Origin of the sequence: Paracoccus marinaquae (genome assembly GCF_018860165.1) — a bacterium.
GTDB lineage: Bacteria > Pseudomonadota > Alphaproteobacteria > Rhodobacterales > Rhodobacteraceae > Paracoccus > Paracoccus marinaquae.
The window spans coordinates 1-57671 of sequence record NZ_JAHKNG010000010.1 but is presented as its reverse complement, the minus strand read 5'-3'; the positions used below and the strand labels follow the sequence as shown (position 1 = coordinate 57671).

General features: G+C 67.4%; 48 protein-coding genes, 1 tRNA gene and 1 pseudogene (1 of these 50 running past the window's edge). 27 read left to right on the top strand and 23 right to left on the bottom strand.

Features of this window, described 5'->3' with window-relative positions; translation table 11 throughout:
* The 5 genes in view from KNW02_RS07875 to lpdA are tightly spaced (at most 1 nt apart) and all read left to right on the top strand, a layout consistent with a single transcriptional unit that may run on beyond the window.
* Positions 1-114, top strand: partial view of a Leu/Phe/Val dehydrogenase gene (locus tag KNW02_RS07875; protein ID WP_216032716.1) — the 3' end only. The gene continues 945 nt to the left of window position 1, outside the view; the window shows 114 of its 1059 coding nt (coding positions 946-1059); its start codon lies off the left edge, out of view; its stop codon occupies positions 112-114.
* Positions 114-1346: a 3-methyl-2-oxobutanoate dehydrogenase (2-methylpropanoyl-transferring) subunit alpha gene (locus KNW02_RS07870; protein ID WP_216032715.1), complete on the top strand. Its 1233-nt coding sequence runs from the start codon at positions 114-116 to the stop codon at positions 1344-1346. The genes KNW02_RS07875 and KNW02_RS07870 overlap by 1 nt, the downstream gene beginning before the upstream one ends.
* 1 nt (position 1347) lies before the next feature.
* Positions 1348-2361 (top strand): alpha-ketoacid dehydrogenase subunit beta, encoded by a 1014-nt coding sequence (locus tag KNW02_RS07865; RefSeq protein WP_216032714.1) that lies wholly within the window; start codon positions 1348-1350, stop codon positions 2359-2361.
* 1 nt (position 2362) lies between these two features.
* Positions 2363-3631, top strand: coding sequence for a dihydrolipoamide acetyltransferase family protein (locus KNW02_RS07860; RefSeq protein WP_216032713.1), 1269 nt, complete (start codon positions 2363-2365; stop codon positions 3629-3631).
* A 1-nt stretch (position 3632) separates the two neighbouring features.
* Positions 3633-4988, top strand: coding sequence for a dihydrolipoyl dehydrogenase (gene lpdA / locus KNW02_RS07855; protein ID WP_216032712.1), 1356 nt, complete (start codon positions 3633-3635; stop codon positions 4986-4988).
* A gap of 142 nt (positions 4989-5130) precedes the next feature.
* Here the strand turns inward: lpdA and KNW02_RS07850 are convergent.
* Positions 5131-5215: transfer RNA gene (locus tag KNW02_RS07850), tRNA-Leu, on the bottom strand.
* A gap of 290 nt (positions 5216-5505) precedes the next feature.
* Here KNW02_RS07850 and KNW02_RS07845 point away from each other — a divergent pair.
* The 9 genes from KNW02_RS07845 (at position 5506) to queG (ending at position 17610) form a co-directional block, all read left to right on the top strand.
* Positions 5506-6492 (top strand): complex I NDUFA9 subunit family protein, encoded by a 987-nt coding sequence (locus tag KNW02_RS07845; RefSeq protein ID WP_216032711.1) that lies wholly within the window; start codon positions 5506-5508, stop codon positions 6490-6492.
* On the top strand, positions 6492-7289 hold the full coding sequence (locus tag KNW02_RS07840) for an undecaprenyl-diphosphate phosphatase (protein ID WP_431356748.1): 798 nt from the start codon (positions 6492-6494) through the stop codon (positions 7287-7289). Before KNW02_RS07845 ends, KNW02_RS07840 begins: the two co-directional genes overlap by 1 nt.
* Before the next feature lie 158 nt (positions 7290-7447).
* Positions 7448-8932: an NAD(P)-dependent oxidoreductase gene (locus KNW02_RS07835; RefSeq protein ID WP_216032710.1), complete on the top strand. Its 1485-nt coding sequence runs from the start codon at positions 7448-7450 to the stop codon at positions 8930-8932.
* Between the two features lie 10 nt (positions 8933-8942).
* Positions 8943-9746: a hypothetical protein gene (locus tag KNW02_RS07830; protein ID WP_216032709.1), complete on the top strand. Its 804-nt coding sequence runs from the start codon at positions 8943-8945 to the stop codon at positions 9744-9746.
* Positions 9743-14281 carry a glutamate synthase large subunit gene (gene gltB, locus KNW02_RS07825; RefSeq protein WP_216032708.1) on the top strand — a complete coding sequence of 1513 codons (4539 nt, stop codon included), beginning with the start codon at positions 9743-9745 and terminating at the stop codon, positions 14279-14281. The genes KNW02_RS07830 and gltB overlap by 4 nt, the downstream gene beginning before the upstream one ends.
* A 170-nt stretch (positions 14282-14451) precedes the next feature.
* On the top strand, positions 14452-14973 hold the full coding sequence (locus tag KNW02_RS07820) for a DUF1269 domain-containing protein (RefSeq protein WP_216032707.1): 522 nt from the start codon (positions 14452-14454) through the stop codon (positions 14971-14973).
* A gap of 49 nt (positions 14974-15022) precedes the next feature.
* Positions 15023-15757 (top strand): monofunctional biosynthetic peptidoglycan transglycosylase, encoded by a 735-nt coding sequence (gene mtgA / locus KNW02_RS07815; protein WP_431356747.1) that lies wholly within the window; start codon positions 15023-15025, stop codon positions 15755-15757.
* Between the two features lie 79 nt (positions 15758-15836).
* Positions 15837-16523, top strand: coding sequence for an FtsZ-binding protein FzlA (gene fzlA, locus KNW02_RS07810; protein ID WP_216032706.1), 687 nt, complete (start codon positions 15837-15839; stop codon positions 16521-16523).
* A complete protein-coding gene (gene queG, locus KNW02_RS07805; RefSeq protein WP_216032705.1) occupies positions 16501-17610 on the top strand; it encodes a tRNA epoxyqueuosine(34) reductase QueG in 1110 nt (369 codons plus the stop codon). The genes fzlA and queG overlap by 23 nt, the downstream gene beginning before the upstream one ends.
* Here the strand turns inward: queG and KNW02_RS07800 are convergent.
* The 4 genes from KNW02_RS07800 to KNW02_RS07785 all read right to left on the bottom strand — a co-directional run bounded on the left by KNW02_RS07800 (position 17607) and on the right by KNW02_RS07785 (position 24056).
* Positions 17607-21257, bottom strand: a complete 3651-nt coding sequence (locus KNW02_RS07800; protein ID WP_216032704.1) for a calcium-binding protein — start codon at positions 21255-21257, stop codon at positions 17607-17609. The genes queG and KNW02_RS07800 overlap by 4 nt on opposite strands.
* A gap of 120 nt (positions 21258-21377) precedes the next feature.
* Positions 21378-22136, bottom strand: coding sequence for a uroporphyrinogen-III C-methyltransferase (gene cobA, locus KNW02_RS07795; protein ID WP_216032703.1), 759 nt, complete (start codon positions 22134-22136; stop codon positions 21378-21380).
* 108 nt (positions 22137-22244) lie between these two features.
* Positions 22245-22796, bottom strand: coding sequence for a glutathione peroxidase (locus KNW02_RS07790; protein ID WP_216032702.1), 552 nt, complete (start codon positions 22794-22796; stop codon positions 22245-22247).
* A gap of 102 nt (positions 22797-22898) precedes the next feature.
* Positions 22899-24056: an SAM-dependent methyltransferase gene (locus KNW02_RS07785; protein ID WP_216032701.1), complete on the bottom strand. Its 1158-nt coding sequence runs from the start codon at positions 24054-24056 to the stop codon at positions 22899-22901.
* A gap of 251 nt (positions 24057-24307) precedes the next feature.
* On the opposite strand from KNW02_RS07785, the gene KNW02_RS07780 reads away from it, so the two are divergent.
* Entirely contained in the window at positions 24308-25342 is a 1035-nt protein-coding gene (locus KNW02_RS07780) for a LacI family DNA-binding transcriptional regulator (protein ID WP_216032700.1), read from the top strand.
* Here KNW02_RS07780 and KNW02_RS07775 read toward each other — a convergent pair.
* Positions 25336-26427 carry a transposase family protein gene (locus KNW02_RS07775; RefSeq protein ID WP_252733554.1) on the bottom strand — a complete coding sequence of 364 codons (1092 nt, stop codon included), beginning with the start codon at positions 26425-26427 and terminating at the stop codon, positions 25336-25338. The genes KNW02_RS07780 and KNW02_RS07775 overlap by 7 nt on opposite strands.
* Positions 26428-26503: 76 nt before the next feature.
* Positions 26504-27220 (bottom strand): molybdenum cofactor guanylyltransferase MobA, encoded by a 717-nt coding sequence (gene mobA / locus KNW02_RS07770; RefSeq protein ID WP_348524696.1) that lies wholly within the window; start codon positions 27218-27220, stop codon positions 26504-26506.
* A gap of 78 nt (positions 27221-27298) precedes the next feature.
* Here mobA and KNW02_RS07765 point away from each other — a divergent pair, with 78 nt between their 5' ends.
* From KNW02_RS07765 to KNW02_RS07750, 4 genes are read left to right on the top strand one after another with little or no spacing between them, the layout of a single operon-like run.
* Positions 27299-27997, top strand: a complete 699-nt coding sequence (locus KNW02_RS07765) for a MotA/TolQ/ExbB proton channel family protein (RefSeq protein ID WP_216032698.1) — start codon at positions 27299-27301, stop codon at positions 27995-27997.
* Positions 27994-28389, top strand: a complete 396-nt coding sequence (locus tag KNW02_RS07760) for an ExbD/TolR family protein (protein ID WP_216032697.1) — start codon at positions 27994-27996, stop codon at positions 28387-28389. The genes KNW02_RS07765 and KNW02_RS07760 overlap by 4 nt, the downstream gene beginning before the upstream one ends.
* 3 nt (positions 28390-28392) lie before the next feature.
* A complete protein-coding gene (locus KNW02_RS07755) occupies positions 28393-28773 on the top strand; it encodes a biopolymer transporter ExbD (protein WP_216032696.1) in 381 nt (126 codons plus the stop codon).
* A gap of 2 nt (positions 28774-28775) precedes the next feature.
* Positions 28776-29714: a TonB family protein gene (locus KNW02_RS07750; protein WP_216032695.1), complete on the top strand. Its 939-nt coding sequence runs from the start codon at positions 28776-28778 to the stop codon at positions 29712-29714.
* Between the two features lie 3 nt (positions 29715-29717).
* Here the strand turns inward: KNW02_RS07750 and KNW02_RS07745 are convergent, their stop codons facing one another.
* The 6 genes and pseudogenes from KNW02_RS07745 to KNW02_RS07720 form a co-directional block, all read right to left on the bottom strand.
* A complete protein-coding gene (locus KNW02_RS07745; RefSeq protein WP_216032694.1) occupies positions 29718-30719 on the bottom strand; it encodes an ABC transporter ATP-binding protein in 1002 nt (333 codons plus the stop codon).
* 10 nt (positions 30720-30729) lie between these two features.
* On the bottom strand, positions 30730-31752 hold the full coding sequence (locus KNW02_RS07740; RefSeq protein WP_216032693.1) for a Gfo/Idh/MocA family protein: 1023 nt from the start codon (positions 31750-31752) through the stop codon (positions 30730-30732).
* Positions 31749-32588, bottom strand: coding sequence for a carbohydrate ABC transporter permease (locus KNW02_RS07735; protein WP_216032692.1), 840 nt, complete (start codon positions 32586-32588; stop codon positions 31749-31751). Before KNW02_RS07735 ends, KNW02_RS07740 begins: the two co-directional genes overlap by 4 nt.
* Before the next feature lie 9 nt (positions 32589-32597).
* Positions 32598-33518: a carbohydrate ABC transporter permease gene (locus KNW02_RS07730; RefSeq protein ID WP_216032691.1), complete on the bottom strand. Its 921-nt coding sequence runs from the start codon at positions 33516-33518 to the stop codon at positions 32598-32600.
* 94 nt (positions 33519-33612) lie between these two features.
* Positions 33613-34872, bottom strand: a pseudogene (locus KNW02_RS07725) (ABC transporter substrate-binding protein).
* 58 nt (positions 34873-34930) lie between these two features.
* On the bottom strand, positions 34931-35812 hold the full coding sequence (locus tag KNW02_RS07720; RefSeq protein ID WP_216032690.1) for an N-acetylmuramic acid 6-phosphate etherase: 882 nt from the start codon (positions 35810-35812) through the stop codon (positions 34931-34933).
* A 152-nt stretch (positions 35813-35964) separates the two neighbouring features.
* Here KNW02_RS07720 and KNW02_RS07715 point away from each other — a divergent pair, with 152 nt between their 5' ends.
* The 7 genes from KNW02_RS07715 (at position 35965) to KNW02_RS07685 (ending at position 43133) form a co-directional block, all read left to right on the top strand.
* A complete protein-coding gene (locus KNW02_RS07715) occupies positions 35965-36804 on the top strand; it encodes a glucosamine kinase nucleotide-binding domain-containing protein (protein WP_216032689.1) in 840 nt (279 codons plus the stop codon).
* Positions 36801-37571: a GntR family transcriptional regulator gene (locus KNW02_RS07710; protein WP_216032688.1), complete on the top strand. Its 771-nt coding sequence runs from the start codon at positions 36801-36803 to the stop codon at positions 37569-37571. The genes KNW02_RS07715 and KNW02_RS07710 overlap by 4 nt, the downstream gene beginning before the upstream one ends.
* Entirely contained in the window at positions 37568-38593 is a 1026-nt protein-coding gene (locus KNW02_RS07705) for an SIS domain-containing protein (RefSeq protein ID WP_216032687.1), read from the top strand. The genes KNW02_RS07710 and KNW02_RS07705 overlap by 4 nt, the downstream gene beginning before the upstream one ends.
* A complete protein-coding gene (nagA, locus tag KNW02_RS07700; RefSeq protein WP_216032686.1) occupies positions 38593-39735 on the top strand; it encodes an N-acetylglucosamine-6-phosphate deacetylase in 1143 nt (380 codons plus the stop codon). The genes KNW02_RS07705 and nagA overlap by 1 nt, the downstream gene beginning before the upstream one ends.
* A gap of 94 nt (positions 39736-39829) precedes the next feature.
* The gene (locus tag KNW02_RS07695; protein WP_216032685.1) at positions 39830-40933 is read left to right on the top strand and encodes an SPFH domain-containing protein; all 1104 of its coding nucleotides are present in this window, start codon (positions 39830-39832) and stop codon (positions 40931-40933) included.
* Positions 40934-40935: 2 nt separating this feature from the next.
* Complete coding sequence (locus KNW02_RS07690) at positions 40936-42207, top strand: TFIIB-type zinc ribbon-containing protein (protein WP_216032684.1); 1272 nt, start codon at positions 40936-40938, stop codon at positions 42205-42207.
* Between the two features lie 11 nt (positions 42208-42218).
* Positions 42219-43133: a carbohydrate kinase family protein gene (locus tag KNW02_RS07685; RefSeq protein ID WP_216032683.1), complete on the top strand. Its 915-nt coding sequence runs from the start codon at positions 42219-42221 to the stop codon at positions 43131-43133.
* 6 nt (positions 43134-43139) lie between these two features.
* Here KNW02_RS07685 and KNW02_RS07680 read toward each other — a convergent pair whose 3' ends face one another.
* From KNW02_RS07680 to dusB, 10 genes are all read right to left on the bottom strand, one after another.
* Entirely contained in the window at positions 43140-43742 is a 603-nt protein-coding gene (locus KNW02_RS07680) for a class I SAM-dependent methyltransferase (RefSeq protein WP_348524695.1), read from the bottom strand.
* A 99-nt stretch (positions 43743-43841) separates the two neighbouring features.
* Complete coding sequence (hflX, locus tag KNW02_RS07675) at positions 43842-45173, bottom strand: GTPase HflX (protein ID WP_216032681.1); 1332 nt, start codon at positions 45171-45173, stop codon at positions 43842-43844.
* Complete coding sequence (hfq, locus tag KNW02_RS07670) at positions 45174-45407, bottom strand: RNA chaperone Hfq (protein ID WP_216032680.1); 234 nt, start codon at positions 45405-45407, stop codon at positions 45174-45176.
* Between the two features lie 96 nt (positions 45408-45503).
* Positions 45504-47132, bottom strand: a complete 1629-nt coding sequence (locus KNW02_RS07665) for a potassium transporter TrkG (protein WP_216032679.1) — start codon at positions 47130-47132, stop codon at positions 45504-45506.
* A 10-nt stretch (positions 47133-47142) separates the two neighbouring features.
* Positions 47143-48519: a Trk system potassium transporter TrkA gene (trkA, locus tag KNW02_RS07660; RefSeq protein ID WP_216032678.1), complete on the bottom strand. Its 1377-nt coding sequence runs from the start codon at positions 48517-48519 to the stop codon at positions 47143-47145.
* 576 nt (positions 48520-49095) lie between these two features.
* Complete coding sequence (gene ntrX, locus KNW02_RS07655) at positions 49096-50487, bottom strand: nitrogen assimilation response regulator NtrX (RefSeq protein WP_216032677.1); 1392 nt, start codon at positions 50485-50487, stop codon at positions 49096-49098.
* Positions 50484-52748, bottom strand: coding sequence for a sensor histidine kinase NtrY-like (locus KNW02_RS07650; protein ID WP_216032676.1), 2265 nt, complete (start codon positions 52746-52748; stop codon positions 50484-50486). Before KNW02_RS07650 ends, ntrX begins: the two co-directional genes overlap by 4 nt.
* 71 nt (positions 52749-52819) lie before the next feature.
* Positions 52820-54265 carry a response regulator gene (locus KNW02_RS07645; protein ID WP_216032675.1) on the bottom strand — a complete coding sequence of 482 codons (1446 nt, stop codon included), beginning with the start codon at positions 54263-54265 and terminating at the stop codon, positions 52820-52822.
* A gap of 10 nt (positions 54266-54275) precedes the next feature.
* Complete coding sequence (locus KNW02_RS07640) at positions 54276-55394, bottom strand: two-component system sensor histidine kinase NtrB (RefSeq protein ID WP_216032674.1); 1119 nt, start codon at positions 55392-55394, stop codon at positions 54276-54278.
* On the bottom strand, positions 55391-56392 hold the full coding sequence (gene dusB / locus KNW02_RS07635; RefSeq protein ID WP_216032673.1) for a tRNA dihydrouridine synthase DusB: 1002 nt from the start codon (positions 56390-56392) through the stop codon (positions 55391-55393). The genes KNW02_RS07640 and dusB overlap by 4 nt, the downstream gene beginning before the upstream one ends.
* A gap of 228 nt (positions 56393-56620) precedes the next feature.
* Here dusB and KNW02_RS07630 point away from each other — a divergent pair.
* On the top strand, positions 56621-57671 hold a 1051-nt coding region (locus KNW02_RS07630), incomplete at its 3' end, for an L-serine ammonia-lyase (RefSeq protein ID WP_216032672.1).

The window sequence follows — 57671 nt, the reverse complement described above, 5'->3', positions numbered from 1 at the left end:
GCCGCCCGGGTCGATTCGATGCTGGCCCGCGCCGACAAGGAAGGCCGGACCACGACCGCGATCGCCAGCGATATGGTAAAAGAGATTCTGGCTTCCGCCGAAAGGAGCGTCTGATGACCGACACCCCGCCGCTGTCGCTGAACGTGCCCGAGCCGGGATGCCGGCCCGGCGACACGCCCGATTTCTCGGATTTCGTGATCCCGCGCGCAGGTGCGGTGGATCGCCCGCCGGTCGATGTCGATCCCGACGACATCCGCGACATGGCCTTCTCGATCATCCGGGTGCTGAACAAGGAGGCCGAGGCGGTCGGGCCATGGGCCGAGGGTCTGTCGCAGGACGACCTGCTGCAGGGACTGCGGCACATGATGCTGCTGCGGGCCTTCGACGCGCGGATGCTGACCGCGCAGCGGCAGGGCAAGACCAGCTTCTACATGCAGCATCTGGGCGAGGAGGCGGTCAGCTGCGCCTTCGCCATGGCGCTGGAGGACGGGGACATGAACTTCCCCACCTATCGCCAAGCCGGGCTGCTGATCGCGCGCGACTATCCGATGCAGACGATGATGAACCAGATCTATTCCAACGCGAAGGATCCGCTGCATGGTCGGCAATTGCCGATCATGTATTCCTCGAAGGAACACGGCTTCTTCAGCATCTCGGGCAATCTGGGCACGCAATTCGTCCAGGCGGTGGGCTGGGCGATGGCCTCGGCCATCTCGGGCGATACGCGCATCGCGACGGGCTGGATCGGCGACGGCTCGACCGCCGAGTCGGATTTCCACAGCGCCATGGTCTTTGCCTCGACCTATAATGCGCCGGTGATCCTGAACATCGTCAACAACCAGTGGGCGATCTCGACCTTCCAGGGGATCGCGCGCGGCGGTGTCGGCACCTTCGCGGCCCGCGGGCACGGCTTCGGCATCGCCTCGGTCCGGGTCGATGGCAATGATTATCTGGCGGTCCACGCCGTCGCCAAATGGGCGGCCGAGCGGGCGCGGCTGGGCCATGGCCCGACGCTGATCGAGCATGTGACCTATCGCGCCGGCGGCCATTCGACCAGCGACGACCCCTCGGCCTATCGTGCGGCTGACGAGGTCGCGGCTTGGCCGCTGGGCGATCCGATCGACCGGCTCAAGCGGCACCTGATCCGCATCGGCGCCTGGTCCGAGGATCGCCATGTGCAGGCCGAGGCCCAGATCCGGGACGAGGTGGTGGCCGCGCAGAAGGCGGCCGAGGCGCATGGCACGCTGGGCCAGGGCACCGCGCCCTCGGCCCGCGACATGTTCGAGGGTGTGTTCGAAACCATGCCGCCGCATCTGGTGCGGCAGCGTCAGGAAGCGGGGTTCTGAGATGGCGCAGATGACCATGATCGAGGCCCTGCGCGACGCCCATGAGGTCGCCATGGCCGCCGACGACCGCGTTGTCGTCTATGGCGAGGATGTCGGCTATTTCGGCGGCGTCTTCCGCGTCACCGCCGGGCTGCAGAAGAAATACGGCAAGTCGCGCTGCTTCGATGCGCCGATCAACGAGGCCGGCATTGTCGGCACCGCCATCGGCATGGCCGCCTATGGGCTGCGTCCGGTGATCGAGATCCAGTTCGCCGACTACGTCTATCCCGGCATGGACCAGATCGTGTCCGAGGCGGCACGGCTGCGCCACCGCTCGGCCGGGGATTTCACCTGCCCGATCGTGATCCGCATGCCGACCGGCGGCGGCATCTTCGGCGGCCAGACCCACAGCCAGTCGCCCGAGGCGTTCTTTACCCATTCCTCGGGGCTGAAGACCGTGGTGCCGTCCAATCCGCGCGATGCCAAGGGCCTGTTGCTGGCCGCCATCGCCGATCCCGACCCGGTGATCTTTCTGGAACCCAAGCGCCTGTATAATGGCCCCTTCGACGGCCATCACGACCGGCCCGTGACAAGCTGGAAGAAGCACCCTCTGGGCGAGGTGCCCGAGGGTAACGAGATCGTGCCGCTGGGCAAGGCCGCGATCCGGCGCGAGGGCAAGGACGTGACCGTTCTGGCCTATGGCACCATGGTCTATGTGGCCGAGGCCGCCGCCGCCGAGACCGGCATCGATGCCGAGGTGATCGACCTGCGCACCCTGCTGCCCATCGACCTCGACACGATCACCGCCTCGGTGCAGAAGACCGGCCGCTGCGTGATCGTGCATGAGGCGACGAAGACCTCGGGCTTCGGGGCGGAACTGTCGGCGCTGGTGCAGGAGAACTGCTTCTATCACCTCGAAGCCCCGATCATCCGCGTCACCGGCTGGGACACGCCCTATCCGCATGCGCAGGAATGGGACTATTTCCCCGGTCCGGTCCGGGTCGGCGCCGCGCTGAAAACCGTGATGGAGAGCTGAGATGGGCATCTATGCAATCCGCCTGCCGGATATCGGCGAGGGCGTGGCCGAGGCCGAACTGACCGAATGGCATGTGAAACCCGGCGACGTGGTGCGCGAGGACGACGTTCTGGCCGCCGTCATGACCGACAAGGCCGCCATCGAGGTCCCGAGTTCGGTTTCGGGCACGGTGGTCGATCTGGGCGGCGAGATCGGCGACATGATCGCGGTCGGCGCGGTGCTGATCCGGCTGGAGGTCGAGGGCGAGGGCAACGAAACCGCAGCAGCCACGGCATCGAAGCCGGCCGAGGCCCCGAAGGTCGAGGAGGCCGCGGCAGCCCCTCAGAAGCCCGAACCCAAACCTGCGGCCAGGCCGGCCGCGAAGCCGGCCCCTGCCCCGTCGGTCGCCCGGGCCAAGGGCACCCGGCCTCTGGCCTCGCCCTCGGTCCGGGCGCGGGCGCGCGAGGAAGGCATCGACCTGCGCCATGTGCCGGGCAGCGGCCCCGCCGGACGGATCAGCCACGCCGATCTGGACGGGTTCATCGCCTCGGGCGGGATCCAGCAGGGCGGCGTCACGCGCGGCAGGAATACCGGCATCGAGGAGATCCGCGTCGTCGGCATGCGCCGCCGGATCGCCGAAAAGATGGCGCTGTCGAAATCGCATATCCCGCATATCACCATCATCGAAGAGGTCGATGTCACCTCGCTGGAGGAATTGCGCGGCGCGCTGAACAAGAAATACAAGGACAGCCGGCCCAAGCTGACCGTCCTGCCCTTCCTGATGCGCGCCATCGTCGAGGCGGTGCGCGAGCAGCCGGACCTGAACGCCCGCTATGATGACGAGGCCGGCGTGATCCAGCGCTATGGCGGCGTCCATATCGGCATCGCCACGCAGACGCCCGCCGGGCTGAACGTGCCGGTGATCCATCACGCCGAGGCCGGCAGCCTGTGGGACAACGCCGCCGAGGTCTCGGCGCTGGCCGAGGCTGCGCGCGACGGCTCGATCTCGCGCGAGGCACTGGCCGGCGGGACGATCACCATCACCTCGCTGGGGCCGCTGGGCGCGATCGCGACGACGCCGATCATCAACTATCCCGAAGTGGCCATCGTCGGCGTGAACAAGATGGCGGTGCGCCCGGTCTGGGACGGCCAGCAGTTCCAGCCGCGCAAGATGATGAACCTGTCCTGTTCCTTCGATCACCGGGTGATCGACGGCTGGGACGCGGCGGTGTTCGTGCAGAAACTGAAAACCCTGCTGGAAACTCCGGCCATGCTGTTTGTCGAGGGCTGAAATGACTGATCTGACCTGCAAGCTTCTGGTGATAGGCGCCGGGCCGGGCGGCTATATCTGCGGCATTCGGGCCGGGCAGTTGGGCATCGACACCATCGTCGTCGACCCGCAGGCGCCGGGCGGCACCTGCCTGAACGTGGGCTGCATCCCCTCGAAGGCGCTGATCCATGCCGCCGACGAGTTCCACAAGATCGCCCATGCGCCCGCCGGCCCCTTGGGGATCTCGGTCACCGCCCCCGCCATCGATCTGGCCAGAACCGTCGCCTGGAAGGACGGTATTGTCGGGCGCCTGAACAGCGGCGTCACGGGCCTGCTGAAGAAGGCCGGTACCCGGCTGGTCCGGGGGCAGGCCGAATTCGTCGACGGCAAGACGGTGAAGGTCACCGATGGCGATGAGACGCGGCGGATCCGCGCCGAATATGTCGTCATCGCCACCGGCTCGGCCTCGGTCGAGTTGCCCTTCATGCCCTTCGGCGGGCCGATCCTGTCCTCGACCGATGCGCTGGCGCTGACGCAGGTGCCGGCGCGGCTGGCCGTGGTCGGCGGCGGCTATATCGGGCTGGAGATCGGCACCGCCTTCGCCAAGCTGGGCGCGGAGGTCACGGTGATCGAGGCCGAGGACCGGATCCTGCCGCAATATGACGCGGCGCTGACCCGCCCGGTTCTGGCGCGGCTGAAGGCCCTGGGCGTCGAGGTCAGGACCGGCGTGAAGGCGCAGGGCTATGAGGGCGGCGCGCTGCAGACCGATGTCGGCGCCATCCCCGCCGACAAGGTGCTGGTCACGGTCGGCCGCCGCCCGCGCACCGGCGGCATCCGCATCGAAGAGTTGTCGCTGACCATGAACGGCCCGTTCATCAGGATCAACGGCACCTGCCAGACCTCGATGCGCGGCGTCTATGCCATCGGCGATGTCACCGGCGAGCCGATGCTGGCCCACCGCGCCATGGCGCAGGGCGAGATGGTCGCCGAGCATGTCGCAGGCCACAATGTCGCCTGGGACCGGCTGGCCATGCCGGCGGTCTGCTTCACCGATCCCGAGATCGTCACCTGCGGCGCCCTGCCCGGTGTCGAGGGCAGCAAATCCGCCGAATTCCCCTTCCAGGCCAATGGCCGCGCCATGACGACCGAACGCGAGGACGGCTTTGTCCGCGTGGTCTGGCGCGAGGCGGACAAGGCGGTGCTGGGCATCCAGGCCGTCGGCGCCGGCATCTCGGAATTGTCGGCGGCTTTCTCGATGGCCATCGAGATGGGCGCGACGCTGGACGATATCGCGTCGACGATCCACGCCCATCCGACGCAATCCGAAGGGTTGCAGGAGGCGGCGCTGCGCGGGCTGGGCCACGCCCTGCATATCTAGCGACCGTGGCCGTGCAGCAGGCGCGGGGCGGTTTCGGGCCGCGCGCCCTGCCGGACACGGCCCCGTTGCCCGAGCGTTCCGGAACCGGTTCAGAAGCGAAAAAGCAAAAACCCCGCAGCTTCGGAAAGCTGCGGGGTTTTTATGGTGCCCAGGAGAGGACTCGAACCTCCACGCCTTGCGGCACACGGACCTGAACCGTGCGCGTCTACCAATTCCGCCACCTGGGCAGGTGGTGTGAGCGGGGTCTCTAAAGCCAGTCGTCAGGGGCGTCAATGGGGGGCCGGGAAAATTCTTGACCTTCCGCTTGTTTTTCGCGCGGCCCGCGGTTCGGGCTGCCCGGAAGGGGTTTCGAAGCCCGGCCAGCACCGCCGCCGCCCCCGGAATCCGCGGCCAGTCTGTGCCCGCGCGGGACGGTTTTACCGGAATGCGGCAATCGGCGCCGGTCGCGCGACTTGTCGCGCCGTCCGGGCTTGGGTATTGGATTCTTCAGACGCGGCACAATGGAGGCGAGGAGCCCATGGCGAAACTGGTCACGATCTTTGGCGGGTCCGGTCTTGTCGGCCGGCAGGTGGCCCGGCTGATGGCGAAACGGGGCTGGCGGGTGCGCATCGCCGTCCGGCGGCCGGACGAGGCATTGTTCACCCGAACCTATGGCGCCGTCGGCCAGGTCGTGCCGGTGCTGTGCAATATCCGCGACGAGGCCTCGGTCCGCCGCGCGATGTCGGATGCCGATGCCGTCGTCAACTGCGTCAATATCGAACGGACCGAGGGCAAGAGCACCTTCCAGACGGTGTTCGAGGATGGTGCCGGGAACATCGCCCGCCTTTCGAAGGAAATGGGCGTGGCGCGGGTCGTGCATATTTCCGGGCTGGGCGTCGATCCCGACTCGGCCAGCCGTTATGTCGCCGCCAAGGCGCGGGGCGAGGCCGCGATGCTGGCGCATCGCCCCGATGCGGTGGTGCTGCGCCCCTCGGTGATCTTCGGGCCCGACGATCATTTCTACAACCGCTTTGCCAGTTTCGCTCGGCTTGGCCCGGTGATGGCGATCGCGGGCGGCAACACCCGGATGCAGCCGGTCTTTGTCGATGATGTCGCCCAGGCCGCCGTTCTGGGCGCCACCGGCGAGGCCGAATCCGGCATCTACGAGCTTGGCGGCCCCGACATCCTGACGCTGCGCGAGATCGTCGGCCAGGTCCTCGAGGTCACGCATCGCCGCCGGCTAGTGCTGAACATGCCCTTCTGGCTTGCCCGGATCGGCGCCACCCTGCTGGACGGCCTGCAGTTCATGACCGGCAGACTGTTCGCCAACAAGATACTCGGCCGGGATCAACTGGTCCTGCTGCAAAGCGACAACGTGGTCAGCGAGGGCGCCCGCGGCTTTGCCGACCTGGGCATCCAACCGACCGCCGCCGAGGCGGTTCTGGAGGACTATCTGTGGCGCTTCCGGCCCTCGGGCCAGTATGACGCCATCAAGGATTCGGCGAAGAACCTGCGCAGCCTCTGATGGAAGCCAATACGCTGGTTGCTGCCGCGCTCGGGCTGCTCGAGGGCCTGACCGAGTTCATTCCCGTCTCGTCCACCGGCCACGTTCTGCTGGCCGGGCATTTTCTGGGCTTCCAGTCGCCGGGGCGCGCCTTCGAGGTCGTGATCCAGCTTGGCGCGGTGCTGGCCATCCTCGGCGTCTATGCCGGCCGGATCTGGCAGATCCTGTCCAGCGCCCCGCGCGATCCGGATTCGCGGCGCTTCATCGCGGCGGTGCTGCTGGCCTTCCTGCCGGCGGTGGTGGTCGGCGTCGCCGCGCATGACATCATCAAGACGGTGCTGTTCGAGACACCGATGCTGATCGCGGCGATGCTGATCCTCGGCGGCATCATCTTGCTGTTCGTGGACCGCTGGGCCCGGCATCCGCAATATTTCCGCGCCGAGGATTTCCCGCTGGCGATGGCCTTCAAGATCGGCCTGATCCAGTGCCTTGCGATGATCCCCGGCGTCTCCCGCTCGGGGGCGACGATCGTCGGCGCCCTGCTGCTGGGGGCGGACAAGCGGTCTGCGGCCGAGTTCTCGTTCTTCCTGTCGATGCCGACCATGCTGGGGGCCTTCGCCTACGATCTCTACAAGAATCGCGACGTGCTGGACGCCGCGGCCCTCGGGGATATCGCGATCGGCTTTGCCTGCGCCTTCGTGACCGCCGTTCTCGTCGTGCGCTGGCTGCTGGGTTACGTGTCGCAGAAGGGCTACGCCCTGTTCGCCTGGTGGCGAATCATCGTCGGCGCCCTTGCCATGCTGGCTCTTTCTGCATGAAGGTAACTTGTGCTGACCTAAATTCACGATCCGGGGCCGATAAATAATCCCCGCAGTTCAATATTCCTGCATTTAGGTCAGCATAGCTGACTTTTAATCATCTTCGCCTTGCTTTATCAGGACTGCGGGAGTTCCTGACATTGGAAGGTTGCGCAGCAATGGCCACGCAGAAGATGCTGAAATTCGTCCATACGCCGCGCGAGATGCCGGAGAAGCGGACGGCGGTGGAGCGGAGCGAGGACTTCCACGAGATTTACCGCGAATTCGCCGCGGCCAAGGCGGCCGAGCAGGCCGGTCGCTGCAGCCAGTGCGGCGTGCCCTATTGCCAGAGCCATTGCCCGCTGCACAACAATATCCCCGACTGGCTGCGCCTGACCGCCGAGGGGCGGCTGGAGGAGGCCTATCACCTCAGCCAGTCGACCAATACCTTCACCGAGATCTGCGGCCGCATCTGCCCGCAGGACCGGCTCTGCGAAGGCAATTGCGTCATCGAGCAGTCGGGCCATGGCACCGTCACCATCGGCGCGATCGAGAAATACCTGACCGACACCGCCTGGGAGCGCGGCTGGGTCCGGGCCATCGCGCCGCGGCAGGAGCGGTCCGAAAGCGTCGGCATCATCGGCGCCGGCCCCGGCGGGCTGGCGGCGGCGGATGCGCTGCGCCGGCAGGGTTTCCAGGTCACCGTCTATGACCGCCACGACCGCGCCGGCGGGCTGATGACCTATGGCATCCCCGGCTTCAAGCTGGAAAAGGACGTGGTCCTGCGCCGCAACCGGCAACTGGAAGAGGGCGGCGTCGAGTTCGTGCTGAACTGCAATGTCGGCGAGGATATCAGCTTTGACGCCATTCGCGGCAAGCATGACGCGGTGCTGATCGCCACCGGCGTCTACAAGACCCGCGATCTGGACATCGACAACGCCGAGGCCGGCGGCGTGGTCCGCGCCATCGACTATCTGACCGCCTCGAACAAGGTCGATTTCGGCGACGAGGTACCCGATTTCGAGGATGGCGAGTTGAACGCGCGAGGCAAGAACGTCGTCGTCATCGGCGGCGGCGACACGGCGATGGACTGTGTCCGCACCGCCATCCGGCAGGGTGCCCAGTCGGTCAAATGCCTGTATCGCCGCGACCGCGCCAATATGCCGGGCAGCCAGCGCGAGGTGCAGAATGCCGAGGAAGAGGGCGTCGAATTCGTCTGGTTGTCGGCGCCCGGCGCCTTCTCGGGCCATGTCACCGGCGAGGCCGCGACCGCGCAGGAACGCGACGTGGACGGCATCGGCCGGATCGGCGCGGTGCGGGTGCAGAAGATGCGCCTTGGCGCCCCCGATGTCAGCGGCCGCCAGTCGCCCGAACTGATCGAGGGCGCCGATTACGACGAACCGGCCCAGCTGGTCATCAAGGCGCTTGGCTTCGAGGCCGAGGATCTGCCGAAGCTGTGGAACACGGACGGGCTGGAGGTGACCCGCTGGGGCACGGTCAAGGCCGACTTCCAGACCCACCGGACCTCGATCCCCGGCGTCTATGCGGTGGGCGATATCGTGCGCGGCGCGAGCCTTGTCGTCTGGGCGATCCGCGACGGGCGCGAGGCGGCGGAATCGATCGCCAGTTTCCTGACCGGCGACGCCCGCGTGGCCGCCGAATGAGGATGCATGCATGATGCACCGGACAGGCACAGGATGTGCACAGACTGTACACCGGCAACGCACGCAGGGTGTTGCGCGGGCCAGGGACGCGCGCCAGCACGGGTCAGCCCTGCTGGCCCTTCTGCTGCTGAGCGCCGCCGCGCTGACCCTGACCGCCCTGCCCGGCCGGTCCGCGACCTTCAAGCCGCCGCAGGATTGCCGGCTTGAGGTGACGGCGCAGAACCGCGGCTGCACGGTCAGCCAGTATTACCGCTGCGGCGGCGATCCCGAGGGCGACCAGCGCAGCGCGATCTTCGGGCAGGACGGGCTGACCCATCTGTCGCGCATCGACGGCGAGACCCGCTGGGTCGAAAGCAGCGATCCCGAGACCGGGCTGGAGGATCGGCTGATCGACGAGGCGCGCGACCATGCCAGCTTTTCGACGCTGATCGCCACCGGCCGCGACGATTTCGACTTCTGGACCGAATCGAATACCGGCGAGCGGCTGCACCATGTCGGCGAGGACATCCTGACCGGCGAGACGGTCAGCGTGGACGGGGTCGAACTGGAAAAGACCCGATTCCGGCTGGTCACCCGCGACAGTTCGGGCGAGGTGCTGATCACCCGCGAGGGCCAGCAGTTCATCAGCCGCAGCCTGCGCCGCTTCTATGGCGGGATCGAGACCCAGAGCGACTGGACCGGCGAGAACCGCCGCACCGATGACAGCCCGGTTCTCTTCAGCTTTCCCGGCGAGGCCGGATTCGGCGAGACGACACCACAATTCGACTGCGATCAGCTGATGACGCAGCTTCAGCTTGAAAGGGCCCAGCTATGAGCAAGGACTGGCAGCATCAGGAACAGGCCCGCCGCGACTGGATGGCCGAGAACAGCCTTTACCGGCACGAGGACGAGCATTCCTCGTGCGGGGTGGGCTTCGTGGTCAGCATCGACGGCAAGCCCAGCCGGCAGGTGGTCGAGAACGGCATCGACGCGCTGAAGGCGATCTGGCATCGCGGCGCCGTGGACGCGGACGGCAAGACCGGCGACGGCGCCGGCATCCATGTGCAGATCCCGGTGCCCTTCTTCTACGATCAGGTCCGCCGCACCGGGCACGAGCCCGATCAGGACAAGCTGATCGCGGTCGGCCAGGTGTTCCTGCCGCGGACCAATTTCTCGCAGCAGGAAACCTGCCGGACCATCGTGGAATCCGAGGTCCTGCGCATGGGCCATTACATCTATGGCTGGCGCCACGTCCCGGTGAACACCGCCGTTCTGGGCGAAAAGGCCAATGCCACCCGCCCCGAGATCGAGCAGATCCTGATCCGCTGTGAAAAGGACATCGACCAGGTCCAGTTCGAGCGCGAACTTTACATCATCCGCCGCCGGATCGAGAAGGCGGCGGTGGCCGCGCAGGTCACGCAGCTTTACTTCTGCTCGCTCTCCTGCCGGTCGATCATCTACAAGGGGATGATGCTGGCCGAGCAGGTGGCCGAATTCTATCCCGACCTGAAGGACGAGCGTTTCGCCTCGGCCTTCGCCATCTATCACCAGCGCTATTCGACCAATACCTTCCCGCAATGGTGGCTGGCCCAGCCCTTCCGCATGCTGGCCCATAACGGCGAGATCAACACGCTGAAGGGCAACCTCAACTGGCTGAAAAGCCACGAGATCCGCATGGCCAGCAATGCCTTCGGCGAGATGGCCGAGGATATCAAGCCGATCGTGCCGGGCGGGTCGTCGGATTCGGCGGCGCTGGACGCGGTGTTCGAGCTGATGGTCCGCTCGGGGCGGTCCGCGCCGATGACCAAGACCATGCTGGTTCCCGAAAGCTGGTCCAAGGCCACCACCGACATGCCCAAGGCCTGGGCCGACATGTATGCCTATTGCAACGCCGTGATGGAGCCCTGGGACGGACCGGCGGCCCTTGCCATGACCGATGGCCGCTGGGTCTGCGGCGGGCTGGACCGCAACGGGCTGCGGCCGATGCGCTATGTCGTGACCGGCGACGGGCTGCTGATCGCCGGATCCGAGGTCGGCATGGTGCCGATCAACGAACATAACGTGCGCGAAAAGGGCGCGCTTGGTCCCGGCCAGCTGATCGCGGTCGACATGGCCGAGGGCCGGATGTACCGCGATGCCGAGATCAAGGACCGGCTGGCCGCCAGCCAGCCCTTCGGCGAGTGGCTGGAGAAGGTCATCGACCTCAGCCACATGATGAAGGACCTGCCCGAGGATGCCGCCTATCGCGGCGAGGCCCTGCGCCGCCGCCAGGTCGCCGCCGGCTATACCCTTGAAGAGATGGAGCATGTGCTGTCGCCCATGGCCGAGGACGGCAAGGAGGCGATCGCCTCGATGGGCGACGACACGCCGCCCGCCGTGCTGTCGGGCCAGTACCGGCCCCTGAGCCATTTCTTCCGCCAGAACTTCAGCCAGGTCACCAACCCGCCGATCGATTCGCTGCGCGAAACCCGGGTGATGAGCCTGAAGACCCGGTTCGGCAACCTGAAGAACGTGCTGGAGGAATCCAGCAGCCAGACCGAGATCCTGCTGCTGGAAAGCCCGTTCGTGACCAATTCCGAACTGGTCGAGATGTGCCGCACCTTCGGCGACAGCGTCACCCGCATCGACTGCACCTTCCCGGCGGGCGCCGGTCAGGAGGCGCTGGCCGAGGGGCTGGCGCGGATCCGCGCCGAGGCCGAGGATGCCGTGCGCTCGGGCGCGGGGCATCTGGTGCTGACCGACGAGCATCAGGGCGAGGCGCAGATCGCCATGCCGATGATCCTCGCGACCAGCGCGGTGCACAGCTGGCTGACCCGCAAGGGGCTGCGGACCTTCTGCTCGATCAATGTGCGCAGCGCGGAATGCATCGATCCGCATTACTTCGCGGTGCTGATCGGCTGCGGCGCGACCACGGTGAACCCCTATCTGGCGCAGGACGCGATCAGCGACCGGATCGAGCGGGGCCTGCTGGAATCGAACCTGTTCGACGCGATGAACAGCTATCGCGAGGCGATCGATTCGGGGCTTTTGAAGATCATGGCCAAGATGGGCATCTCGGTGCTGTCCTCCTATCGCGGCGGGCTGAACTTCGAGGCCGTGGGCCTGTCGCGGGCCATGGTGGCGGAATATTTCCCCGGCATGCACAGCCGCATCAGCGGCATCGGCCTGCACGGGCTGCAGGCCAAGCTGGAGGATCTGCACGGCAAGGCCTTCGGCGCGGCGAATGTCGAGCTGCTGCCGGTCGGCGGCTTCTACAAGATGCGCCGCTCGGGCGAGAAGCACGCCTGGGAAGCCAATACCATGAAGCTGCTGCAGGTCGCCTGCGAGAAGGCGTCCTATGACGTCTGGAAGAAATACAGCGCCACCATGCGGGCCAACCCGCCGATCCATATCCGCGACCTTCTGGACATCAAGCCCCTCGGCAAGCCGGTGCCGATCGAGGAGGTGGAATCGATCACCTCGATCCGCAAGCGGTTCGTGACCCCAGGCATGAGCCTTGGCGCGCTGTCGCCCGAGGCGCATATGACGCTGAACATCGCCATGAACCGGATCGGCGCCAAGTCCGACAGCGGCGAGGGCGGGGAAGATCCGGCCCATAGCGCGCCCTTGCCGAACGGCGACAACCCCTGCGCCAAGATCAAGCAGGTGGCCTCGGGCCGGTTCGGGGTGACGGCGGAATATCTGAACGCCTGCGAGGAACTGGAAATCAAGGTGGCCCAGGGCGCCAAGCCCGGCGAGGGCGGGCAACTGCCCGGCATGAAGGTCACCTCGCTGATCGCGCGGCTGCGCCATTCGACGCCGGGGGTCACGCTGATCTCGCCGCCCCCGCATCACGACATCTATTCGATCGAGGATCTGGCGCAGCTGATCTATGACCTGAAGCAGATCAACCCGCGCGCCAAGATCACGGTCAAGCTGGTCGCCAGTTCCGGCGTCGGCACCATCGCGGCGGGCGTGGCCAAGGCCAAGGCCGACGTGATCCTGATCTCGGGGCACAATGGCGGCACCGGGGCATCGCCCGCGACCTCGATAAAGTTCGCGGGGCTTCCCTGGGAGATGGGCCTGACCGAGGCGCATCAGGTGCTGGCCATGAACCGCCTGCGCGAGCGGGTCACGCTGCGCACCGATGGCGGGCTGCGCACCGGCCGCGACATCGTCATGGCGGCGATGATGGGGGCCGAGGAATACGGCATCGGCACCGCCGCCCTGATCGCCATGGGCTGCATCATGGTCCGGCAGTGCCAGTCGAACACCTGCCCGGTGGGCGTCTGCACCCAGGACGAAAAGCTGCGCGCGATGTTCACCGGCAGCGCCGATAAGGTGGTGAACCTGATCACCTTCTACGCGCATGAGGTGCGCGAGATCCTGGCCAGCATCGGCGCGCGCAGCCTTGACGAGGTGATCGGCCGGGCCGATCTCCTGACCCAGGTCAGCCGCGGCGCCGCGCATCTGGACGATCTGGACCTGAACCCGCTGCTGATCACCGTCGATGGCTGGGACAAGATCGTCTATGACCGCTCGCGCCCGCGCAACGCGGTGATGGACACGCTGGACGCCGAGATCATTCGCGATGCCGAGCGTTTCTTCAGCGATGGCGAGAAGATGCAGCTGTCCTATGCGGTCCGCAACACGCTGCGCACCATCGGGACGCGCACCTCCAGCATGATCGTGCAGAAATTCGGGATGCGGAACAAGCTGCAGCCCGATCACCTGACCGTGCGGCTGACCGGCAGCGCCGGGCAGTCGCTGGGCGCCTTCGCGGCACCGGGCCTGAAGCTGGAAGTGTCGGGCGATGCCAATGACTATGTCGGCAAGGGCCTGTCGGGCGGCACCATCGTCGTGCGCCCGCCGATGGCAAGCCCGCTGGTGGCCGAGGACAACACGATCATCGGCAATACCGTCCTCTATGGCGCCACCGACGGCCATCTGTTCGCCGCCGGCCGCGCGGGCGAGCGTTTCGCGGTCCGCAATTCCGGCGCCAAGGTGGTGATCGAGGGCTGCGGCACCAATGGCTGCGAATACATGACCGGCGGCGTCGCGGTGATCCTTGGCCGGATCGGCGCGAATTTCGGCGCCGGCATGACCGGCGGCATGGCCTATCTCTATGATCCCGAGGGCCTGGCGCGCGACTATATCAACGCCGAGACGCTGCTGCTGTGCCCGGTGACGCAGGATCACTGGGAGGCCGAGCTGAAGGGCCTGATCGAGCGGCACCTGAAGGAAACCATGTCCCGCAAGGCCGAGAAGATCCTGCAGGACTGGGATCAGGAAAAGGCGCATTTCCTGCAGCTTTGCCCCAGGGAAATGCTGCCCCACCTGCCCTATCCCGTCGCCGAGATCGCGGAAATCCGCGCGGTGCCGGCGGAATAGTCCCGGCCATCTTGCAATGACGACAGGGATGCGGCCCCCGGCGGGCCGCATCTTTCGTTTTGGGGGGCAAGACGAATGACGTCGCGGCACAATCCTTGCGCCGGAACCTTCATCCGGGCGATACGTTGCCGGGAGAGGATCGCGCGTATCGGACGGATAGGAGAACCGCCATGTCAGACCTGATCGTGATTGCCTTCGACGACGAAGCCACCGGTTTCGAGCTGCGCACCGAACTGGTGAAGATGCAGCAGGAATACCTGATCGAGATGGAGGACGCCGTCGTCGTCACCCGCGCGGCCGAGGACGATATCAAGCTGCATCAGGCCGTGAACCTGACCGCCGCCGGCGCCGTTGGCGGCGGCTTCTGGGGCACGCTGGTCGGGATGCTGTTCCTGAACCCGCTTCTGGGCGCGGCGGTCGGCGCGGCCTCGGGCGCGCTGGCCGGGCGGCTGTCGGATGTCGGCATCAATGACAACTTCATGCGCGATGTCGCCCAGGCGCTGCAGCCCGGCGGCTCGGCCGTGTTCGTGCTGGTGCGCAAGATGACCGGCGACAAGGTGCTGGAGCGGCTGGAACAGTTCCACAAGCGCGGCCGCGTGTTGCGCACCTCGCTGTCGCGCGAGAACGAGGACAAGCTGCGCGAGGCGCTGTCGGGCGAGGCCCGGCCCGCCGCCGATCCGGCGGTGTCGTGACCGCGCGGCGCGCTTGACGCCGGGCCGGGGGGCGTGACAAAGCCGGGACATGTTCCTGCGCAGCCTGTTCCGTCCCCCTGCCACCGAGATGCCCGCGGATGCGGCGGCCGGCCCCGGCGCGGTCCGCTGGCGCCCGCTGCGCCGGGTCCTGATCTGGCTGCGCTGGTTCGGGTTGCGCGCCCTGGCGCTGATGGCGGTGCTGGTGGCGATCTATGCGCTGGTGAACCCGCCGACCACCTGGACCATCGTCGCCGCCTCGCGCAGCGATCCGATCAGCACCCGTGACTGGGTCGATATCGGCGATATCGCCCCGGTCATGCGCCGCTCGGTCGTGGCGGCGGAGGATGCGAATTTCTGCCTGCACTGGGGCTTCGACATGAGCGAGATCCGCAAGGTCGTGGCCTCGGGGTCCAGCCGCGGGGCCTCGACCATCACCCAGCAGACGGCCAAGAACGTGTTCCTGTGGCAGGGCCGCAGCTGGCCGCGCAAGCTGCTGGAGACGATCTATACCCCGCTGATCGAGGCGCTGTGGTCGAAACAGCGCATCCTCGAGGTCTATCTGAACGTGGCCGAATTCGGCCCCGGCATCTTCGGCATCGGCGCGGCGGCGCGCGAGTTCTATGGGGTGACGCCGGCGCAGCTGACCGCCCGGCAGGCCGCCCGGCTGGCCGCGGTGCTGCCGGCGCCGAAATCGCGCGATCCGAACCGGGCCTCGGCGCGGTCGCGGGCAATTGCCGACGGCGCCGCCACGATTGCGCGGGACGGGCGCGCGGATTGCCTGTAGGGGGCGCCTTGCAGTTGAAACGCAAGGGGTCGAGGCTTATCAAGGCGCCGTTGCGCAACGAAGAGGTCTCAGGCAGTCGATGAACACCAATACGCAGACCACGCGGCTTTACCATACCATGCTGTCGCCCTTCTGCCGGAAGGTGCGGCTGGTTCTGGCCGAGAAGAAGATCGAGGTCGAACTGGTCGAGGAACGCTATTGGGAGAATCCGCCCGACCTGAAGCGCCGCAACCCGGCCGGCAAGCTGCCGGTGCTGCGCTATCGCGGCAACCTTCTGGCCGAAAGCCAGGCCATCGTCGAATATCTGGACGAGGCGGTGCCGGCCCCACCCCTGATGCCGCAGGCCCCGCTGGAGCGGCATGAGGTGCGCCGGCTCTGCGCCTGGTTCGACGACAAGTTCAATGCCGAGGTCACCCAGCCGATCCTGGGCGAGCGGGTGTGGAAGAAGATCACCCGCACCGGCTATCCCGACAGCCGCGCGGTCAAGGACGGGCTGCGGGCGATCAAGGAGCATGTGGACTACCTGACCACATTGCTGGAAAGCCGTCGCTGGCTGGCCGGAAACACGCTGTCGCTGGCCGATTTCACCGCCGCGGCGCATTTCTCCTGCCTGGACTATATCTCGGACGTGGACTGGGACCGCTCCGAGATGCTGCGCGACTGGTATGCGACGATCAAGTCGCGCCCGGCCTTCCGCGGCGTCCTGGCCGACCAGATACCCGGCATCCATCCGGCCCCGCACTATGCCGAACTCGATTTCGGATAGGGCCGACAGCCCTCCGCCGTCGGCCGATGGCGATCCCTGCCCGGACAGGCGGGCAGAGGAGATCAAGCAGGCGCTTGCGGCCGAGGCGGCCGAGGCCGGTTTTGCGCGGATGCGCGTGACCACGCCCGATGCCGTGCCCGAGATCGCCGGGCGGCTGCGGGCCTTCCTTAAGGCCGGGCGGCACGGGCAGATGGGCTGGATGGCCGAACGAAGCCATTGGCGCGGCGATCCCGCAGCACTCTGGCCCGAGGCGCGCTCGGTGATCATGCTGGCCGAACTTTACACGCCGGACCACGATCCGCTGGCGGTTCTGGAACAGCCGGACCGGGCGGCGATCAGCGTCTATGCGCAGGGCCGCGACTATCACGACCTGGTCAAGAAACGGCTGAAACGGCTGGGCCGCTGGCTGCTGGAACGCGCGCCCGGCGAGGCGATCAAGGTCTTCGTCGACACCGCGCCGGTGATGGAAAAACCCCTGGCGCAGGCGGCGGGCCTGGGCTGGCAGGGCAAGCACACCAACCTTCTGTCGCGCGATCTGGGCAGCTGGTTCTTTCTCGGCGCGATCTTCACCACCGTTGCGCTGCCCGCCGATGCCCCTGAGGTCGAGCATTGCGGCTCCTGCCGGGCCTGCCTCGACGCCTGCCCGACCGGGGCATTCCCGGCGCCCTTCCAGCTGGATGCGCGGCGCTGCATTTCCTACCTGACGATCGAGCACAAGGGGCCGGTCGATCCCGAATTGCGGCCGATGCTGGGCAACCGCATCTATGGCTGCGACGATTGCCTGGCCGCCTGTCCCTGGAACAAGTTCGCCCAGGCCGGGTCCGAGATGCGTTATCGCGGCATTGTCGAGGCGCCGCCGCTGGCCGAGCTTGCGGTGCTGGATGACGCGGATTTCCGGGCCCGTTTCTCGGGCAGCCCGATCAAGCGGATCGGACGCGACCGCTTCGTGCGCAACGTGCTCTACGCGATCGGCAATTCCGGCGATGCGTCGCTGCAGGCCATTGCCCGGGACCTGATCCACGATCCCGACACGGCGGTCGCCGATGCCGCACAATGGGCGGTGCAGCGGCTGGCCGGCACGGGCTAAAGCAGGAAGTCGTCGCCCGACAGGCGCAGATGACCGGCAAGCCGGATGGTCATGTCGGCCCCGCCGTCTCCGTTCAGATCCACCAGGACATGCGTTTCGCTGCCGACATAGGTCCAGCGCAGCTGATGATCGTCGCGGAATCCGTATCGGCCGATATAGCGCAGATCCAGCGCCACGAGGTCCAGATGGTCCGCGCCGGGCCGGAAATCGAGGATCAGATCCGCACCAGCGCCGTTGCGGCTGTCAGCGGCCGAATGGTAGCGGAAGATATCGCGACCGTTCCCGCCACTCAGCCGGTCCGCGCCCGCACCGCCGACCAGAAGATCGGCGCCACCGCCCGCGATCAACCTGTCCGCACCATCGCCGCCGAGAAGGCGATTGTTGCCCGACAGATCCTGAAGAAAATCGTTACCCGCGTCTCCGCTCAGCGTGTCGTTCTCCGTCCCGCCGAACAGCTGGTCATGACCCGCACCGCCGAAGAGCCGGTCTGCGCCGATATCCCCGATCAGCGTGTCATTGTCATTGCCACCATAAAGGCTGTCACTGCCCCCCCCTCCCCTCAGCAGGTCGCGGCCAGTATAGCCCACCAGATAGTCCGCGCCGCCACCCGCGATCAGCGTGTCGGTGCCGGCGCCACCCAGAAGCCGATTGTTGCCCGAGAAATCTTCAAGACGATCGTTGCCGGCTTCGCCCGTCAGAAAGTCGTTCCCGGTCCCACCGAACAGCTGATCGTCACCCGCCCCACCAAAGAGCCGGTCTGTGCCGGCATCCCCGAAAAGTGTATCATTGTCATGCCCCCCATGGAGACTGTCACTGCCGCTGCCCCCCCGCAGCAGGTCGCGGCCGGTATAGCCTACCAGATAATCCGCGCCGCCACCCGCGATCAGCCTGTCCGCACCATCGCCGCCGATAAGGTGATTGCTCCCCGAAAGATCTTGAACAAGATCATCGCCCGCTTCCCCGCTTAGGGTGTCGTTCCCCGGCCCACCGAACAGCTGATCGTGACCTGCACCGCCGAAGAGCCGGTCTATGCCGGTATCCCCGACCAACGTGTCGTTGTCATTGCCCCCATAGAGGCTGTCATTGCCACCGCCACCCCGCAACAGGTCGCGGCCGGTATAGCCTACCAGATAATCCGCGCCGCCACCCGCGATCAGCGTATCGGCACCATCGCCCCCGAGCAGGCGATTGTTACCCGACAGATCCTGAACGAGATCGTTGCCCGCGTCGCCGGTCAGGAAGTCGTTTCCAGGCCCGCCAAACAACCGATCGTTGCCGGAGGCCCCATGTAGACGGTCGTTGCCGGTGTCGCCCACGATGTAGTCCGCTCCACCACCCGCAATCAGCGTATCCGCACCATCGCCGCCAAGAAGGTGATTGTTGCCTGAGAGATCCTGCAGAAGGTCGTTGCCCAGGGATCCGCTCAGGACATCGTTCCCCTCCCCGCCGAACAGGCGGTCATTGCCATCACCGCCATCCAGGCGATCCGCACCGGCATCGCCCACAAGGGTGTCGTCGCCGGCATCGCCGAACAGCCTGTCGTCACCGTCTCCTCCGTAGAGTTCATCCCTGCCGCCGCCGCCGCGAAGCAGGTCGCTGCCGGCGAGGCCATGAAGCGTGTCCTGCCAATTCCCGGCCAGCAGGGTGTCGTGGCCGTCGCCGCCGATCAGGCGGTTGCTGCCCGACAGGTCCTCGAGACGGTCGTTGCCCGCGTCGCCGACAAGGGTGTCGTCACCGGAATCGCCGAAAATCTGGTCGTTCCCATCCCCGCCGTAGAGACGGTCACTGCCGCTGCCGCCCCGGATCGTGTCGGCGCCAAACCCGCCATAGATCAGGTCGCTGCCGCCTTCGCCAAGCAGGGAATCATCTCCGGCATCACCGAAGAGCGTGTCCCTGCCCTCACCTCCGGACAATTCGTCCGCACCGTCGCCGCCGCGCAGGACGTCGTGCCCGCCCTCGCCCAGGGCCGTATCATCACCCGCGCCTGCCGATACCGTATCATCCCCGCCGCGCGCGACGATATAGTCGTCGCCGGCCCCGCCCAGCATGGGTTCCGGCGTGTCCTTGCCGAAGAGCCATCGACCGATGGTCGAGGGCAGATCCTCGGGCGTGATTTCGGCCGGGTCCAGATCCTCCATCAGGTAATGCGCGATCGGGAACATGTCGTTCGTGAAATCGGCCTCGGTCAGCGGCTGCCCGTCGCTGGTCCGGATTTCGATGACCGTGTCGCCATAGCTGATCAGGATGCCATTGCCCTGCGGCTGAAAGGTCAGCTGCCACATGCTCCAGATCATCTCGAGCATGGACAGGTCCAGCCGGTCCACACCGGGCTGGTAATCCTGCAGGATGATGCGCCCCTCAAAGCGCGAGGCCACGAAGATGTCGGCGCCCGCGCCGCCCACCAGGGTGATATTCTCGCCGCCCGCCACAAGGATGTCGTCGCCGTCATTGCCCCGAAGCAGGGTGGTGCCGGGCCCGGCCCGCAGCAGGTCACTGCCCGCCCCGCCCTCGACGCTGCCGGTTCCGGCATTGCCGGTCGCACCGATACTGCCGGGATCAAAGCTGAGCTGGGTCACGCCCGCTTCGGTGGAACTGGCCGCGAACAGCACGATCTTGCCGTCGATCACCTGCGCCTCGATCGCGCTGACACCGGTCAGGGCCATGTCGTTCGTATCGAGGATGCTGTCGAGATGCAGAAGCCGGCCGTCGGGCAGGACCGTGAAGACGCTGATCCCGGCATCCACGCCCGCGGCGAAGACGAAGCCGCGCCCCTCGACCACCACGGTCGCCAGTGCCGTCACCGACTGAAAACGGGTGGTCAGCGCATCGATGACGTGATCCGCCACCGTCAGCCCGCCATCGGCCGCAAGCCGGAACACGGTCAGCGAGGACGAAGCTGATGCGGCGACCACGAGAAAGGTCTCGCCGCCGAATTGCAGCGGGGCGATATCGGTCGGGGTGTAATATCCGGCGCCCTGTGCGGCGGCATGCACGGTGCCCGCGACCAGAACCCCATCCTCTGCGATCAGATGGGTCGAGATGAAATTGCCGCCCGACGAGATCACCGCAAGGATCCGCTGGTCGCCGACGGTGACGTCGATGATCTTGTCCAGCCCGGCCCATTCGATCCCGGTCGCGGCGCGCAGATCGACCGACGAGCGCACCGCAAGACTGCCATCGGACAGAATCGCATGAACCGTCAGTGTCAGGCCGTCGCCATGGCCGGAATAGATGAAGTTCCCCGCCTCGCTGCGGAACTGGCCAAGCGCCGAGATCCATGTGCCGATCTGGGACACCCCGAGAAGGCGGTCAAAGCCGCCCAGATCGCCCTCGGAACTGGTGGCGAGCCCAAGCCCCTCGGCGCCGCTCAGCTGGCCCAGATGCAGGTAGGTTCCAGACCCGAGGTCCAGCAGCGCCAGTTCGGGGTTTCGCTGATAGCCGAAATCGCCAAGGTAGGGCTGGCTGTCGATCAGTTCCAGCGGCGCGTCGGGATCGGCGAAGGCAAAGCTGGTCACCCCGCCGCCGATATGGGTGGCGCTGAACAGGACATGCTGGTCGCCGATCCTGGCAATGACCAGATCGGTGATATTCGACAGCCAGCTTGTTTCCGTGGTCCCGAGGGTCACCACGTGACGATAGGCGAGCATGTCCCGTCCGCGTGAGGTTGATCGACAGGCCCGATTCTAGGCGCACCCGTTTAACAAGCCATTCACGCAAGGCAGGGGACCACCCCTCAAGTACCGGGCATTTTAGCGGACCCGTCCGGATCAGCCCTTGCCGGCAGTGCCGGTTCCGAAGGCCAGCGGGCCATAGAGGATCAGCCCCGGCTGGACCACCTGCGCCCCCTCCATCATCTGCGCCAGTTCATCCACCGTGGTCCGCAGAAGCCGCTGGTCGGGATGGCCGACGGATTCGGCGAACAGCGCCGGCGTGCTGCCCGGCAGGCCATGGGCGCGCAGGCCCTGGGCCAGTTTCGGAAAGCTGCGCTGGCCCATGAAGACCACCGTGGTCACCGCCGGGTCGGCGATGGCGGCCCAGTTGATGTCCTCGGGCAACTCGCCTGTCACATCGGCCCCGGTCACGAACTGCACCCGCCGCGCGGTCAGCCGCCGGGTCAGCGGGATGCCCGCCGCCGCCGCCGCCGCACTGGCCGAGGTGACGCCGGGCACGATCTCGAAGGGGATGCCCGCCTCGGTCAGGGCCAGCAGCTCTTCTTCCAGCCGCCCGAAGATGCCGGCATCGCCCGATTTCAGCCGCACCACCCGCCGCCCGGCCTGGGCATGGCTGACCAGCAGCGCATTCACATGCTCCTGCTTGGCCGAGGGGCGACCGGCGCGCTTGCCCACCGCGATCAGTTCCGCGCCCGGTCCGACCTGCTGCAGCACCGGGCCGGAGGCCAGATCGTCGAACAGCACCACCTCGGCCTCGGCCAGCCGGCGGGCGGCCTTCAGCGTCAGCAGTTCGGGATCCCCCGGACCGGCGGAAACAAGCGACACGAAACCGGTGGGTTGGGCAGAATCGGACACGGGGCAGGACCTTCGCAACAGAACTTGCCCCAGCTATAGCAGCCGGGTCCGGACAGACAATGCCGCCCGTTCCGGCGCCGGTCCGCACGGCGTCGCGACCGGCGCCTTTCAGGCCGAAAGATAGGGGGCGAAGGCTGTGTGAATGGTCTTGCCGTCGGGCTTGGTGAAGGAACCCCAGGTGCCGAGGATCTGCCCGTCCGGCCCCAGCAGAACCTTGGCGAAGTTCCATTTCGGCACGAAGCCGGTCTGCTGCCGCACCCAGGCATAGAAGGGATGCACCTCACCCCGGGCGACCGGCAGGATGTCGGTCATCGGCAGGGTGATGCCATATTCGAGGGTGCAATATTCCTTGACCTTCTTCGCGTCCTCCAGTTCCTGATCGAAATCGTTCGAGGGCACGGCCAGCACCACCAGCCCGCGCGGGCCGTATTCCTCGTGCATTGCCTGCATGTCGCGCAACTGCCCGGCAAAGCCGCAGAGCGAGGCGGTGTTGACGACCAGAACCGGACTGCCCCGCCAATCGACGGAGTCGAGTGCGCCGCCATCGATCGAGGGGAAGGTGAAACCCGGCGCCGGCGCGGCGCGGGCGCGCTGCAGGCCGATGCCGGTGACGACGGCGGGGATCACGGTCGCAAAGCTCAGAAACAGACGGCGGCGCATGGCAGTGGGCCTTTCTCTGTTGCAGGGTCGGAATCAACCATAGCACAAGCCAGGCGGGACATGGTTCCTTTTGCCGCGATCAGGCGGGGCCGGCAGCGATTGTCAGCCATGGGCCAGCCGGTACTGGACGACATCGGTGCGCCCGACCTCGAACGAGGCCGCGCAGGCGGCCAGGTAGAAGCGCCAGACCCGGATGAACTCCTCGTCAAAGCCCAGATCGCGAATCTCGGGCAGATGTGCGTCGAAGCGCGCCAGCCAGTTGCGCAGGGTCCGGGCATAGTCGCGGCCAAAGCCGTACGCATCCTGCACCATCAGCCCCGCCCGCCGCGCCTCGGCCTCGAAACGGCTGCGCGAGGGCAGCATCCCCCCCGGAAAGATGAAGCTGCGGATCATGTCGCCGCCCCGGCGATAGCGTTCAAAATAGCGGTCGGCGACGGTGATCGTCTGCACCATCGCCCGCCCCCGGCCGGCCAGAACCTGCGCCAGCTTGCCGAAATAGGACGGCCAGTAACGCTCGCCCACCGCCTCGAACATCTCGATCGAGACGATATGATCGAAACGGCCGGTCTCGTCGCGATAGTCCTGCAGCGCGATCTCGGCATCCCGGCCAAGGCGCATGCGGGCGTATTCCGCCTGCCGGTCCGAAAGCGTCAGTCCCTTGGGCGCGAAATCGCCCCGCCGCAGGGCCCGTTCGGCAAATCCGCCCCAACCGCAGCCGATCTCGAGCAGGCGGCCCGAGCGGCTGGCCAGATTGTCGATGATCCGGTCGTATTTGCGCTGCTGGGCGGCCCCCAGATCGTCCAGCGGCCCGAACAGCGCCGAGGAATAGGTCAGGCCCGGATCCAGCCAGAGGCGATAGAAATCATTGCCCAGATCGTAATGGGCGGCGATGTTGCGCCGCGCGCCGGCGCGGGTGTTTCGGTTCAGCAGATACAGCGCCCGCACCGCCAGCCCCTGCAGGGGACGGCCATAGATATAGCGGTCCAGAACCTCCTCGTTCATCAGCCCCAGACGCAGCAGTGCCTCGAGATCCGGCGTGTCGCACCAGTCGTCGCGATAGGCTTCGGTCAGGCCGATATCGCCCTTGGCAGCCAGCGCCGGCACCATGCGCCAGTCGCGGATGATCAGCGCGGCGTCCGGGCCGGGCAACTGCCCTCCGAAGCGGTGGGTCTGCCCCTCGGGCGTGGTCACGGCCAGCGTTCCGTATCGGACGGCCTCGACGGTGCCCAGAAAATCCCTTGCCAGTCTGCGGTTCAGCATGACGCCACTCCCCCTGCCGTCGAGCCTGTCGCGGCACGTTGCACGGGTGCCGGGACGGCGCGGCCTGCCTGTGGATCGGTGCCGCCATTCTCGGACAGCGAGGCGTTTCAAGCAAGCCGCGCGGGTGACCGGCATTCTATCAAATTGCCCGCAATCCCAAGCGCGGCATTGCGTCACCCCTGCTTCATGCGCCAGCATGGGCCTTCCAGGCGGCGGGCAGACCGCTGGCAGGGGAGGCAGGGGGGCGTTCAATGAACCTGAAGGAATTCGCACGGCTCGTCGGATTGTCGCCGACGACCGTCAGCCGGGCGCTGAATGGCCATCCCGAGGTCAGCATCCGCACCCGGACCCGGCTGATCGAGGCGGCGCAGCACTATGGCTATGCCCCCAATGCCCATGCGCGGTTTCTGGCCATGGGGCACAGCTCGACCATCGGCTGCGTCATTCCGATCTCGGGGCGGAACGAGATCGTCAATCCGATCTATACCGATTTCCTGGCCGGGGTGGGCGAGGAATGCGCCGAACGCAAATACGAGATCAACCTGACGGTCGTGCCCGATGACGCGCAGGCCTCGGCCTATCGCGCGCTGAAATCGAAGGGGCTGATCGGCGGCGTGATCGTGCAGTTCCCGCGCCATGACGACCCGCGCCCGGCCCTGCTGACCGGGATCGGCCTGCCCTTCGTCGTCCATGGCCGGATCAGCAGCCATGACGGCCCCTATTGCTGGGTCGATGTCGACAACCTGCGCGCCTTTCGCCGGGCGACCGAATTCCTGCTGCAACTGGGGCATCGCCGCATCGCCCTGCTGAATGGCGACGAGCGGATGGATTTCGCCGCCCGCCGCCGCGACGGCTATCTGCAGGCCCTTGCCGAGGCCGGGCAGAACGCCGATCCGGCCCTGATGTCGGGCGCCGAGATGACAACCTCGTTCGGCTTCGCCGAAACGATGCGCCTGCTGGCTCTGGACAGCCCGCCGACGGCCATCCTGTGTTCCTCGACGCTGATCGCGGCGGGGATTTCGCAGGGGCTGGACGAGCGCGGGCTGAGGCTGGGCGCGGATCTGTCGGTGGTCAGCTTCGATGACGATCTGGCCTATTCGCGCAATCCCGGCGTGGTGCCGCTGTTCACGGCCATGCGCTCGTCGGTGCGCGAGGCCGGCCGGCGCAGCGCGGCCATGCTGATCTCGAAGATCGAAAGCGGCGATCCCGAACCGAAGCATGACCTCATGGAGGCGGAACTTGTCGTCGGGCGATCGACCGGGCCGCCGAGCAGGGCGATTCAGTGAACCGGCCTGAACAGTCGGATCGCGCGGTTCCGGTTGTCCTGAAAGTGCTCGATGGCGCGGGTCGGCGAGGGTGAGACGGTCTTCAGGATCCGCAAGGCGAATGCGAGGATCGAGGAAATATTGCGGGGCGCGTGGTCGAGACGGTTGGTGTATCCGTCTTCACCCAGTGTGAAATCCTTGTGGCGATGCATGACCTCGATGCCCCAGTGGCTGCGGCTGAGCTCCAGCAGCATCTCCGGCGACGCCTTGCGGGTGGTGAGGCTGGTGATGAGATAGACGATCTCGGTGGTTTCACCCCAGGCGCCGCCACTTTTTCGCCGCCGCGACCGGGTGAGGCGGCAGATCTGCCGGGCCGTCGGCCAGATGTCACCGATGCCGGCGGCAAGTGCAGGCAGCACGTCGATCCGTCGCGTCTCGGTCCGGCCATGGCCTCGGTTGGTGGTTTCATGGCTCTTGAGGGAAAAAAATCGGCTCGTTGAAAGCCAGTTCGATATCCTTGCGCAGTTCCTTCTGGTTATCCTTGACCGGCAGGAGAAAATCGCCGCCTTTCCCGGTGATCCTGGCCGCGACCACCCGCGCGCAGAACAGGGCGTCGCCATCGACGGCAAGTCCATGCGGGCCAGCAAGGACGCATCGGGAAGCTCGAAGCCCCGGCCACGCGATGCCTCATGCCCGAGCGTGGCCTGAAGATCGGTGCAGAAGGCCGAGACCACATGGATCGACGTGCCCGACGCGTCCTTGCTGGCCCGCATGGACTTGCCGTCGATGGCGATGTGGCGCCCCTGTTCGTCCTGGTTGATCCGCAGCGAACCCAGCACCGCGCCAAGGGCCTGAGGGTCGATCACCCGCAGCGTCTGGGTCAGCGTAGCATGGCATGGGGTCGTCGCCGTGAACCCCAGCGCCGCCCGCTGCCGGCTGTTCAGACTGCGTCCCAGTTCGAACGCCGCCTTCATCCCCTTGCGCCCGCTCACAAGCGACACCACGATCAGCGCCAGAATGGACCACAAGGGATAATCACGGCCCTGCCGGCCACGCGGATCGGGCACCCGCTCAAGGATCAAACGCAGATTCAACCGCACCTCCATCACGATACTGGAGGTGCCGAATCAGTAAGTCAGAGAAGAATCAAGCGTTCACTAAATCGCCTTGGCCGCCGAGGGGCTAACTGCCCGGCACGGCCCGGAACGACGCGGCGAGACCCTCGGCCCGGGCCAGATCCGCGGGCGTGTTGACGTTGAAGAAGGGATCGACCGCGCCCGCCTCCCAGATCGCAAGGCCGGGCTCATGCGCCGCCGCGAAGCTGCGCACCCGGCGCTGGCCGGCCAACAGGGCTGCACGCAACTCGTCCCGCAGCGACACCGGCCACAGCGCGAAGACGGGATGGTCGATGACCTGCCGGTCCGGATGACGGGTGGCGGCCATGGCAAGCCCCCGGGGTCCGGCCTCTTCGGCCAGCCGGGCGGCCAGATCGGGCGGAAGGAAGGGCGCATCGGTCGCGGCACTGACCAGCGCCGGTGCGCCCAGCCGCGCCGCCCAGTCCAGCCCCGCGAGAATCCCCGCCAGCGGCCCCGGCCGGTCGGGGATGCTGTCGGCCAGAACCGGCAGGCCGAAGCCCGCGAACCGCGCCGGATCGTCATTCGCGCTCAGCGCCAGCGGGGCGCATTGCGGGCCCAGCCGGGCGATCACCCGCGCCAGCAGGCTCTGCCCGCCGAGGCGCAAAAGCCCCTTGTCGCCACCGCCCATCCGCGAGGCGTGGCCGCCGGCAAGAACGATGGCAGGCAGTTTCGTCATCGCCCGACTGTCGCCCGGCCAGAGCGCAAGCGCAATGGGCGGCGCCGCCGGTGAAAGACACGCGGCAATCTTGACATATTTGGTCACCTTCTTTACCTGCGGGCCATCTGCCGACATCCTGGCATCGAACCCGACACCCCATTCCGCATCCGACGGAGACTGGACATGACCGACATCACCCCCGCACTTGCCGACCTGCCGCTGATCGGAATGATCCGCGACGGCGGCTGGACCATGTGGCTGATCGCGGCCCTGTCGGTCATCACGCTGGCCGTGGTGCTGTGGAAGCTGTGGTCGCTGTGGCGGCTGGGCGTCTGGGGCGGCAGCCATTCGCGCCGCGCGCTGCAACTGTGGACCGCAGGCCAGCGCGCGCAGGCACTGGCCGAGGTCAAGGGCCGCCCCTCGGCCCGCGCCCGGGTCGTTCAGGCGGCGATCGGCACCACGCTGGATCCCGCCATCGACGACAAGACCGCGCGCGAGGAGACCGGCCGGGTCGCCCGGCAGGCGCTGTATCGCGCCCGTGAGGGCCTGCGGGCGCTGGAACTGATCGCCACCATCGCGCCGCTGCTGGGCCTTCTGGGCACGGTTCTGGGCATGATCTCGGCCTTCCAGGTCCTGCAGGAGGCCGGCAGCCGCGCCGACCCCTCGGCCCTTGCCGGCGGCATCTGGGAGGCGCTGCTGACCACCGCCGCGGGGATGGCCGTGGCGATTCCGGCCGGCATCGCCCTCAGCTGGTTCGAATCCATCGTCGACCGGCTGCAGGCCGATCTCGAGGATCTGGCCACCCGCATCTTCGTCAAGGCCCCGGCCCCGACCCCGATCGAGGCCCCGCGCCGCGCGCCCCTGCTTGCGGCCGCGGAATGAGCGAGACCGGCTTCAGCTTTGGCCCGCGCCGGCATCCGCGCCGCATGTCGCTGACGCCGATGATCGATGTGGTCTTCCTGCTGCTGATCTTCTTCATGCTGTCCTCGCGCTTTGGAATCGACGCCGTGCTGCCGATCGCCGGCGGCAGCGAGGGGACGGGCAGCGAATGGCAGGGGGCGCCACGCCTTGTCGACATCGCCGCCGACGGGCTGATGCTGAACGGAGCCGCGGTCGAAGAGGAGGCGCTGGCCGATGCGCTGACGCCGCTGATGCCGCCCGAGGGCGGTGCCGTCGTGCTGCGCCCGCGCGAGGGGGCCGACCTGCAACGGCTTGTCGAGGTGATGGACCTGCTGCGCGCGGACGGCTTTGACCGGCTGATCCTGGTGGAATAGGCCATGCGCATCGACATGCCCCCCCGAAAGCCGCGCGGCGAGTCGATCATCCCGATGATCAACGTCGTCTTCCTGCTGCTGATCTTCTTCCTGCTGACCGCGCAGATCGCACCGCCCACGCCCTTCGAGGTGATCCCGCCCGACAGCCGCTCGGACATTCCCGCGCAGGAACAGGGGGTGCTGTATGTATCCGCCGAGGGCGAGCTGGCCTATGACGCGGCGCGCGATGAGGCCGTCTGGCCGCTGATCGCCGCGCGCGAAGCCACGATCCCGCTGGAGATCCGCGCCGATGCAGCGACGCCGGGCAAGCAGATCGCCGGGCTGCTGAAACGGCTGCGCGAGGTCAGCGAGAGCGAGGCCCGGCTTGTGGTCAGCGGGGGCTGATCATGGCAAGGTCGCGCTCTCTGGAAATCGCCGGTTTCGTCGTCATCGCCGCCGCCCTGCATGTCTCGGCGGCTGCGGTCATGCTGCCCGAGCAGATGAAGCGCGGCGCCTTCTACGACGCCCCGCCCGCCGTTCTGGCGGCCGGATCGGTCGATATGGCGGGACTGGTCTCGGAATGGGACGCCCCGCCCGAGCCGACCACCGAGATCGTCGAAACCACGCCGCCGGCCCCCCCGGTCGAGGAGGTGCAGGACGAAGCGCCCCTGTCCGAGCAGCCGCCGGTCGTGACCGCGATGGCGCCGCCGCCCGCGCTTTTGCCCCCCGAGACAAGCGCCGTCCGACCGAACCTGCCCGAGCCTCCGGCCCCGCAGCCCGAGATTGTGCCGCCGGAACTGCCCGAACTGCAAAGCTTCTCGCCGCCAGAGATCGTGCCGCCACTGCGGCTGGACGCCTCGGCCCGGCCCATGCAGCGGCCCGATCCGAAGCCGGAGCCCCAACGCGAAATCCGCAAGCAGGCGCAGCCCAAGGCCGAACCGGAACGCCAGAAGGCCCGGACCGAGGCGCCGAGGCAGCCGCAGGCAGCCGCGCCCTCGCGTGCGGGTCAGGGCGGGCAGTCCGCCGCGTCGTCCTCGGGTGGCGGTGGTGGCGGGGTCAGCGCCAAGCAGCGCGCCAGCATGCAGGCGAAATGGCACGCCCAGATCTCGTCCTGCCTGCTGCGCAGCATCGCCCGCACATCGGGCGGCAGCGGTCTGCGCGCGACGCTCAGCGTCCGGGTCGGACGCAATGGCCGGGTTCAGGCCGCAAGCGTGACCGGTTCCTCCGGTCAGGCCCGCATCGACCGCGAGATCGCGCGCGGTGCGCAGCGGGCCCGTTGTCCCGCCGCGCCGAAGGAACTGACCGACGCCAGCTATTCCTTCACCCAGCCGATCAGCATCCGCTGAGGCTCAGGCGCGCAGGCGCTGCCCCTCGGCATCGAAATGGAAGGCGCGGGACTGGTCCGGGGTCAGCCAGACGGCCTGTTCGACCGGGTGGTCGTGTTCGCCGAACTGGCGCACGGTCAGCAATTCGTGGTCCGGGGTGCGGACATAGGTCAGCGTCTCGCCGCCCAGCTTTTCCACATGGCTGACGCGGCCCTCGATCTGGCCGGCGCTGGTCGAGATCTCCAGATGCTCGGGACGGATGCCCAGCCTGTCCGAACGCAGCCCCAGAAGGCCGGATTTCAGGAAATTCATCTGCGGGCTGCCGATGAAGCCGGCGACGAATGTGTTGTCGGGATCGTTATAGATATCCATCGGCCGGCCGACCTGCTCGACCCGGCCGGCGCGCAGCACCACGATCTTGTCGGCAAGCGTCATCGCCTCGACCTGGTCATGGGTGACATAGATCATCGTCGCGCCCAGTTCCCGGTGCAGCCGCGCGATCTCGATCCGGGTGGCCACGCGCAGCGCCGCGTCCAGGTTCGACAGCGGCTCGTCGAACAGGAACAGCTTCGGCGTGCGCACGATGGCCCGGCCGATGGCGACACGCTGGCGCTGGCCGCCCGACAGTTCGGACGGGCGCCGCGCCATCAGCGGCCCGAGGTCCAGCATGGCGGCGGCCTTTTCGGTGGCGGCGGCGATCTCGGCCTTGGGCGTGCCGGCCTGTTTCAGCGCCAGCCCCATATTGTCGCGCACCGTCAGATGCGGATAGAGCGCATAGCTCTGGAACACCATGGCGATCTCGCGCTTTGCCGGGGCCAGATCGTTGATCCGCTCGCCGTCGATGCGGACATCGCCCGAGGTCACGTCCTCAAGCCCCGCCACCATCCGCAGAAGCGTCGATTTCCCGCAGCCAGAAGGGCCGACAAAGACGCAGAATTCGCCGTCATTCACCTCCAGATCGACACCCTTGATGACCTGGGTGGCGCCGAAGCTCTTGGTGACATTGGAAAGGGTCAGATCTCCCATTGGGCCTCCTTCAAAGTTTCACGGGTGCGCCGCTGCGCACGCTTTCATCCGCCGCGATGCAGACCGCCAGCGAACGCACGGCATCGGTCATGTGGCGGCTCAGGTCGATATCTTCGGCGATGGCGCGGGCGACGAAGGCCTGCTCACGGTCGCACAGATCCTGATGGCCCGGCTCATCGGCCATGTTCAGATCCTCGTCCCCCGCGCCCACGCGATGGATGCGCAGGGTCGAGGTTCTGGTATGCGTGTCGATGTCGTCCGAACGCGCGCTCTCCGGCATCCGGATCGAGACGGCACCGTTCGGCGACACCACATCCTTCACGAAAAACGCCGTGTCCGACATCATCGGCCCCCAGCCGGCCTCGTACCAGCCGGCCGAGCCATCCCCGAACAGCACCTGGAAATGGCCGTAATTATACATCCCGGGCGCGATCTCATCGGACAGCCGCAGCCCCATGCCGCGCACCTCGACCGGGGCGGCATCGGTGATCTGGCACATCACATCGACATAGTGGACGCCGCAATCGACGATCGGCGGCGTGGTCCGCATCAGCGCCTTGTGGACATCCCAGGTCGGGCCGCTGCTTTGCTGGTTCAGGTTCAGCCGAAAGACATAGGGGCCGCCAAGCGCCCGTGCCTCGGCGATCAGGCGCTGCCAGCTGGGGTGATGGCGCAGGATATAGCCCACCACCAGCTTGCGTCCGGTCCGGACCGCGCAATCCACCACCCGCTGCGCATCCGCCACCGTCGTGGCCAGCGGCTTTTCGACAAAGACATGCGCCCCCGCCCGCATCGCCGCCACGGCGAAATCGGCGTGGCTGTCCGAATAGGTGGCGATGCAGACCAGATCGGGCTTCAGCCGCGCCAGCGCCTCGGCATAGTCATGGCCCAGCGGATAGTCCCGCAACTCGGGCGGCAGGTCGGGCGTGCTGCGATTGACCAGCCCGACGATCCGGAATTCGGGGCCTGTGTGATAGGCCAGCGCATGGCTGATGCCCATGTTCCCCAGCCCGGCGACAAGGACGCGGATCATTTCACGGCTCCTGCGGTGATGCCGCGGATCAGCTGGCGCGAGAAGATCAGGTAAAGAATCAGCACCGGCACGATGGCCAGCCCCAGTGCCGCCAGAACCGCGTTCCAGTTGGTGACGAACTGGCCGATGAAGACCTGGCTGCCCAGCGTGATGGTCTTGGTCGCCTCGGACGGCGCCAGGATCAGCGGGAACCACAGGTCGTTCCAGATCGGGATCATGGTGAAGACGGCGACGGTGGCCATGGCGGGACGCACCAGCGGCAGCACCAGCCGGAAGAAGATGGTATATTCGCTCAGCCCGTCGATGCGCCCGGCATTCTTCAGGTCGTCCGAGACGCCACGCATGAATTCCGACAGGATGAACACCGCCAGCGGCAAGCCTTGCGCGGTATAGACCAGGATCAGCGCGGTCAGCGTATTGACCAGCCCCGAGGCCACCATGATCTGCAGAATGGCGACCGTGCCCAGCCGGATCGGGATCATGATCCCAAGCGCCAGATACAGCCCCATCAGCAGATTGCCGCGAAACCGGTATTCCGACAGCGCAAACGCGGCCATCGCCCCGAACAGCAGCACGAAGAACAGGCTGGCCACCGTGACCACCATCGAGTTCTGGAAATACAGCAGGAAATCGCCCTGCTTCAGCACGGTCTGATAGCCGACCATGTCGAAGGTCTCGGCTGTGGGCAGCGCCAGCGGATCGGCAAAGATCGCCCGGCGCGACTTGAAGCTGTTGACCACGATCACGAAGACCGGAAACAGCGCGATCACCGTATAGAGGATCAGGACGCCATGGGCGGCGATGCTGCGGGCGGCGGAATGACGTGCGGTGCTCATGATCTCACCTCAGAACTGATAGCGGCGCAGCCGCGTCTGGATGGCGAAGAGGTAGAAGCAGACACCGACCAGGATGATGCCGAACATGGCCGTGGCAATGGTCGCGCCCATATGCGGATCGCCCAGCTGCAGCTGAAAGCCAAAGAAGGTCCGGTACAGGAACGTCCCCAGGATATCGGTCGAGAAATTCGGCCCCGCCAGGGCACCCTGAGAGACATAGATCAGGTCGAAGGCGTTGAAATTGCCGACGAATGTCAGGATCGAGATGATCCCGATCGAGGGCAGGATCAGCGGCAGCTTGATCTTCCAGAACTGCGACCAGCCGGTGACGCCGTCCATCTCGGCGGCCTCGATCACCTCGTCGGGGATCGACAGCAATGCGGCATAGATCAGCATCATCGGAATGCCCACGAACTGCCAGACCGAGATCAGCGCCAGCGTCGTCAGCGCATATTCCTCCTTCCCCAGCCAGGGCGCGAACAGCGCCTTCAGCCCGACCGCGTCCAGCATGCCCGGCGCGATCCCCCAGATCGGCGACAGGATCAGCTTCCAGACAAAGCCCACGATCACGAAGGACAGGATCGTCGGAATGAAGATCGCCGTGCGATAGAAGGCCGCCATCCGCAGCCGGGGCGAGGACAGCAGCGCCGCCAGCATCACGCCCACCGGGTTCTGCACCAGCATGTGGACCAGAAAGAACCAGCCATTATTGCCAAGTGCGTTCCAGAACGATTCCGACCAGCGCGGATCGCCGAACAGCGTGGCGAAATTCTTCAGGCCGACAAAGACGCGCCCGCCCGCCTCGGTCAGGTTGAACAGCGACAGGTTCAGCGTGCCGATCAGCGGCACGATCATGATCGCAGTATAGACCAGCAGCGCGGGGGCAAGAAACACCGCGATATGCCAGCGAAACGGCTTTCGCTGCGCCATGACGCATCCTTTCTTCTTCACGAAAATATCCTCGGGGGGTCCGGGGGGCAGACAGCCCCCCGGCGATCGCCGGGCCGTCAGGCCCGGCAGGCTGTCACATCTTCTGCGGCTCGTACCACGAGGCCAGCCCCTCCTGCAGCCGCGCCGCCGCTTCCTCGGGCGTCTCGGTGCCGGTCAGGACATTGGCGCTGGCGTTCCAGGTCTCGTTTTCCAGGTTCGGCGTGCCGCGCGACAGGATCTGATAGGTCGAGCGGATGGTCGGCTCGCAACTCTCGCGCCAGCTGACGAATTCCTGCGCCAGCGGGTCCTGCATCTCGACCGCGGTCGCGTTCAGCGAGAAGAAGCCCGGCAGCGCATTGGCCTAAAGCGTGGCGAACTCCGGCGTTCCGACCCATTCGAGGAACTTCCGCGCCTCTTCCGGGTGTTCGGTTTTGGCGTTCATGCCCATGGCGATGTCGGTATGGTCGCTGATATAGCAGGTATCGCCCTCGGCCGCGACCGGCGGCGGAAAGGCCCCCATCTCGAAGGCGCCGGCGATCTGCGGGCCGAAGACGCCGATCTCCCAGGACCCGGTCGGATAGATCGCCGCCCGACCCAGCGTGAACAGGTTCTGGCTGTCGGGATAGGTCTGCGCCTCGAAGCCATCGCCCAGATAATCCTTCCATTTCGCCAGTTGTCGGAAGGGCTCGACCCAGGCCTCGTCGGTCAGTTTCTGGCTGCCGTCGATCAGCGCCTTGCGCCCCTCTTCGCCCTTCCAGTAGGTCGGGCCGATATTCTGATAGCCCATGGTCGCCGCTTCCCACTGGTCGGCGGCCCCCATGGCCATCGGGATATAGGTTCCATCCTCCTTGATCTTGTCGAGAACGGCATAGAATTCATCCACCGTCGTCGGCGGGGTCAGGCCCAGTTCCTCGAAGGCGGCCTTGTTATACATGAAGCCATGGATGACCGAGGCCATCGGCACGCAGAAGGTCGCGGCGCCGTCGTCGCTCTGCCAGGCCGATTTTGCCACATCCGAGTAATTCGCCATCGCCGCCAGATCGGTCAGATCGGCGATCTGGCCCTTGCTGAACAGCTCCAGCGAGGCCTCGAAGGGTCGGCAGGTGATCAGATCGCCGGCCGAGCCGGCATCCAGCTTGGAGTTCAGCACGGCATTGTATTCGGCCGGCGCCGAGGGGGCGAAATTGACCTTGATGCCGGGATTGGCCGCCTCGAAGGCAGGGATGATGGTGTCCTGCCAGATCTGCAGGTCATCATTGCGCCAGCTTTCGATGGTCAGCGTCACGTCCTGCGCAGAGGCCGCACCGGCCAGCACCGTGCTGGTCAGCAGCGCGAGGCGAAGCGTTCGGGTCATGGTTGTCTGTCTCCCTGTGTTCGGACCTTGTCCTGGCCCTGGTTGAAAACTCTGTAGCTCATCCCATCAGCGGCCCAAGTCGCCCGCCGGTCCGGTCCAGCGCATCGCGCGCCTCGTCCGGCCCCATGCCGCGCGCCACCAGAATGGCGGGCTTGACCGCCCCGCCGGTGGCGCTCAGCGCGGCTTCGGCGGCGGGGCCCGGCACATGGGCCAGGTCGGCCACGATCCGGGCGGCACGGACCACCAGCTTGGCATTGTCCGCCACGAGATTGACCATGCGGCCGTCATGGACATGACCCAGCCGGATCGCGACCAGCACGGACAGCATGTTCAGCGCCACCTTCTGCGCCGTCGCCGCCCCCATCCGGGTCGAGCCGGCGACCATTTCGGGGCCGGTCTCGATCAGCACCGGGATATCGGCGGCCTGCAGCAGCGGGCTGCCCGCGCGATTGGCGAATCCCGCCACCGTCACGCCGCGCGCCTGCGCCGCATCCGTTGCGGCCAGCGCATAGGGTGTCGTGCCCGAGGCCGACAGCACCAGCAGCACATCCCCCGATGTCAGCCCGGCGCGCGCGACATCCGCACGGGCCAGTTCCGGATCGTCCTCGACACTGCCCTTCATATGCAGCAGCGCGTCGGCCCCGCCCGCGAACAGCATCGGCGAACGGTCCGGCGGCAGCCCGAAGGTGCCGGCCAGTTCCAGACAATCGGCCAGCGCCATCAGCCCGGAACTGCCCGCCCCGGCGTAACCCATCCGGCCGCCGCGACCCAGTGCCAGCGCGCCGGCCTCGGCCGCGCGCTCGATGGCAGGCAGGGCCGGGCGCAGGGCGGACAGGGCAGCGATCTGCGCCTCGAGCAGCAGCGACAGGACACGTTCAGCGGGCTGCGCATGCAGATCCGCAGAATCGGGATGCCGGGCTTCGGTGCTGCGTTGATCCATGTGATTCCCCCTCTGCGCTAGATAATGCCAAAACAATACCAATTGTAAACCCCCCTCCTGAACTGCCGAGAAATTCGGAGTATTCAGCCAGATTCAACTTTCCGCTTTTCATTTGGTATTACTTTGGTATCTTAGTTACCAAGGAGACCGATATGGCATTGTTTCTGGGAATCGATGGTGGCGGCACCGGGTGTCGGGCGGTTCTGGCCGGTGCTGACGGCCCGGTTCTGGGCCGCGGCAGCGGTGGGCCGGCCAATATCAATACCGATGTCGAGGGCGCGGCCCGCAACATCATGGCCGCCACGAACGAAGCCCTGCGGGGCCGGGGCGCCACCCCGCAGGAACTGATCGCCGTGCTGGGCCTGGCCGGTGGCACCATGCGCGCGGCAACCGCCCGGCTGACCGAATTGCTGCCCTTCGCACGCATCCGGATCGTGAATGACGGCCTGACCGCCGCCCGCGGCGCGCTCGGGGCCGAAGACGGCATCCTTGCCGCGATCGGCACCGGATCGGTCTTTGCGGCCCAGCGCCTTGGTGCGATTCGCCAGGTCGGCGGGCGCGGCTTCCTCTTGGGGGACGAGGCCAGCGGCGCGGTTCTGGGCCGCACGCTGCTGGCCGAGGCGATGCGGGCCGAGGACGGATTCGCGCCGATGACGCCGCTCTTGCGCGCGGTGCTGGACGAACATGGCGGCATCGAGGGGATCATCACCTTCGGCAACCGTGCCAAACCCGGCGATTTCGGCGCATTGGCGCCCAGGATCGTCGCCAGCGATGACCCTGCGGCTCAGCGCATCTTTGGCGCGGCGGTCGATCAGGTCCGCCACAACCTGACCACGTTGCAGGATGGCGACAACCTGCCGGTGGTCTTTACCGGCGGGCTGGGGCCGCATTATGCCGCCCGGCTGGCGGATCACTGGCCGCAGCGCCCGGCCCTGGGCAGCAGCACCGACGGCGCGCTGGCCATGGCGCGCGAATTGGGGGTGCCGGCATGAGCGATCTGTTCACCCCCGAGGCCTTTGCCGATCCCGGTGCCGGCCCGCTTTATGTGCAGCTGCACCGCCGCATCGCCGAGGCCATCGCCTCGGGCCGGCTGCAGCCCGGCGACAACCTGCCGCCCGAACGTGAACTGGCGGCGCTGACCGGTCTGTCGCGCGTCACCGTGCGCAAGGGGGTCGAGGCGCTGGTCGCCTCGGGGCAGCTGGTGCAGCGGCGCGGCTCGGGCACCTTCGTCGCCCCCCGGGTCGAGCGGCTGGAACAGGCGCTGTCGCTGCTGACCTCGTTTACCGAGGATATGGGCCGGCGCGGGCGCAGGGTCGAAAGCCGCTGGCTGGCGCGGGGGCTGCACGCCCCGGCCCCCGAAGAGGTGATGGCGCTTGGCCTTGGCGCGAATGACCGGGTGGCGCGGCTGGCACGGGTACGGAGTTCGGACGGCACACCGCTGGCCATCGAACGTGCCTCGCTGCCGGCCTCGATCCTGCCCGATCCCGAGGGGGTCGAGGCCAGTCTTTACGCCGTTCTGGAGGCACGCGGGACGCGCCCGGTCCGCGCCGTGCAGCGTATCTCGGCGGCCAATCTGGGCGCGCGGGACGCCGATCTGCTGGGCGTGCCGCCGGGGGCCGCGGGCCTTCGGATCGAACGCGTGTCCTACCTGCCCTCAGGGCAGGTCGTGGAATTCACCCGCTCGCTTTACCGCGGCGATGCCTATGACTTCGCCGTCGAACTGAAACTGGCCCCCGAGGCCGAAAGGAACCACGCATGACCCAAAGTCACATGGCCCGCGAAGTGGCCGAAATCCCCGAAGCCGCCGCCCGGTTCCTCGAGCGTTCGCGCGATGCCGTGGCGCAGGCCGCAGCCGCCCTGCGCGACCGCGATCCGCGCGTGGCCGCGACGGTGGCGCGCGGGTCATCCGACCATGCCGCGACCTATCTGAAATACGCGATCGAGTTGCAGGCGGGCATCCCCGTGGCCTCGGTCGGCCCCTCGGTCGCCTCGATCTATCGCCGGCCGCTGCGGCTGGAGGGCGCGGCCTGTATCGGCATCTCGCAATCGGGCCGCAGCCCCGACATCGTCGACATGATGCGCACGGCGGGCGAGGGCGGGGCACTGTCCATCGCCATCACCAACCATGCCGACAGCCCGATGGCCGAAGCCTCGGCCCATTGCCTGGCCCTGCAGGCAGGGGAGGAAAAAAGCGTCGCCGCCACCAAGACCTTCGTGAATTCGGTGCTGGCTGGCCTCGCGCTGCTGGCCGAATGGCAGCAGGACGACGATCTGCGCGCCGCCGTGGCCGGCCTGCCCGAGGCCCTGGCCGAGGCCGTGACACTGGACTGGTCGCCGCTTTCGGCGCGGCTGGCGCGCGCGGCCTCTGCCTTTGTGCTGGGACGCGGGCCGGGCTATGCCATCGCCTGCGAATCGGCGCTGAAGATGAAGGAAACCTCGGGCATCCATGCCGAATCCTACAGCGCCGCCGAGGTGCTGCACGGCCCCGCCGCCATCGTGCAGGCGCATTTCCCGGTGCTTGCGCTTGGGGTCGAGGATGCCGCCCTGCCGCATGTCGTCGCCACCGCCGAGCGGCTGGCCGCGCAGGGGGCGGATGTGTTCCTGACCGGCGCGGATGCCAATGGCGCAATCCGCCTGCCTTCGGTTCCCGGCCTGCACCCGATGGTGGCGCCGCTGGTCAATGCCGCCAGTTTCTATGCCTGTGTCGAGGGGTTGGCGCGGCGTCGCGGCTTCGATCCGGACACGCCGCCGCATCTGCGCAAGGTGACGGAGACGGTCTGATGCGGCACATCCTGACCGGCGCACGCCTGTTCGACGGCGAGGCCTTTCTGGACGATCAGGCGCTGGTGATCGCCGAGGACCGGATCGAGGCGATCCTGCCCGCCGCCGAGGCCGGCCCGCCGACGCACCGGACCAGCGGTATCATCGCCCCCGCTTTCCTTGACTTGCAGGTGAATGGCGGCGGCGGCGTTATGGTCGATGGCGCGACCGATCTGGCGGCGCTGCGCCATATCTGCGCCACCCATCGCCGGCTGGGCTGCGCCGGCATCCTGCCGACGCTGATCACCGATACCACGCAGGCCACCGCGCAGGTCATCGCCGCCGGGATCGAGGCCACCCGCGCGGGCGTTCCCGGCTTTCTGGGCCTGCATCTGGAGGGGCCGCATCTGGACCCGCGTCGCAAGGGCGCGCATGATCCCACCCTGATCCGGCCGATGAATGAGGATGATCTGTCGCGGCTCTGCGAGGCAGCGCGGGTCCTGCCGGTGCTGATGCTGACGCTGGCGCCCGAAAATGCCACCCCGCAACAAATCGCCGCGCTGGCGGGGGCTGGCGCACTGGTCAGCCTCGGGCACAGCGATTGCGATTTCGAGACCGCGCAGGCCGCCTTCAACGCCGGCGCCAGTTGCGCCACCCATCTGTTCAACGCGATGAGCCAGCTTGGCCATCGCACACCCGGGCTGGTGGGCGCGGTTCTGACCGGCAAGGCGCGGGCCGGGCTGATCGCCGACGGTATTCATGTCCATCCGGCGGCCATGCGCGCCGCGCTGGCGGCTCGGGCCGAGGGGATTTTCATGGTCACCGATTGCATGGGTTTTGCCGGCACCGATCAGACCGAGATGATCCTGCACAACCGCACGGTCCTGCGCCGGGACGGCCGGCTGACCCTGCCCGATGGCACGCTCGCCGGCGCTGATCTGCGCATGGACCGCGCCATCGCCACCCTGGTCGGCCAGGTCGGCATCGCGCCCGCGCGGGCACTGTCCATGGCAACGCTCGAGCCCGCCCGCACGGCCGGGCTGGAGGATCACCTTGGCCGCCTGAGCCCCGGCCGCAGCGCCGATCTGATCCTTCTGGACGAGAGCCTGGCCCTGAAAGCGGTCTGGCAGAACGGCGGCTGGCAGCCTCCCTTGCCGGGCTGACCTGCAGCGCATCCCTGCGCGCGCCGGCGTTGACAATCCAGCCGCCGCGTCCCTGAATGGCCCGCGATCCGCATGATCAGGAAAGGCGCGGCACATGAGCATCTTCGACATTCTCGGCGGCGAGTTCATCGAGATCATCGAATGGACTGATGACAGCCGCGATACCATGGTCTATCGCTTCCCGACCGTCGGCAAGGCGATCAAATACGGCGCCAAGCTGACAGTACGCGAGGGACAGGCCGCCGTCTTCGTGCATGAGGGGCAGCTGGCCGATGTGTTCGGCCCCGGCCTCTATCTGCTGGAAACCAACAACCTGCCGGTCCTGACCCGGCTGCAGCACTGGGATCACGGGTTCCGCAGCCCCTTCAAGTCCGAGATCTATTACGTCAACACGACCCGCTTCAACGATCTGAAATGGGGCACGCGCAACCCGGTGATCTGCCGCGATCCCGAATTCGGCCCGGTCCGCCTGCGCGCCTTCGGCACCTATTCGATGCGGGTGACCGACCCCGCGCGCTTCATGTCCGAGATCGTGGGCACGGATGGCGAGTTCACCAGCGACGAGATCAGCTTTCAGATCCGCAACGTGATCGTGCAGGAATTCTCGCGCATGATCGCGGGGGCGGGCATTCCGGTCCTCGACATGGCCGCCAATACCGATCAGCTGGGCCGCATGGTCGCCAAGGCGATCGAACCGGTGATCGCCGGTTACGGGCTGACCATCCCGGAATTCTATATCGAGAATATCAGCCTGCCCGAATCGGTCGAAAAGGCGTTGGACAAGCGCAGCTCGATGGGGATCATCGGCGATCTGGACCGGTTCGGCCAATATGCCGCGGGCGAGGCGATGCTGAACGCCAGCCAGAATCCGGGTGGCGCCGGCGCCGGCATGGGGGCCGCCATGGGTGCGGCGATGGGCATGGGCATGGCGCGTCCCGGTCCCTGGGGGCCGGCGGCACAGCCCGCAGCGCCGCCCCCGCTGCCCGGCAAGCAGGTCGAGACGGTCTGGCATGTCGCGCTGGACGGTCAGGCGCAGGGCCCCTATGGGCGCGGACATCTGGGACGGCTGGCCGCCGACGGACAGTTCACCCGCGAAACACTGGTCTGGACCCCGGGACAGGATGGCTGGCGGCCGGCCGATGACGTGCCGGAACTGGCCCAGCTGTTTACCATGATGCCGCCGCCCCTGCCCGGCTGACCATGCCGACCCCACCGACCGAATACCGCTATCCTTGCGAGAATTGCGGTGCCAGCCTGCGTTTCCGCCCCGGCCAGCAGATGCTGGTCTGCGACTATTGCGGCCACCGCCAAAGCATCGGTGACGGCGCCGCCCGCGCCCCCGCCCGGCAGGGGCACAGCCAGGGCGAGGCGGCGATCCTGGCCGATCCCGAGACCGGCCGGGCATTGCAATGGGATGCCGGCCACAAATCCCCCGAACTGGTCGAACTGCCGCTGGAAAAGGGGCTGCGGCTGGATGCGGGCTCGGAGGTCGCCGAGGATATCCGCACGCTGTCCTGCCCGAATTGCGGTGCCCGGATCGAGATCGCGGGCGACAGCCATGCCGCCACCTGCCCCTTCTGCGCCACCCCGGTCGTCACCGATACCGGCAGCACGCGGCAGATCAAGCCGCAGGGCGTACTGCCCTTCGTGCTGACCGAAGCCCAGGCCCATGCCGCCATGGAGGACTGGCTGGGCCGGCTGTGGTTCGCGCCCACCGGGCTTCTGGCCTATGCCAGGCGGGGGCGGAAGATGCGCGGTGTCTATTCGCCCTACTGGACCTTCGACGCGCGCACCCGGTCGCAATATTCGGGGCAACGCGGCGACGCCTATTACGAGACGGTCCATGTCACGCGACAGGTGAACGGACAGACGCAGCGGGTGCAGCAACAGGTGCGCCGCATCCGCTGGCGCCGCACCGCGGGCCAGGTCGCGCGCGATTTCAATGACGTTCTGGTGCTGGCTTCAGCCTCGCTGCCGCGGCGTTTCAGCGACGGGTTGACGCCCTGGGACCTGTCGCATCTGCGGCCCTACCGGCCCGAATATCTCTCGGGCTTCGAGGCCGAGGGCTATACGATCCCGCTGACCGAAGGCCATGCAACGGCGCGCGCCGAGATGGCCGGGGTGATCCTGAACGATGCCCGGCGCGATATCGGCGGCGACGAACAAAGGGTGGAACAGATCCGCACCGATTACCGCGACGAAACCTTCAAGCATGTCCTGCTGCCGGTCTGGTCCGCCGCCTATCGCTATGGCGGCAAAAGCTATCGCTTCCTGGTCAACGGCCAGTCGGGCCGGGTCCAGGGCGAACGGCCCTACTCGGCATGGAAAATCGCCGCCGCCGTGATCGCCGCTCTGGTAGCGCTAGCAGTTTTCCTGTATGTCTCCGAAAATCGGGGCTATATCCAGTTCGATGCCAGCCCCGCGGTCGATGACGCGACGCCCGGCGGGGATTACGTCATCCAGGGCTACTAGGAGGGGCAGGCATGATCCTGTGCGCAGGGGAATCGCTGATCGACATGGTGCCGGCAGAGGGCGCGTTCCGCCCGCTTGCGGGCGGTGCCGTCTACAATACCACGGTCGCGCTTGGCCGCTTGGGCGAATCGGTCGCCTATTTCTGGCCGATCAGCCGTGATGTCTTTGGCGAGATGCTGCTGCAGCCACTGGTCGAGGCCGGGGTCGATCTGGACCTCTGCCCGCGCTCGGACCGGCTGACCACGCTGGCACTGGTCAGCCTGAGCGATGGCGAGGCGCGCTATTCCTTTTATGACGAGGGTTCGGCCGGCCGCATGCTGACCCCCGGGGACATCCCCGACCTGCCCGCCGGAATCGAGGCGATCTTCGCCGGCGGCATCAGCCTCGTGCCCGATCCCTGCGGCGCTGCCATCGAGGCGCTGATCGACCGCAACCACGCCCGCCTGCCGGTGATGGTGGATCCCAATATCCGGCCCTTCTTCATCACCGACAGCGACGCCTATCGCGCCCGGCTGGGCCGCATCCTGCCGCAGGCCGATATCGTCAAGCTGTCGGGGGACGATCTCGAATGGCTCTATCCGGGCCTCGATCCCGCCGCCGCCGCCCGCGAGGTGCTGAAAACGGGGCCAGGGATCGTGCTGCAGACCGGCGGCGCGGCTGGGGCCCGCGCCCACTGGTCGGGCGAGACGGTCTCGGCCCCCGCCATCCGCACCGCCGTGGCCGATACCATCGGCGCGGGCGATACCTTCAATGCCGGCGTTCTGGCCAGCCTGCGCCGGCAGGGCGTACTGAGCAAGCAGCGTCTGGCCACGATCAGCGCCGAGGAAATCCGCAACGCGCTGACGCTTGGCGCACAGGCTGCCGCCATCACCGTCTCGCGCGCCGGCGCGAACCCGCCCTGGGCGCATGAGATGCCCGGGGCCTGACCGGATCTATCCGGGTTTCCTCACGATCACATCGACCAGAGCCGCCGGCCCGGAATGGCCCGGCCCTTCCGCCAGAACCGCGTCGTAATCCTCGGCCCGGATCACCTGCCAGCCCGGAAAGGCCGGCAGGATGCGTTCCGGCGTCCACAACTGTTCCTCGATCTTCGGCCCGCCCGAGTCATTGGCCAGTTGCCGGGTACTGAAGCCGTGCAGGAAGACCGTCCCGCCGGGGCGGACCGCCCGACCCAACCCGGCGAGGATGCGGACCCGGAACTCCGGTGCGGCAAACTGGAAGAAACAGCCCAGAGCCGCATCGAACGCCTCTTCGGGCCACGCAAATCCCTTCAGATCCTCCGCCCTCCAATCCAGGGACACCCCCTGCGACGCGGCCAGCGCCAGCGCTTTCCGCTGCCCGGTCGCGGTCGGCTCGACCGCCGTCACCCGATAGCGCTGCCCGGCCAGCCAGACCGCATTGCGGCCCTCACCCTCGGCGATGCTCAGCACCCTTGCGCCCGCGCCCAGATCCGCCATCCGGGCCTGCACGAACTGCGCCGGCGCGCGGCCGTAATGATAGCCCTCGCCGGCAAATCTCTCCTGCCAGTCGCTCACCCTTCCCTCCCTCCGCCAAACGGCAATCATCCTCGCGCTCTTTCCAAATACCTTCGGGGGTCCGGGGGCAGACAGCCCCCGGCCATCGCGGGACGCACATCACGCCTCCGGTCGATCCAGCGCCTCGAAGCCGGCCTTCTGCCGCGCGGTCCAGCGCAGGTGCAGGACCAGACCGGCCTCGCCCGATTCCTCGCGCTCGACCACGCCGGCCTCGTGCAGCCAGGCACGGCGGCGGCCGTCGCCGAAGGGCAGCGTCACAACCGCCGCCTCGCGCGGCTCGTCCAGCGCGCGGGCAAGATGCGCGTCGATGGCGGCAACCAGATCCTCCAACCCCTCGCCGCTCAAGGCGCTGACCGACTGCACGCCGTCGGTCCGGGCGCCGGTGCGGCGCAGCGCGGCGCGGGTTTCGGCCGACAGCGCATCGATCTTGTTCCAGACCTCGATCGAGGCGACATCCTCGTCGACGCCAAGACTGTCCAGGATCGCGGCCACGTCCTCGGCCTGCTCCTCGGTCTCGGGATGGCTGATATCGCGGACATGCAGGATCAGATCGGCCTCCAGCACCTCCTCCAGCGTGGCCCGGAAGGCGGCGACCAGTTCGGTCGGCAGATCGCTGATGAAGCCCACCGTGTCCGACAGGATGATCTTGCGCCCGCCCGCGCCACCGCCCGCGGCGGGCAGACGGATCGCCCGCATGGTCGGATCCAGCGTGGCGAACAGCATGTCCTTGGCCAGCACCTCGGCCCCGGTCAGCCGGTTGAACAGCGTGGATTTGCCGGCATTGGTATAGCCGACCAGCGCCACGATCGGATAGGGCACCTTCGCCCGCGCTGCGCGGTGCAGCGTCCGGGTCTTCACCACCCGCTCAAGCTGGCGGCGCAGCCGCGTCATCTGCTCGTCGATGGCGCGGCGGTCGGCCTCGATCTGGGTCTCGCCGGGGCCGCCGACGAAGCCCAGCCCGCCGCGCTGGCGTTCGAGGTGGGTCCAGGCCCGGACCAGCCGGGTGCGCTGATAGCTGAGCGCGGCCAGTTCCACCTGCAGCACCCCTTCCCGCGTCCGCGCCCGGTCGGCAAAGATCTCGAGGATCAGCCCGGTCCGGTCCAGCAGCTTGACGTCCCAGTCCTTTTCCAGATTGCGCTGCTGCACCGGCGAGACCGGCCCGTCGATCAGCACAAGCTCGGCCTCGGCTTCGGCCAGCCGCGCGCCGATCTCGGCCAGCTTGCCCTTGCCGAACAGGCGGCCCGGATCGGGGCTGCGCAGCCGCGCGACCTCGGCGCCCACAATCTCGATGCCCGGCAGGGCATGGGCCAGCGCCACCGCCTCGGCCAGCGCATGGTCGGGGGCGCGCCGCTGGGTCCGGGCATGGCCCAGATCGGGATGGATCACATAGGCGCGGGTCGGCCTGGCCTCGGTCGAGGTGGGTTCGGCCAATCAGTCCTCGCCTTCATAGAGGCTGATCGGCTGGCCGGGCATGATCGTGCTGATCGCGTGCTTGTAGACCAGCTGCGATTGACCGTCGCGGCGCAGCAGCACGCAGAAATTGTCGAACCAGGTGATCACACCCTGCAGCTTGACGCCGTTGATCAGGAAGATCGTCACCGGCACCTTCGCCTTGCGGACATGGTTGAGAAAGGCGTCCTGCAGGTTCTGCTTGTCGTTGGCCATGATTTTACGTCCGTTTTATGAACTGTCCCGGTTGAATCACATCTAAGGCGTCGTGTCCCGGCTTGCAAGCGAGAGGCGGCGCCCCTGCCGCCCCGCTCAGCGGCGCCAGAATTCGGGCGAGAACAGTGCCAGGATCGCCAGCGTCTCCAGCCGCCCGACGACCATGGCACAGGCCAGCACCAGTTTCGTCAGGACCGGCAGGCCCGACCAGCCCTCCCAGGGCGCCGAGGCGATGCCGGCGCTTGCCTCGAAGGCGGGCGTCAGCGGGATGGCCCCGGCCAGCGGGCCGGTATTGGTCAGGGCGGCGATCGACAGGATCGTCGCCGTCTCAAATTCAAGCTGCTGGATCGAGACCAGCGCCACCGTCACGGCGATGGAACTGGCGAACAGCATGAAGAAGATGAAGGCCAGATAGGCGCCCTCGCGCCGCAGCCGCCGGGCGATACGGCCGCCGCCCGAGACCGAGCTGGGATGGATGATCCGCTCCATCTCGCGCTCGCCATGCCGGGCCAGCGCATAGACGCGCAGCAGCTTGACCCCGCCGGCCGTGGTGGCGACGCCGCCGCCCATCATCGCCAACCCGGCCAGGATCAGCCCCGGCGAGGTCAAGCCCGACCAGGCCCGTGCGCCCTGCCACTCGATCGAGTTCCAGCCGGTCGTGGTCAGGTAGCTGAGGGCATTGAACAGCCCGGCCCAATAGGCGGCCAGCGCGTTGCGCAGATCGGCCAGCCGCGGCCCGACCGCCGTGGCCGCGGCCCCGACCTCGATCGCGCCGAGGAAATGGCGCGCGAACAGCAGCGTGGCGACCATCGCCACCAGCCCCGCCGCCATGCGCAGTTCGGGATCGTCGATCAGCCTTTCGGTCGCCCGCAACTCGCCGCCACCGGGCCAGAAGCGCCGCGACAGGGCCGGAATCAGGAACAGGAACACGACCATTTCGCCCGCAACCCCCGAGGTGCCGTCCGCCGGTCCGATCACCGGCGAGATGCCGCTGGTCGCCAGCGTGCCCATCGCCCGGCACAGCGCCACCAGCGAGTCGTCGCCCAGAAGCAGCAGCGCAAGCCACAGCATCAGGGTCAGCCCGGCATAGACCGGCATCACCGACAGGGCCGCACGCACCAGCCGGTGGGCGGGCTCACCCAGTTCCGTGCCGAAGCCGGGCGAGGAGAGATGCTGCTGCACGCTGCGCGGACTGGCGGATCTGGGCAGGCGCTCGAACTGCTCGTTGCGGCCATAGGGCGAAGACATGATCTCGAAGCCGCCCACGCGCAGCGGCGCAAGGATCGCAATGGCCGCGACCAGCATGAAGAGGCCACCCATCCAGCCGACCAGCGCCCGCCACAGATGCAGCGGCGCCGGCAGCAGATCGGCCGAGTAAAGCGAGGCACCGGTGGTGGTCAGCGAGGACACCATCTCCCACCAGGCGTTGAACAGGCCGGTATCGGGCAGGCTTTCCGCGAAGGGCAGCGCCAGCACCAGGGGCAGCAGGCCAAAGCTTGCCAGCATGTTCAGCAGCGTATCGCGCGAGCGCAGGCCCTGCGGATTGGCCATCGTCGCCAGCCCGATCATGCCCGAGAGGATCAGGACCAGAAGCGAGGAATAGAGGAACTTGCGCGCGATGTCGTCGTGATCGGTGACCGAGGCATAGGCGGCCGGAACCAGCATCGCCAGCGCCGCGATCACCGAGAGCTGGATCAGCAGGGGCAGGCGCAGAAGCAGCGGCACCGGCCCGGCCTCAGAAGAAGTCGATCGAGACCTGCAGGAGGCGCTCGACCTCCGGCACGTCATGGGTCAGCGCGAAGATCAGCACGATATCACCTTCCTCGACCCGGGTGTCGGACGAGGGCTTCAGCACCTTGTCGCCCTTCTGCACCGCGCCGATCAGGACGCCTTCGGGGAACTCGATATCGCGGATCGCGCGGCCCGACATGGGCGAGGTGGACAGAACCTGCGCCTCCATCACCTCGGCCTCGGCATCGCCTACGGAATAGATGTCGCGCACCCGGCCGTGGCGGATATGGCGCAGGATGGTCGAGACGGTAGTGGCGCGCGGATTGATATAGGCGTCGATATCCAGCGCCTCCATCAGCGGCACCAGGGTCGGGTCGTTGATCAGCGCGATGGCCATCTTGGCGCCCGCCTGCTTGGCCCGAACCGAGGTGAGGATGTTGACCTTGTCGTCATCGGTCACCGCCAGCACTGCATCGGTCGTCTGCACGGCAGCCTCGTCCAGCAACTCCGCCGACAGGCCATCGCCGTTCAGCACAATGGTCCGTTCCAGCCGGTCGGCGGCGAATTCGGCGCGTTCGCGGTCGCGCTCGATCAGCTTGGCGCGGATCCGGTCGGGCCGCGTCTCCAGCGTGCGGGCCACCGACAGGCCGACATTGCCCGCCCCGATGATCACCACCCGTTCCTGCTTCTGCGGCGGCTTGCCAAAGATTTCCAGCGTCCTGTTCACATCCTCGATATGCGAAAAGACATAGATCTGGTCGTCCGCGAACAACTGGTCGCCCGGTTCGGGCGCGAACAGCCGCCCGCCGCGCCGCACCCCCGCCACGATCGCCCGCAGGCTGGAGAAGATCTCGTTCAGTTGCCGCAGCGGTGTGTTCAACGCCGGGCAGTCGTCTTCCAGAACGATGCCGAGAAGCTGGATCCGCCCGCCGAGAAACGTCTCGATATCGAAGGTCGAGGGCGCGGACAGGCGCTGCAACGCCGCCTTGGCAACCTCGCGCTCGGGGCTGATGACCACGTCGATGGGCAGATGCTCGGTGCGGTAGAGATCGGAATAGATCGCGTCCAGATAGGCGCTGCTGCGCAGTCGGGCGATCTTGCGCGAGATCTGGAAGACCGAATGGGCCACCTGGCAGGTGACCATGTTCACCTCGTCGGAATGGGTGGCGGCGATGATCAGATCGGCATCGCGCGCGCCCGCCCGGTCCAGCACGTCGGGATGGCTGGCAAAGCCGGTGACGCCCTGCACGTCCAGAACGTCCGTCGCGCGGCGAACCAGTTCGGCATTGTTGTCGATGATGGTGACATCGTTGCGCTCACTGGCCAGATGCCGGGCGATCTGCCAGCCGACCTGCCCCGCTCCGCAGATGATGATCTTCATCCCAAGCCTCCGCACGCTGGCGACGTTCCGCCCCGACCCTTGCTAAGGCGCGCCCCGCCCCGGTGCAACCGTCCTTGCATCGCAGCTGCGGCCGGCAGGACCGGCGCGCAACCATGAATTGAAAAAATTTCGACAAGGCACTTGCAGCGGCAGCTTTGACCGATTAATGGTTAACGATCTGAGACCCTCCAATGCTCGAAATGCGGAGGAAGACGCTGCGACATGCCGATTTCAGAGAACCGGAACAGCCTAATCCCGGTGCATGCCCAGCGGACCGACACGGACGGGTCCCGCCTTCGGGCCGGGCCTTGGGATTTGGCAGTCCGGGCCACGCTTCGGACCTGCCCGACCGACCCAGTTGACAGAACGGAGATGGAGAATGCCGACGATGTACGGTCCCGGTTTCGTCTGCTCCCGCGGCCAAATGTCGTAATGCTTCAAGTTTGTTCCCCCGAACGCCATCGCCAGTCTGACTGGATCGGGCGTGGTCGGCGGTGATAGCCTGGCAGCGCATCGCCGACCACGTTCCCTGCCTGAAGAAACCATGACGATACGGCCCCGCCAGGAACGGCGGGCCTATTTCCCGAGCATCACCTCGTCCTCGCTTCGCACCCCGCCGACCACGCCAAGCGATTTCAGCTTGCGGTGCAGGGCGCTGCGCTCCATGCCGACGAACTGCGCCGTGCGGCTGATATTGCCGCCGAAGCGGTTGATCTGGGCCAGCAGATATTCGCGCTCGAACATTTCGCGCGCCTCGCGCAGCGCCATCGCCGTGATCTGCGGACCAAGGCTGAGCGCATCGCTGTTGTCGGGCGTGGCGCCCTGCGGCTCCAGTTCGGCAGGCTGGATCGGGCCGCTTTCCTCGGCCAGGATCAGCACCCGTTCGATCACATTGCGCAGCTGGCGGATATTGCCGGGCCAGCGCATGGCCTGAAGTGCCGCCACGGTTTCCTCGGGCAGGTTGCGGATGGGCAACCCCTGGTTCTTGTGGAACTGCTCGACGAAATGACGGGCCAGGGGTCCGATATCGTCGCGGCGCTCGGCCAGGGCCGGAACCGCGACCGGAACCACGTTCAGCCGGTCATACAGTTCCTGCCGGAACCGCCCGGACGAAATCTCGGCCGGCAGGTCGCGGTTGGTCGATGAGATCACCCGCAGATCGACCCGCACCCGGTCCGACCCGCCGGCGCGGGTGAACTGCTGTTCGGTCAGCACCCGCAGGATCTTGGGCTGGGTGCCCAGCGGCATGTCGCCCACCTCGTCGAAATAGATCACCCCGCCATGCGCCTGCTCCAGCAGGCCCGCCTCGATCCCCCGCTCGGGGCTCTCGCGCCCGAACAGCACCTCCTCCATGCGCTCGGGCTCGATGCTGGCGCAGGGGACGGTGATGAAAGGCGCCGCGGCGCGCGGGCTGTGCGCGTGGATGAAGCGCGCGGCCAGTTCCTTGCCGGCGCCCGGCTCGCCGGTCAGCATCACCCGGCCGTTCGATTTCGCCACCTTGTCCAGATTGTCGCGCAACCGCTTGAAGGCGGCCGACTGGCCCAGCATCTCGGCCGGCCGGTCGCCATTGCGGCGCAGGCTGCTGTTCTCGCGCCGCAGGCGGCTGGTCTCCATCGCCCGGTTCACCACCACCATCAGCTGGTCGATATTGAAGGGCTTCTCGATGAAGTCATAGGCGCCCTGCCGGATCGCGGCCACCGCGATCTCGATATTGCCATGCCCCGAGATGATGATCACCGGCACCTCGGGGTTGTTGCGCTTGACCTGCTTGAGGATATCGATGCCGTCCATGCGGCTGTCCTTCAGCCAGATGTCCAGCACCATCAGCGCCGGCTCCTGCGCGTTCAGGGCCGCCACCGCCTCGTCGGAATTGGCCGCGACGCGTGTCTCGAAGCCCTCGTCCTTCAGGATGTCCGCGATCAGTTCGCGGATGTCGCGTTCGTCATCTACGATCAGAATGTCGCTCATGTCGTTCCCGCCTCGTCTTTTTCTTCTCTGTTCTTGCGTTGCGCGCCGCGCACGGGGTGACGTTCCCGCGGCAGGCGGATTTCGGCCAATGCGCCCTCGCCGTCCGGCGCATCGGTCAGGATCATGCTGCCGCCATGCTCCTCGACGATCTTCTTCACGATCGGCAGCCCCAGTCCGGTGCCCTGCGATTTCAGCGTCACATAGGGCTCGAACAGGCGTGTACGGTCGGCCGGCAGGCCGGGGCCGTTGTCGGTGATGCGGATGGCGACGGCGTCATGCCCGACCTCCATCACCACCAGGACCCGCGCCACCCAGCCGTCGGGCGGGTGTTCCGCCTTTTCCTCGACCGCCTCGCCGGCATTCTTCAAGAGGTTCGTCAGCGCCTGGCGCAGCATGCCGGCATCGCAATCGACGATGACCGGGCGCTCGGGGATCTCGACCCGCAGCGCCCCCTTCAGCGCGTCCTGTTGCAGCAGCACGACCTCGCGCAAAAGCGCCGCCAGATCGGTCTCGGCCCGGTCCGGCTCGGGCATGCGGGCAAAGCGGCTGAACTCGTCGACGATGCGGCGCAGATCGCCGGTCTGGCGAATGATCACATCGACATACTGATCCAGCGAGGCCCGGTCTTCCGGCGCGGCCAGCGGGGCGAACTTGCGCCGCAGCCGCTCGGCCGACAGCTGGATCGGGGTCAGCGGGTTCTTGATCTCATGGGCCACGCGGCGGGCGACATCGCCCCAGGCGGCCATGCGCTGCGCGCTGACCAGTTCGGTCACGTCGTCGAAAGCCACCACATAGCCCTCGAGATCGCCATCCGTGCCGCGCCGCACCGCCATGCGCACCAGCAGGCTTTCGATCCGGCCGTCGCGCGACAGCCGCACCTCGTCCTGAACCGCCGCCGAGACCGAGGCGGACAGCCGCTCGAACAGCGGCGCGAATTCCGGCACCGCCTCGGACAGCAGCGTGTCGATGGAAAGCCGCGCATCCAGCCCCAGAAGCCGCGAGGCCGAGCGGTTGACGAAATCGATCTCGCCCGCCGCATCCAGCCCGATCACCCCCGAGGTCACCGAGGACAGCACATTGTCGAACAATCGCCGCTGCTCGTCGCTGGCACGATAGCTTTCGACCAGTTCCTCGCGCTGCATCTTCAACTGCCGGGTCATGCGGTTGAAGCTTTCGCCCAGCGTCTGGATCTCGTCGCCGGTATCGGGTTCGGGCACCTGCACGTCCAGATCGCCGCGACCGACCTGTTCGCTGGCCTGCGCAAGCTGGCCGATCGGCCGCGAGAGGCGCGAGGCGAACCACAGCCCAAGCCAGATCGCCGCCGCCACCAGCAGCAACGCAAAGCCCAGATAGACCAGCGAGAATTCGAACAGCACCTGCCCCCGGGTCGCCTCAAGCTGCCGGTAATCGCCGACCGTGGCCCGGGTGTCGTCCAGAAGCCCCAGCAGATCGCCATCGACATCGCGCGTGACATAAAGGTAACGGTCGGCCAGCGGCGGCAGCGCCACCAGCGCGCGGAATTCGTTGTTCTGCCAATCCTCGATCAGCGTCAGCCCCTCGGCCTGCGCCTGATCCAGTTGCTCGCTGCCGGGCGCCTCGTACCAGAACAGATAGCTGCGCTCGCCCCGGGCCCGGATCTCGCCGGCACCGTTGATGACATAGGCCTCGCGCAGCCCGCGCTGGATCAGCGCCTGCCCCTGCACGAGAAGCTGGCGCATCTCGCCATCGTCGATCATCGGGTTCGCCCGCCCGGCCTGCGTCAGCACCCCGGCCAGGGCGCGCGCATCCTCGCTGAGATCGCCGCGATGCTCTTCCTGATAGGCTTCGGCGGCGGCCTGCGAGGTGGTGACCACCTCCTGCACCCGCTCCGAGAACCAGCCTTCCAGCCCGATATTCACCAGCAGCCCGGCGAACAGCGCCACCAGCACCGTCGGCACCAGCGCAAGCCCGGCAAAGACCATCACCAGCCGCGCATGCAAGCGCGAACCGGCCGCCGAACGGCGGCGCGCGGTGATCAGCCGCGCCATGCGCAGGATCACCAGCCCGATGAGGCAGATCAGATAAAGAAGGTCCAGCAGCAGGACCAGCCGCAACACGCGGCTTTGTCCGCCATGGCTCAGCGGTCCCAGCACCGTCATCGTCGCGACCGCCAGCGCCGCACCGACCAGCAGCACGCCCCAGAGAAGGATCCCGCGCCACTGCCGCGGCAACCGGATGCGTGCCAGCCTGTCCCAACTCAGCCCTGATACGGACTCGACCATAACCCCCACTCGCCGTCTGACGCGGCTTGCTGTTGCAGCGCCGTGACTCTGGCGCTGCCCCTGTGGCGGTTTTACATCAGTTTGCGGCGCCTTGTCACCTCGATATTCAGCTCGGTCAGCTTCTTGCGCAGAGTATTGCGATTTATCCCCAGAAGATCGGCGCAACGCAGCTGATTTCCGCCGGTCGCGTCCAGCGACACCTGCAGCAGCGGCCGTTCAACCTCGTGCAGGATCCGCTCATAGAGGCCCGGTGGCGGCAATCCCTCGCCATGCAGGTCGAAATAGCGCTGAAGATGCGCCTCGACCGACTCGGACAGGCTGGCCCCGATCCCCGGGCGGGCCGACGCCGCCGGACCTGCGGTTTCGCCTGGCGCAGTACTTCCGGGGATCATCGCCGGTGCCCGCGAAACGCCCTGCTGGCTCAGCACCTCGCGCAACTCGGCGCCGGTAATGACCGGTCCGCCCGCGGTCAGGGCCAGCCGCCGCATCATGTTCTCAAGCTCGCGCACATTGCCGGGGAACGGATGCGCGCGCAGCAGGGCGGCGGCATCGTCGGCCAGGTCGCGCTCGGGCAGGCCCTGGCTGGCCGCGCGGGCCAGAAGATGCCGGGCCAGGGGCAGGATGTCGTCGATGCGGGCGCGCAGCGGCGGCACCGCCACCATCACGCCGGCCAGCCGGTAGTAGAGATCCGAGCGCAGCCGGCCCGCCGCGACATCGGCCTGCGGATCGGGGCCGGCGGTGGCGACGATCCGCGGGGCGCTGGCGCGGTTGGGACCGGATTCCAGCGCCTCGATCAGCCCGATCAGCCGGGCCTGGGCAGCGGCATCGAACCCGGCCGGGTTCTCGATGACGATGGTGCCGCCACGCGCCTTTTCGGCCGCCGCGCTGATCGCCTGCTCGCTTGCATCGGCCGAGGTCAGAACCGCCAGACCCAGATCGCGCCGGTCCGACAATTCGTGAAAGCTGCGCGCGATGGTGCTTTTGCCCACGCCCGGCTCACCCGCGATCAGCACCGGCAGATCGGCGTTCAGCACCCGCGCCACCATGCGAAACAGCGCCTGCATGGCCGGCGCATGGCCGATCAGCGGCATCGCCGGATCGGCGCTGTCGCGCGGCGCGGCCACGGCATCGGGGGCCGGGTCCGATTTGCGCGGCCGCCGCGACAGGGCCCGGCCGGCCTTGTTCATCAGATCGGGCAGATCGAACGGCTTGGGCAGATATTCGAAGGCCTCGGCCTCGGTCGCGCGGATCGCGGTCACGATGGTGTTCTGGGCCGAAATCACGATCACCGGCAGGTCGGGCCGCGCCTCGCGGATCGCGGGGATCCGGTCGATGCCGTTGCCGTCGGGCATCATCACGTCGGTGATGACCAGATCTCCGCGCCCCTCCTCGACCCATTTCGACAGCTGCGCAAGGCTTCCGGTCGCATGGACCCGGCACCCCGCGCGGGTCAGCGCCTGCGTCAGCACCGTGCGGATGGTGCGGTCGTCATCGGCGATCAGAACGGTTCCGTCCATGGTGGGTTCCTTATGCCTTTGGCAGGGAGATACGGAAAACGGTGCGGCCGGGGCGGCTTTCGACCCGGATCAGCGCGCCGTGATCGGTGATGATCTTGCTGACCAGCGCCAGCCCCAACCCGGTGCCGTTCTCGCGGCCCGAGATGAAGGGCTCGAAGACCTGTTCGGCGATGGCGGGCGGCAGGCCCGGCCCGTCATCCTCGATCTCGATCTGCAGAGGCAGCGGACGACCCTTCGCATGCAGCTCATCGGGTGGCAGCCGCAATGCGTGATCGTAATGGCTGCGCAGCCGGATGGTGCCGCCGCCCTGCCCCGACAGCGCCTCGGCGGCGTTCTTCACCAGATTGAGGCAGACCTGCGTCAGCTGGTCGGCATCGGCCAGTGCCGAGGGCAGCGAGGGATCGTATTCGGTCTGGATGACCAGGCCGCGGGCAAAGCCCAACTCGGCCGAGCGACGGACCTTTTCCAGCACGTCATGGACATTCAGCGGCGCCAGCCGCGGCGCCGAGGTGTCGCCGAAACGCTCGACCTGATCCAGCAGCGCGACAATCCGGCGCGTCTCGCTGACGATCATCTCGGCCAGTTCCCGGTCCTCGGGCGCGGCATTCATTCCCATCATCTGCGCGGCACCGCGAATGCCCGCCAGCGGGTTCTTGATCTCATGGGCCAGCATCTCGGCCATGCCGATGGCGCTGCGGGCGGCGGTGCGCAGGGCGCGGCTCTGATGGATCACGCCGGCCTCGTCCTCGGGCACGATCAGGACCGAGACCGCGCCGCCGATCCCCTGCGCCGAGCCGGCATGAACGGCGGCACGGCGCGGCTGATGGCCTCCCGCACGGTCGGCGATCTCGAACTGGACACCGGGCTGATAAAGCGCCTCGTCCCCGGCCGCGACCCGCTCGCACAGCGGCAGAAGCGAGGGGCGCACGCGCAGCTTGCCCGACAGCCGGTTCCCCTCCAGCCGCTTGCCCAGGGTCGAGTTGCGCGAGACGTTCAGCCAGATCTCGGCCGCATCGTTCATCGCCGCAACCCGGTTCTTGCCGTCGAGGATCAGCGCCGGCAGCGGCAGCTGCATCCAGCCCGGTCCCGGGCTTACCTCGGTGAAATCGGCGGGGCGTTCGCAGGTCATACGGCCACCGCGTCCGCATCGGCAAAGGCGCGGCGGATCAGCGCGATGGTCGCGGCCGGGCTGTCGGCGCGCAGCATCTCGGCCCGCAGAGGGGCGCCATTCGCCTCGGCATACCAGCCCAGATGCTTGCGGGCGACGCGCAGGCCCAGTTCACGGCCATAAAATCCCAGCATGTCCTCGTAATGCGCCTCGACCGCATCGGCCAGCGCGGCGCCGCGTGGAATGGCGGGCGCGGGCGTGCCCCACAGCGCATGGGCGATCCCGGCCAGCCGCCAGGGCGCCCCCTGCGCGCCGCGCCCGACCATCACCGCCTCGGCCCCCGACGCCGCCATCGCCGCGCGCGCCGATGCCGCATCGGTCACGTCGCCATTGGCGACCAGGGGCGGACGGCCGGGCAGGTTTGCCACCTCGGCGATCCGCGCCCAGTCGGCCCGGCCCTTGTAGAACTGCGCCCGAGTCCGGCCATGGACGGTCAGCATCCGCACCCCGGCCGCCGAGGCCCGGCGCGCCAGTTCGGTCGCGTTCAGGCAGGTCTCGTCCCAGCCCAGCCGCATCTTCAGCGTGACCGGCACCGCAACCGCGCCGATGACCGCCTCGATCAGCGACAGCGCATGATCCAGGTCGCGCATCAGCGCGGCGCCCGACAGCCCGCCCGTCACCTTCTTGGCCGGGCAGCCCATGTTGATGTCGATGATCGTGGCCCCCATGCCCTCGACGATGCGCGCGGTCTCGGCCATCGCGCCCGCCTCGCGGCCGGCGATCTGGACGCTGACCGGCAGCGCGCCTTCGGTCAGCGCCTTGGCCCGGACGGCGGCGCGGGTCGAGGGGCGCGGCGTCACCATCTCGGTCGAGGCGACCATCTCGCTGACCATCAGCCCGGCGCCGTATCGCGCCACCGCGCGCCGGAACGGCAGGTCGGTGATCCCGGCCATCGGCGCCAGAAAGACCGGCGCGCCAAGCCGCGTATCGCCTAGGATGATCGGGTCGGGCATTTGCATATTATGTTCCTCGGCCTTGGTCGCCGTCATCGCAAGAAGCCGGTCACGACCCCGCAGTCCAGCCTTCCCGCACATCGCCGCGATTGCACATTTTTAAAGCACTGTGCAAATAATTAGGGCAGATTCCATTCGCCACAATGTCGCAACACGCCCCCGCAGGGGTCGCATCCGGGCTGGCCGCGCCGCATCGCGGCTGCTTAGATGCAAACGAACCATCAAGGGGGCGGCATGTTCCTGTCGGTCTTCGATCTCTTCAAGTTGGGCGTCGGCCCCTCATCCTCGCATACCATGGGCCCCATGGTCGCGGGTGCCCGTTTTCTGGCCGCGCTGCGCCTCCAGCCGTTCCGTGCGCATGGCCTGAGGGCCAGCCTTCACGGCAGCCTCGCCTTCACCGGCAAGGGCCATGCCACCGACCGGGCCACGATCCTCGGGTTGGCCGGATTCGTGCCGGAAACGCTGGATGCCGCGGGGGCCGAGGCGGCACTGGCGGCCAATCGGGACAGCCGCATCCTGACACCCGAGGGGCTGGGCGAGCTGCAATTCGACCCCGGGGCGGATCTGCGCTTCGATTTCGACAACGCCCTGCCCGGCCATGCCAACGGCATGACCCTGTCGGCCACGGACGCGCAGGGCGACGTGATCTTTCATCAGGTCTATTACTCGGTCGGCGGCGGCTTCGTGCTGACCGAAGAGGAACTGGCGCGCCAGGGCGACGAGGCCCGCAGCGACGCCACCTCGAAGGCGCCCTACCCCTTCGCCAGCGCCGCCGAGATGCTGGCCATGGCCGAAGGATCGGGCAAGACCATCGCGCAGATGAAACGCGCCAACGAACTGGCCTTCCGCAACGAGGCAGAGTTGCGCGATGGCCTTGCCCGTATCTGGCAGGTCATGCGCGACTGCATGGAACGCGGGCTGGCGACCGGTGGCAACCTGCCCGGCGGGCTGAACATCCGCCGCCGCGCCCATGCTATCCACGAAAAGCTGATGGCCGAACGCGGCATGAACCTGACCGCGCCGCACGTCATCAATGACTGGATGTCGGTCTATGCCATGGCGGTGAACGAGGAAAACGCCGCCGGCGGCCAGGTCGTCACCGCACCGACCAATGGCGCCGCCGGCGTTGTGCCCGCCGTGATCCGCTACTGGCTGGACCATGTGCCGGGCGCGAGCGAGCGCGATCTGCCCGATTTCCTGCTGACCGCGGCGGCGATCGGCGGGCTGATCAAGCACAATGCCTCGATCTCGGGGGCCGAATGCGGCTGCCAGGCCGAGGTCGGCA

What these genes read in the sequence shown, in the direction of transcription:
- KNW02_RS07775 (WP_252733554.1), bottom strand. Translation starts at nt 26,427, where the DNA reads ATGGAGGTGCGGTTGAATCTGCGTTTGATCCTTGAGCGGGTGCCCGAT.
- KNW02_RS07870 (WP_216032715.1), top strand. Translation starts at nt 114, where the DNA reads ATGACCGACACCCCGCCGCTGTCGCTGAACGTGCCCGAGCCGGGATGC.
- lpdA (WP_216032712.1), top strand. Translation starts at nt 3,633, where the DNA reads ATGACTGATCTGACCTGCAAGCTTCTGGTGATAGGCGCCGGGCCGGGC.
- KNW02_RS07860 (WP_216032713.1), top strand. Translation starts at nt 2,363, where the DNA reads ATGGGCATCTATGCAATCCGCCTGCCGGATATCGGCGAGGGCGTGGCC.
- KNW02_RS07710 (WP_216032688.1), top strand. Translation starts at nt 36,801, where the DNA reads ATGAGCGATCTGTTCACCCCCGAGGCCTTTGCCGATCCCGGTGCCGGC.
- KNW02_RS07765 (WP_216032698.1), top strand. Translation starts at nt 27,299, where the DNA reads ATGACCGACATCACCCCCGCACTTGCCGACCTGCCGCTGATCGGAATG.
- trkA (WP_216032678.1), bottom strand. Translation starts at nt 48,519, where the DNA reads ATGAAGATCATCATCTGCGGAGCGGGGCAGGTCGGCTGGCAGATCGCC.
- KNW02_RS07845 (WP_216032711.1), top strand. Translation starts at nt 5,506, where the DNA reads ATGGCGAAACTGGTCACGATCTTTGGCGGGTCCGGTCTTGTCGGCCGG.
- KNW02_RS07640 (WP_216032674.1), bottom strand. Translation starts at nt 55,394, where the DNA reads ATGACCTGCGAACGCCCCGCCGATTTCACCGAGGTAAGCCCGGGACCG.
- KNW02_RS07780 (WP_216032700.1), top strand. Translation starts at nt 24,308, where the DNA reads ATGAACCTGAAGGAATTCGCACGGCTCGTCGGATTGTCGCCGACGACC.
- gltB (WP_216032708.1), top strand. Translation starts at nt 9,743, where the DNA reads ATGAGCAAGGACTGGCAGCATCAGGAACAGGCCCGCCGCGACTGGATG.
- KNW02_RS07790 (WP_216032702.1), bottom strand. Translation starts at nt 22,796, where the DNA reads ATGCGCCGCCGTCTGTTTCTGAGCTTTGCGACCGTGATCCCCGCCGTC.
- KNW02_RS07865 (WP_216032714.1), top strand. Translation starts at nt 1,348, where the DNA reads ATGGCGCAGATGACCATGATCGAGGCCCTGCGCGACGCCCATGAGGTC.
- fzlA (WP_216032706.1), top strand. Translation starts at nt 15,837, where the DNA reads ATGAACACCAATACGCAGACCACGCGGCTTTACCATACCATGCTGTCG.
- KNW02_RS07645 (WP_216032675.1), bottom strand. Translation starts at nt 54,265, where the DNA reads ATGGACGGAACCGTTCTGATCGCCGATGACGACCGCACCATCCGCACG.
- nagA (WP_216032686.1), top strand. Translation starts at nt 38,593, where the DNA reads ATGCGGCACATCCTGACCGGCGCACGCCTGTTCGACGGCGAGGCCTTT.
- KNW02_RS07750 (WP_216032695.1), top strand. Translation starts at nt 28,776, where the DNA reads ATGGCAAGGTCGCGCTCTCTGGAAATCGCCGGTTTCGTCGTCATCGCC.
- KNW02_RS07720 (WP_216032690.1), bottom strand. Translation starts at nt 35,812, where the DNA reads ATGGATCAACGCAGCACCGAAGCCCGGCATCCCGATTCTGCGGATCTG.
- KNW02_RS07785 (WP_216032701.1), bottom strand. Translation starts at nt 24,056, where the DNA reads ATGCTGAACCGCAGACTGGCAAGGGATTTTCTGGGCACCGTCGAGGCC.
- KNW02_RS07740 (WP_216032693.1), bottom strand. Translation starts at nt 31,752, where the DNA reads ATGATCCGCGTCCTTGTCGCCGGGCTGGGGAACATGGGCATCAGCCAT.
- KNW02_RS07760 (WP_216032697.1), top strand. Translation starts at nt 27,994, where the DNA reads ATGAGCGAGACCGGCTTCAGCTTTGGCCCGCGCCGGCATCCGCGCCGC.
- KNW02_RS07730 (WP_216032691.1), bottom strand. Translation starts at nt 33,518, where the DNA reads ATGGCGCAGCGAAAGCCGTTTCGCTGGCATATCGCGGTGTTTCTTGCC.
- KNW02_RS07685 (WP_216032683.1), top strand. Translation starts at nt 42,219, where the DNA reads ATGATCCTGTGCGCAGGGGAATCGCTGATCGACATGGTGCCGGCAGAG.
- mtgA (WP_431356747.1), top strand. Translation starts at nt 15,023, where the DNA reads ATGTTCCTGCGCAGCCTGTTCCGTCCCCCTGCCACCGAGATGCCCGCG.
- KNW02_RS07745 (WP_216032694.1), bottom strand. Translation starts at nt 30,719, where the DNA reads ATGGGAGATCTGACCCTTTCCAATGTCACCAAGAGCTTCGGCGCCACC.
- KNW02_RS07695 (WP_216032685.1), top strand. Translation starts at nt 39,830, where the DNA reads ATGAGCATCTTCGACATTCTCGGCGGCGAGTTCATCGAGATCATCGAA.
- ntrX (WP_216032677.1), bottom strand. Translation starts at nt 50,487, where the DNA reads ATGAGCGACATTCTGATCGTAGATGACGAACGCGACATCCGCGAACTG.
- KNW02_RS07715 (WP_216032689.1), top strand. Translation starts at nt 35,965, where the DNA reads ATGGCATTGTTTCTGGGAATCGATGGTGGCGGCACCGGGTGTCGGGCG.
- KNW02_RS07800 (WP_216032704.1), bottom strand. Translation starts at nt 21,257, where the DNA reads ATGCTCGCCTATCGTCACGTGGTGACCCTCGGGACCACGGAAACAAGC.
- dusB (WP_216032673.1), bottom strand. Translation starts at nt 56,392, where the DNA reads ATGCAAATGCCCGACCCGATCATCCTAGGCGATACGCGGCTTGGCGCG.
- queG (WP_216032705.1), top strand. Translation starts at nt 16,501, where the DNA reads ATGCCGAACTCGATTTCGGATAGGGCCGACAGCCCTCCGCCGTCGGCC.
- KNW02_RS07705 (WP_216032687.1), top strand. Translation starts at nt 37,568, where the DNA reads ATGACCCAAAGTCACATGGCCCGCGAAGTGGCCGAAATCCCCGAAGCC.
- KNW02_RS07840 (WP_431356748.1), top strand. Translation starts at nt 6,492, where the DNA reads ATGGAAGCCAATACGCTGGTTGCTGCCGCGCTCGGGCTGCTCGAGGGC.
- KNW02_RS07820 (WP_216032707.1), top strand. Translation starts at nt 14,452, where the DNA reads ATGTCAGACCTGATCGTGATTGCCTTCGACGACGAAGCCACCGGTTTC.
- KNW02_RS07650 (WP_216032676.1), bottom strand. Translation starts at nt 52,748, where the DNA reads ATGGTCGAGTCCGTATCAGGGCTGAGTTGGGACAGGCTGGCACGCATC.
- KNW02_RS07755 (WP_216032696.1), top strand. Translation starts at nt 28,393, where the DNA reads ATGCGCATCGACATGCCCCCCCGAAAGCCGCGCGGCGAGTCGATCATC.
- hfq (WP_216032680.1), bottom strand. Translation starts at nt 45,407, where the DNA reads ATGGCCAACGACAAGCAGAACCTGCAGGACGCCTTTCTCAACCATGTC.
- KNW02_RS07735 (WP_216032692.1), bottom strand. Translation starts at nt 32,588, where the DNA reads ATGAGCACCGCACGTCATTCCGCCGCCCGCAGCATCGCCGCCCATGGC.
- KNW02_RS07835 (WP_216032710.1), top strand. Translation starts at nt 7,448, where the DNA reads ATGGCCACGCAGAAGATGCTGAAATTCGTCCATACGCCGCGCGAGATG.
- KNW02_RS07690 (WP_216032684.1), top strand. Translation starts at nt 40,936, where the DNA reads ATGCCGACCCCACCGACCGAATACCGCTATCCTTGCGAGAATTGCGGT.
- KNW02_RS07830 (WP_216032709.1), top strand. Translation starts at nt 8,943, where the DNA reads ATGATGCACCGGACAGGCACAGGATGTGCACAGACTGTACACCGGCAA.